Annotated in this window: 59 protein-coding genes and 1 pseudogene (2 of these 60 running past the window's edge); 39 read left to right on the top strand and 21 right to left on the bottom strand. The window is 36.8% G+C overall.

The window, feature by feature from the left end; genetic code table 11:
• From gcvH to tsaB, 21 genes are all read left to right on the top strand, one after another.
• On the top strand, window positions 1-221 hold the 3' portion of the coding sequence (gene gcvH / locus BUB91_RS08495; RefSeq protein WP_073098799.1) for a glycine cleavage system protein GcvH. Its footprint begins 160 nt before the window's first position; only the last 221 of its 381 coding nucleotides appear in the window; its start codon lies beyond the left edge, outside the window; it ends in the stop codon at window positions 219-221.
• A complete protein-coding gene (locus BUB91_RS08490) occupies window positions 214-600 on the top strand; it encodes a VanZ family protein (RefSeq protein WP_083557885.1) in 387 nt (128 codons plus the stop codon). The genes gcvH and BUB91_RS08490 overlap by 8 nt, the downstream gene beginning before the upstream one ends.
• 55 nt (window positions 601-655) lie before the next feature.
• Window positions 656-1,384 carry an energy transducer TonB gene (locus BUB91_RS08485; RefSeq protein ID WP_073098798.1) on the top strand — a complete coding sequence of 243 codons (729 nt, stop codon included), beginning with the start codon at window positions 656-658 and terminating at the stop codon, window positions 1,382-1,384.
• Window positions 1,385-1,495: 111 nt separating this feature from the next.
• Window positions 1,496-2,269 (top strand): energy transducer TonB, encoded by a 774-nt coding sequence (locus tag BUB91_RS08480; RefSeq protein ID WP_073098797.1) that lies wholly within the window; start codon window positions 1,496-1,498, stop codon window positions 2,267-2,269.
• Between the two features lie 171 nt (window positions 2,270-2,440).
• A complete protein-coding gene (locus tag BUB91_RS08475) occupies window positions 2,441-4,558 on the top strand; it encodes a gliding motility protein RemB (protein WP_073098796.1) in 2,118 nt (705 codons plus the stop codon).
• A gap of 55 nt (window positions 4,559-4,613) precedes the next feature.
• Window positions 4,614-4,970, top strand: a complete 357-nt coding sequence (locus BUB91_RS08470) for a Dabb family protein (protein ID WP_394342914.1) — start codon at window positions 4,614-4,616, stop codon at window positions 4,968-4,970.
• A 155-nt stretch (window positions 4,971-5,125) separates the two neighbouring features.
• Window positions 5,126-6,019 carry a heme o synthase gene (cyoE, locus tag BUB91_RS08465; protein WP_073098840.1) on the top strand — a complete coding sequence of 298 codons (894 nt, stop codon included), beginning with the start codon at window positions 5,126-5,128 and terminating at the stop codon, window positions 6,017-6,019.
• Window positions 6,019-6,612: a cytochrome c oxidase subunit 3 gene (locus BUB91_RS08460; protein WP_073098795.1), complete on the top strand. Its 594-nt coding sequence runs from the start codon at window positions 6,019-6,021 to the stop codon at window positions 6,610-6,612. The genes cyoE and BUB91_RS08460 overlap by 1 nt, the downstream gene beginning before the upstream one ends.
• 131 nt (window positions 6,613-6,743) lie before the next feature.
• Window positions 6,744-7,724 (top strand): cytochrome c oxidase subunit 3, encoded by a 981-nt coding sequence (locus tag BUB91_RS08455; RefSeq protein ID WP_073098794.1) that lies wholly within the window; start codon window positions 6,744-6,746, stop codon window positions 7,722-7,724.
• A 37-nt stretch (window positions 7,725-7,761) separates the two neighbouring features.
• Entirely contained in the window at window positions 7,762-8,121 is a 360-nt protein-coding gene (locus BUB91_RS08450; RefSeq protein WP_073098793.1) for a cytochrome C oxidase subunit IV family protein, read from the top strand.
• A 122-nt stretch (window positions 8,122-8,243) separates the two neighbouring features.
• Window positions 8,244-8,870 carry a hypothetical protein gene (locus BUB91_RS08445; RefSeq protein WP_073098792.1) on the top strand — a complete coding sequence of 209 codons (627 nt, stop codon included), beginning with the start codon at window positions 8,244-8,246 and terminating at the stop codon, window positions 8,868-8,870.
• A gap of 11 nt (window positions 8,871-8,881) precedes the next feature.
• Entirely contained in the window at window positions 8,882-9,631 is a 750-nt protein-coding gene (locus BUB91_RS08440; protein ID WP_073098791.1) for an SCO family protein, read from the top strand.
• Window positions 9,632-10,207 carry a DUF420 domain-containing protein gene (locus BUB91_RS08435; RefSeq protein ID WP_073098790.1) on the top strand — a complete coding sequence of 192 codons (576 nt, stop codon included), beginning with the start codon at window positions 9,632-9,634 and terminating at the stop codon, window positions 10,205-10,207.
• Window positions 10,208-10,217: 10 nt separating this feature from the next.
• Window positions 10,218-10,436 carry a hypothetical protein gene (locus BUB91_RS08430; RefSeq protein ID WP_073098789.1) on the top strand — a complete coding sequence of 73 codons (219 nt, stop codon included), beginning with the start codon at window positions 10,218-10,220 and terminating at the stop codon, window positions 10,434-10,436.
• A 123-nt stretch (window positions 10,437-10,559) separates the two neighbouring features.
• The gene (locus BUB91_RS08425; protein ID WP_073098788.1) at window positions 10,560-11,261 is read left to right on the top strand and encodes an ABC transporter ATP-binding protein; all 702 of its coding nucleotides are present in this window, start codon (window positions 10,560-10,562) and stop codon (window positions 11,259-11,261) included.
• On the top strand, window positions 11,254-12,498 hold the full coding sequence (locus tag BUB91_RS08420) for an ABC transporter permease (protein WP_073098787.1): 1,245 nt from the start codon (window positions 11,254-11,256) through the stop codon (window positions 12,496-12,498). Before BUB91_RS08425 ends, BUB91_RS08420 begins: the two co-directional genes overlap by 8 nt.
• Before the next feature lie 9 nt (window positions 12,499-12,507).
• Window positions 12,508-13,767, top strand: a complete 1,260-nt coding sequence (locus BUB91_RS08415; RefSeq protein WP_073098786.1) for an ABC transporter permease — start codon at window positions 12,508-12,510, stop codon at window positions 13,765-13,767.
• Window positions 13,768-13,797: 30 nt separating this feature from the next.
• Complete coding sequence (locus BUB91_RS08410) at window positions 13,798-14,949, top strand: efflux RND transporter periplasmic adaptor subunit (protein ID WP_073098785.1); 1,152 nt, start codon at window positions 13,798-13,800, stop codon at window positions 14,947-14,949.
• A 66-nt stretch (window positions 14,950-15,015) separates the two neighbouring features.
• Window positions 15,016-16,341: a TolC family protein gene (locus BUB91_RS08405; RefSeq protein ID WP_073098784.1), complete on the top strand. Its 1,326-nt coding sequence runs from the start codon at window positions 15,016-15,018 to the stop codon at window positions 16,339-16,341.
• Between the two features lie 42 nt (window positions 16,342-16,383).
• Complete coding sequence (locus tag BUB91_RS08400; RefSeq protein ID WP_073098783.1) at window positions 16,384-17,649, top strand: efflux RND transporter periplasmic adaptor subunit; 1,266 nt, start codon at window positions 16,384-16,386, stop codon at window positions 17,647-17,649.
• Window positions 17,650-17,652: 3 nt separating this feature from the next.
• Entirely contained in the window at window positions 17,653-18,327 is a 675-nt protein-coding gene (tsaB, locus tag BUB91_RS08395) for a tRNA (adenosine(37)-N6)-threonylcarbamoyltransferase complex dimerization subunit type 1 TsaB (RefSeq protein WP_073098782.1), read from the top strand.
• 25 nt (window positions 18,328-18,352) lie between these two features.
• On the opposite strand, the gene BUB91_RS08390 is transcribed toward tsaB, so the two are convergent.
• From BUB91_RS08390 to BUB91_RS08380, 3 genes are all read right to left on the bottom strand, one after another.
• Window positions 18,353-19,210: a mechanosensitive ion channel family protein gene (locus BUB91_RS08390; protein ID WP_073098781.1), complete on the bottom strand. Its 858-nt coding sequence runs from the start codon at window positions 19,208-19,210 to the stop codon at window positions 18,353-18,355.
• 193 nt (window positions 19,211-19,403) lie between these two features.
• The gene (locus BUB91_RS08385; protein ID WP_073098780.1) at window positions 19,404-19,604 is read right to left on the bottom strand and encodes a dodecin family protein; all 201 of its coding nucleotides are present in this window, start codon (window positions 19,602-19,604) and stop codon (window positions 19,404-19,406) included.
• A 94-nt stretch (window positions 19,605-19,698) separates the two neighbouring features.
• Complete coding sequence (locus tag BUB91_RS08380; protein WP_073098779.1) at window positions 19,699-20,604, bottom strand: NifU family protein; 906 nt, start codon at window positions 20,602-20,604, stop codon at window positions 19,699-19,701.
• Between the two features lie 139 nt (window positions 20,605-20,743).
• Here BUB91_RS08380 and BUB91_RS08375 point away from each other — a divergent pair, with 139 nt between their 5' ends.
• The gene (locus tag BUB91_RS08375) at window positions 20,744-21,736 is read left to right on the top strand and encodes a PorP/SprF family type IX secretion system membrane protein (RefSeq protein WP_449543905.1); all 993 of its coding nucleotides are present in this window, start codon (window positions 20,744-20,746) and stop codon (window positions 21,734-21,736) included.
• Here BUB91_RS08375 and murI read toward each other — a convergent pair.
• The 8 genes from murI to BUB91_RS08335 form a co-directional block, all read right to left on the bottom strand.
• Window positions 21,733-22,524: a glutamate racemase gene (gene murI, locus BUB91_RS08370; RefSeq protein WP_073098777.1), complete on the bottom strand. Its 792-nt coding sequence runs from the start codon at window positions 22,522-22,524 to the stop codon at window positions 21,733-21,735. The genes BUB91_RS08375 and murI overlap by 4 nt on opposite strands.
• Window positions 22,525-22,596: 72 nt before the next feature.
• Window positions 22,597-23,109, bottom strand: coding sequence for an OmpH/Skp family outer membrane protein (locus BUB91_RS08365; RefSeq protein WP_073098776.1), 513 nt, complete (start codon window positions 23,107-23,109; stop codon window positions 22,597-22,599).
• Window positions 23,110-23,181: 72 nt separating this feature from the next.
• Window positions 23,182-23,988, bottom strand: a complete 807-nt coding sequence (locus BUB91_RS08360; RefSeq protein ID WP_073098775.1) for an OmpH/Skp family outer membrane protein — start codon at window positions 23,986-23,988, stop codon at window positions 23,182-23,184.
• 33 nt (window positions 23,989-24,021) lie between these two features.
• Window positions 24,022-26,604, bottom strand: a complete 2,583-nt coding sequence (gene bamA / locus BUB91_RS08355) for an outer membrane protein assembly factor BamA (RefSeq protein ID WP_175551006.1) — start codon at window positions 26,602-26,604, stop codon at window positions 24,022-24,024.
• A 4-nt stretch (window positions 26,605-26,608) separates the two neighbouring features.
• A complete protein-coding gene (locus BUB91_RS08350) occupies window positions 26,609-27,349 on the bottom strand; it encodes an isoprenyl transferase (protein WP_073098773.1) in 741 nt (246 codons plus the stop codon).
• Window positions 27,350-27,358: 9 nt separating this feature from the next.
• Entirely contained in the window at window positions 27,359-28,051 is a 693-nt protein-coding gene (gene porG, locus BUB91_RS08345; protein ID WP_073098772.1) for a type IX secretion system protein PorG, read from the bottom strand.
• Between the two features lie 99 nt (window positions 28,052-28,150).
• Window positions 28,151-29,035, bottom strand: coding sequence for an NAD kinase (locus BUB91_RS08340; RefSeq protein WP_073098771.1), 885 nt, complete (start codon window positions 29,033-29,035; stop codon window positions 28,151-28,153).
• A gap of 18 nt (window positions 29,036-29,053) precedes the next feature.
• On the bottom strand, window positions 29,054-29,716 hold the full coding sequence (locus BUB91_RS08335) for a CBS domain-containing protein (RefSeq protein ID WP_073098770.1): 663 nt from the start codon (window positions 29,714-29,716) through the stop codon (window positions 29,054-29,056).
• Window positions 29,717-29,802: 86 nt separating this feature from the next.
• On the opposite strand from BUB91_RS08335, the gene BUB91_RS08330 reads away from it, so the two are divergent.
• The 8 genes from BUB91_RS08330 (at window position 29,803) to clpX (ending at window position 38,459) form a co-directional block, all read left to right on the top strand.
• The gene (locus BUB91_RS08330) at window positions 29,803-30,516 is read left to right on the top strand and encodes a pyridoxine 5'-phosphate synthase (RefSeq protein ID WP_073098769.1); all 714 of its coding nucleotides are present in this window, start codon (window positions 29,803-29,805) and stop codon (window positions 30,514-30,516) included.
• A gap of 1 nt (window position 30,517) precedes the next feature.
• Window positions 30,518-31,288, top strand: a complete 771-nt coding sequence (locus tag BUB91_RS08325; RefSeq protein ID WP_073098768.1) for an alpha/beta fold hydrolase — start codon at window positions 30,518-30,520, stop codon at window positions 31,286-31,288.
• A gap of 274 nt (window positions 31,289-31,562) precedes the next feature.
• Window positions 31,563-32,825: an OmpP1/FadL family transporter gene (locus BUB91_RS08320; protein WP_073098767.1), complete on the top strand. Its 1,263-nt coding sequence runs from the start codon at window positions 31,563-31,565 to the stop codon at window positions 32,823-32,825.
• A 13-nt stretch (window positions 32,826-32,838) separates the two neighbouring features.
• Window positions 32,839-34,329 (top strand): SGNH/GDSL hydrolase family protein, encoded by a 1,491-nt coding sequence (locus BUB91_RS08315; protein WP_073098766.1) that lies wholly within the window; start codon window positions 32,839-32,841, stop codon window positions 34,327-34,329.
• Between the two features lie 235 nt (window positions 34,330-34,564).
• The gene (locus BUB91_RS08310; protein ID WP_073098765.1) at window positions 34,565-34,906 is read left to right on the top strand and encodes a phage holin family protein; all 342 of its coding nucleotides are present in this window, start codon (window positions 34,565-34,567) and stop codon (window positions 34,904-34,906) included.
• 95 nt (window positions 34,907-35,001) lie between these two features.
• Entirely contained in the window at window positions 35,002-36,324 is a 1,323-nt protein-coding gene (gene tig / locus BUB91_RS08305; RefSeq protein ID WP_073098764.1) for a trigger factor, read from the top strand.
• A gap of 153 nt (window positions 36,325-36,477) precedes the next feature.
• Complete coding sequence (gene clpP, locus BUB91_RS08300; protein WP_073098839.1) at window positions 36,478-37,152, top strand: ATP-dependent Clp endopeptidase proteolytic subunit ClpP; 675 nt, start codon at window positions 36,478-36,480, stop codon at window positions 37,150-37,152.
• Window positions 37,153-37,226: 74 nt separating this feature from the next.
• Window positions 37,227-38,459, top strand: coding sequence for an ATP-dependent Clp protease ATP-binding subunit ClpX (gene clpX / locus BUB91_RS08295; protein WP_073098763.1), 1,233 nt, complete (start codon window positions 37,227-37,229; stop codon window positions 38,457-38,459).
• 424 nt (window positions 38,460-38,883) lie between these two features.
• Here clpX and BUB91_RS08290 read toward each other — a convergent pair whose 3' ends face one another.
• Complete coding sequence (locus BUB91_RS08290) at window positions 38,884-40,413, bottom strand: GH3 auxin-responsive promoter family protein (protein WP_073098762.1); 1,530 nt, start codon at window positions 40,411-40,413, stop codon at window positions 38,884-38,886.
• A 191-nt stretch (window positions 40,414-40,604) separates the two neighbouring features.
• Between BUB91_RS08290 and BUB91_RS08285 the strand changes: the two genes are divergently transcribed.
• The 7 genes from BUB91_RS08285 to era all read left to right on the top strand — a co-directional run bounded on the left by BUB91_RS08285 (window position 40,605) and on the right by era (window position 47,255).
• On the top strand, window positions 40,605-41,402 hold the full coding sequence (locus BUB91_RS08285; protein WP_073098761.1) for a DUF2797 domain-containing protein: 798 nt from the start codon (window positions 40,605-40,607) through the stop codon (window positions 41,400-41,402).
• 163 nt (window positions 41,403-41,565) lie between these two features.
• The gene (locus BUB91_RS08280) at window positions 41,566-41,925 is read left to right on the top strand and encodes a BlaI/MecI/CopY family transcriptional regulator (RefSeq protein ID WP_073098760.1); all 360 of its coding nucleotides are present in this window, start codon (window positions 41,566-41,568) and stop codon (window positions 41,923-41,925) included.
• A gap of 2 nt (window positions 41,926-41,927) precedes the next feature.
• Window positions 41,928-43,391, top strand: coding sequence for a M56 family metallopeptidase (locus BUB91_RS08275; protein WP_073098759.1), 1,464 nt, complete (start codon window positions 41,928-41,930; stop codon window positions 43,389-43,391).
• An 18-nt stretch (window positions 43,392-43,409) separates the two neighbouring features.
• A complete protein-coding gene (locus tag BUB91_RS08270) occupies window positions 43,410-44,042 on the top strand; it encodes an energy transducer TonB (RefSeq protein ID WP_073098758.1) in 633 nt (210 codons plus the stop codon).
• 9 nt (window positions 44,043-44,051) lie between these two features.
• Window positions 44,052-45,272, top strand: coding sequence for a tetratricopeptide repeat protein (locus tag BUB91_RS08265; protein ID WP_073098757.1), 1,221 nt, complete (start codon window positions 44,052-44,054; stop codon window positions 45,270-45,272).
• Between the two features lie 117 nt (window positions 45,273-45,389).
• A complete protein-coding gene (locus BUB91_RS08260; protein WP_073098756.1) occupies window positions 45,390-46,142 on the top strand; it encodes a head GIN domain-containing protein in 753 nt (250 codons plus the stop codon).
• A gap of 180 nt (window positions 46,143-46,322) precedes the next feature.
• The gene (gene era / locus BUB91_RS08255; RefSeq protein ID WP_073098755.1) at window positions 46,323-47,255 is read left to right on the top strand and encodes a GTPase Era; all 933 of its coding nucleotides are present in this window, start codon (window positions 46,323-46,325) and stop codon (window positions 47,253-47,255) included.
• Between the two features lie 314 nt (window positions 47,256-47,569).
• On the opposite strand, the gene BUB91_RS08250 is transcribed toward era, so the two are convergent.
• Window positions 47,570-48,316: an SDR family oxidoreductase gene (locus BUB91_RS08250; RefSeq protein WP_073098754.1), complete on the bottom strand. Its 747-nt coding sequence runs from the start codon at window positions 48,314-48,316 to the stop codon at window positions 47,570-47,572.
• A 106-nt stretch (window positions 48,317-48,422) separates the two neighbouring features.
• On the opposite strand from BUB91_RS08250, the gene BUB91_RS08245 reads away from it, so the two are divergent.
• On the top strand, window positions 48,423-48,776 hold the full coding sequence (locus BUB91_RS08245; protein WP_073098753.1) for a winged helix-turn-helix transcriptional regulator: 354 nt from the start codon (window positions 48,423-48,425) through the stop codon (window positions 48,774-48,776).
• Window positions 48,777-49,513: 737 nt separating this feature from the next.
• Here BUB91_RS08245 and BUB91_RS08240 read toward each other — a convergent pair.
• The 8 genes and pseudogenes from BUB91_RS08240 to BUB91_RS08205 form a co-directional block, all read right to left on the bottom strand.
• On the bottom strand, window positions 49,514-50,962 hold the full coding sequence (locus BUB91_RS08240; RefSeq protein ID WP_073098752.1) for a S41 family peptidase: 1,449 nt from the start codon (window positions 50,960-50,962) through the stop codon (window positions 49,514-49,516).
• Between the two features lie 765 nt (window positions 50,963-51,727).
• Window positions 51,728-52,027: a type II toxin-antitoxin system RelE/ParE family toxin gene (locus BUB91_RS08235; protein WP_241652584.1), complete on the bottom strand. Its 300-nt coding sequence runs from the start codon at window positions 52,025-52,027 to the stop codon at window positions 51,728-51,730.
• Window positions 52,024-52,267 (bottom strand): annotated as a pseudogene (locus BUB91_RS21145) (type II toxin-antitoxin system ParD family antitoxin). The gene BUB91_RS08235 and the pseudogene BUB91_RS21145 overlap by 4 nt, the downstream one beginning before the upstream one ends.
• A 574-nt stretch (window positions 52,268-52,841) precedes the next feature.
• Window positions 52,842-53,129 carry a type II toxin-antitoxin system RelE/ParE family toxin gene (locus tag BUB91_RS08225; RefSeq protein WP_073098751.1) on the bottom strand — a complete coding sequence of 96 codons (288 nt, stop codon included), beginning with the start codon at window positions 53,127-53,129 and terminating at the stop codon, window positions 52,842-52,844.
• On the bottom strand, window positions 53,111-53,356 hold the full coding sequence (locus tag BUB91_RS08220; RefSeq protein WP_073098750.1) for a ribbon-helix-helix domain-containing protein: 246 nt from the start codon (window positions 53,354-53,356) through the stop codon (window positions 53,111-53,113). The genes BUB91_RS08225 and BUB91_RS08220 overlap by 19 nt, the downstream gene beginning before the upstream one ends.
• Before the next feature lie 494 nt (window positions 53,357-53,850).
• Window positions 53,851-54,165: a type II toxin-antitoxin system RelE/ParE family toxin gene (locus BUB91_RS08215; RefSeq protein WP_073098749.1), complete on the bottom strand. Its 315-nt coding sequence runs from the start codon at window positions 54,163-54,165 to the stop codon at window positions 53,851-53,853.
• Window positions 54,147-54,389 carry a hypothetical protein gene (locus BUB91_RS08210; protein WP_073098838.1) on the bottom strand — a complete coding sequence of 81 codons (243 nt, stop codon included), beginning with the start codon at window positions 54,387-54,389 and terminating at the stop codon, window positions 54,147-54,149. The genes BUB91_RS08215 and BUB91_RS08210 overlap by 19 nt, the downstream gene beginning before the upstream one ends.
• A 926-nt stretch (window positions 54,390-55,315) precedes the next feature.
• Complete coding sequence (locus BUB91_RS08205; RefSeq protein WP_073098748.1) at window positions 55,316-55,954, bottom strand: hypothetical protein; 639 nt, start codon at window positions 55,952-55,954, stop codon at window positions 55,316-55,318.
• 710 nt (window positions 55,955-56,664) lie between these two features.
• Between BUB91_RS08205 and BUB91_RS08200 the strand changes: the two genes are divergently transcribed.
• On the top strand, window positions 56,665-57,671 hold the 5' portion of the coding sequence (locus tag BUB91_RS08200) for a hypothetical protein (RefSeq protein ID WP_128759328.1). The gene runs 487 nt beyond the window's last position; 1,007 of the gene's 1,494 nt are visible here — the first part of the coding sequence; it begins with the start codon at window positions 56,665-56,667; its stop codon lies off the right edge, out of view.

Below are 57,671 nucleotides of genomic sequence, written 5' to 3'. Positions count from 1 at the left end.
AAGTCTTCGGTACAGTTGAGGCAGTAAAGACTGTTTCTGATCTTTTTTTACCATTAACAGGTGAGATTGTTGAGTTTAATGCAGATTTGGAGTCTGAGCCAGAAGCGGTAAATGAAGATCCTTATGGTAAAGGTTGGATGATTAAAATTAAATTTAGCGATGAGCGTGAATTAGAATCATTGCTTGACGTAGCAGCTTACAAGGAAATAATAGGTGGTTAAGCTGCTCAAAATAGCAGTTTATTTTTACACGGTATTTATAGCATTTATTTGCTTGATGCCTATGCCGCATATACGTGATGCACCAGAAAATAGCGATAAGGTCGTACATATTCTGGTGTATTCTTTTTTTACGGGGTTGTGGTTTTGTTATTTTTATGTTTTAAAGCTTAAAAAAGACAATTTTTCAACTTCTTTAATAAAATCTTGCGGTCTTGCTTTTGTTTATGGTATAATTATTGAGATATTACAAGAGTCGTTAACGACCTCTAGATCAGGAGATTTTAAAGATTTGATTGCGAATTCAATTGGTATTCTTGTTGGAGTATTATTTATTTTTCTAGCAAAAACCCAATTTAGAAGGCTGAAATCAAAATTTTAATTTCGAGTTGATACTATTTTTAATTAAATTAGCAATCCTTAATAACTAAAGATTCATGGAACCTAAGAAAAATCCCAAAGCAGATCTAACGAAAAGAAGTGTACTCTTCTTTCAATTAGGTCTTATTTTGATACTCGGGCTGAGTTATCTGGCTATCGAGTGGAAGACGTACGAAAAAGAGGCCATTGATATCGGACAATTACAGATGGACGATATGATTGAAGAAGATGTGCCAATTACTGAATTGAACACACCACCACCACCTCCTCCTCCTCCACCGCCACCACCAGCACCGGAAATTATTGAGGTTGTTGAGGATGATAAAGAAATTGAAGAAACCGTAATAGAATCTACAGAAACCAGCCAGGAAGATGAGATTGTTGAGGTTGAAGAAGTTTCTTTTGTTGAAGAAGAAGTTATTGACGACGTGCCATTTGCTGTTATTGAGAACGTACCGGTTTACCCTGGTTGCGAGAACGAAAAAGGAAACGATGCAAAGAAGAAATGCATGTCTGAGAAGATTAGCCAGTTTGTAAACAGAAAGTTTAATACTGAATTGGGTAGTGAATTAGGTTTATCTGGTGTCAATCGTATCTATGTGCGTTTTAAAATTGATCAAAAAGGTAATATTGTAGATATCGGTTCTCGTGGGCCACACCCGCGTTTAGAGCAAGAAGCTGCTCGTGTAATTAAGTTACTGCCACAAATGACACCCGGTATGCAGCGAGGTAAAGCAGTAGGTGTATTATATTCACTTCCTATTGTATTCCAAGTTCAGGATTAATTCTGAATCTTTATAAAATTTAAAATCCCGACCGCGAAAGCGAGTCGGGATTTTTTTGTGGCAAGCTTATTGTTAAAGTTTTAATGAATAGTAACCATTAAAATATAATTCATGAATGATTCACAAAAAAGCGAAGTAAACGCTCGGCAAAGCGTAACTCGCAAAACAAGCAAGCACGACGTAAATCTACAAAAAAACAACGTCGTCTTTTTTCAATTAGGCCTCATAGTAGCTCTTATTCTGGCTATTGTAGTTATTGAGATTAAATCACCGGTAACTCCTTTTGCACCGCCTCTGCAAGAAGATGTCGCAGCGGTCTCTATGAATGATCTATGGAATGAACCCGTAAGAAGGGAAGAAAAAAAGAAGCCTGCAGAATCTACGCAAGAAGTTTCTAAGGTTTTGCCTTCTGAAATCACAGAGTTGGATATTCCTGATTTTGAACTTCCTGAAACAAATTTTACTTCAGAAACGGATATTCCAGATGTAGGTAGTCTGACTGAAATTCCTGAGCCAGAGATTGAAACATTTTCAGTTCTAGGTGTTGAAGTTGTGCCTATTTTTCCGGGTTGCGAGGGTTTACAGACTAATGCAGAACGTAAGGCGTGTCTTCAAGAGAAGATGGGTAAATTTATTAGTAAGAATTTTGACACTTCTCTGGGTGATGCGTACGGTTTGAGTGGTATGAATAAAGTTGATGTTCAGTTTACGATTGATGAACATGGTAATGTGACCGAGTTGAAAACTCGTGCGCCGCACCCCGCTTTAGAAAAAGAAGCTGAGCGGGTGATGCAAAAATTGCCACAAATGACCCCGGGAAAACAACAGGATAAAAATGTGCGGGTGATTTATTATCAACCAATTCGATTTAAAGTACAAGATTAATGTAGAAAATTACTTTTGATAGGTAGGAAAACGTATTAGACGTCAACTTTTAGATTTAAATTTATGTAAAGGCCTGTGAGTAATTCACAGGCTTTTGTTTTTGGAATTACTCGTTCAGGTTGAGGATGTTTAAAAAGTGGTATATTTCCGCAACCTAAATCTTTTCATTTTATGAAATTAAAGACTTTGACAGTTTTTGCTGTTGGTTTGTTTCTTTCAACTTTTGGTTATTCTCAGATTATTAATGGGAATTTTGAAAAATATCCTGTTTTTGAAGAATGTTATGGTGTTGATGTTTCGGCTTCTAAAAGCTGTTTTAATCAAACATTAATCAGTAAAATTAAAACTGAGTTTAAAGTTCCACAATATGTTATTGACGAAAACTATAAAGGAGATATTGTGGTTCTTTTTGAGGTTACAAAGGAGGGTGACTTCAGGGTTTTAAATGTAACCGCTGTTTATGAGGATTTACGGGAAGAGGTGAAAAGGATTTTTAATGATTTGCCTCAAATAAAGCCTGCAACTTATAATGGCAGAGCTACGTATATGCAGTTTAGCATGCCTGTTCCTGTTAGTGCTTTGCTGACGAAAGAGGGCTTTGGGTCGGACTTAAATTCGAGTGAGAATTTCACTGAAGCTAAGCCTATAGAGCAATTAACATCAGAATACGATTCGATTAAGACTTTTCCGTTTGAAAATAGAGAATATGATTCTCAGTTGTTCATTCCTTTTTCTCACCAGACCTACAGCAGATTTGATAAGGAGGTAAATGCAGTAGGAACAAATGCGCATACTGCTTTAAAACCATTTATTTATAGCGATGTAAATAACTATTATGATTTTAAAGAAAAGCAAGAAGTGCTTTATAAAGAAAAGAGTTCTTGGTTTGGTCGTAAATTATGGAATGAGCATATGGTGACTTTACAGGGAGATACTTACTGGTTTACATTAGATCCTGCTGCAGATTTGCAATTGGGTGTTGAAACCGCAGCTAATGAAGATCAAAGTTTTACTTACAATAACACGCGAGCGGTTATATTTCAGGGAGGTTTAGGAGATAAATTGAATTTCTACACTGTTTTTTATGAGAGTCAAGGAACTTTTCCTGGATACTTTAATAGGTATGCACGATCTATTGCGCCAGATGGTGGTAACCCTGGTATTGTGCCGGGACGTGGAGTGGCGGCAGAAGCAGCGGATGGTAATTTTGATTACCCGGTAGCTGAAGCTTATTTGTCTTATTCACCAAGTAAATATTTTAATTTCCAATTTGGACATGGTAAGAATTTTATAGGTGACGGTTATCGTTCTCTACTTTTTAGTGACAATGCGAGTCCGTATCCTTTTTTTAAGATGAGTACTAAGTTTTGGAAATTTAAACTTACTAATACATGGATGTCTTTAAGAGACGTGCGTTCTGATGTAGTGGAGAATGGTTCGTTTAGAACCAAGTTTATGGCAAATCATTATTTAAGCTTTAATGCTACAAAGCGATTAAATTTAGGTTTGTTTGAAAGTGTGATTTGGACAAATGAAAATGACAGGGGCTTTGATTTAAATTATCTGAATCCCATTATTTTTTATCGGGCAATTGAATTTTCTACGGGGTCCAGAGGAGGTAATGCATTGTTAGGCTTAAGTGCTAAGTACAAGTTTAGTGATCGTTTTAATGTCTATGCGCAGGTGATTATAGATGAGTTTTCTACAGGTGCCGTTTTCAGTTCTGACAAGAGTTTTCAAAACAAACAAGGGGTTCAGGTGGGGTTTAAATATTATGAGGCTTTTAATGTTGAAAATTTGCAGCTTCAGTTTGAGTTTAATCAGGTGAGGCCTTATGTGTATAGTAATAATGAAATTGTCTTAAATTACGGTCATAATAATCAATCTATGGCTCATTTATGGGGTGCTAACTTCAAAGAAATTATTGCTATTGCACGTTACCAGAATGACCGCTGGTATGGGACTGCAAAAGCAGTTTATGGGAAACGTGGATTTGAAATAGGGGATATTAATAATGTGTATTATGGAGGGAGTATTTATGGGAATGATGAGAACATCCCTAGTGAATTAGGAATAGAAATAGGTCAGGGGAATACTGCAAATACATTTATAGGTAATGTTGAGTTGGGTTATATTGTAAATCCTTCAACCAATTTTAAGTTATATACCAATATATTATATCGAAATAATTCTATCGCAGAATACGATCCGGTTAATCTTACTGAAAGTACGGTTTGGCTGAATTTTGGAATTCGTACTGATATTTTTAATTGGTATTATGACTATTAATTTTTTAAATCAAAGCGCTATGAGAATTGTTTTATCGTTAATAATTGTATGTTTTATGTCTGTCTCTTGTAATACCGAATCTCCAAAAGCAAAAGAATTTGATTCTAATTTTGCACACGTGGTTTATTTCTGGCTTAAAAATCCAGACAACCAAGAGGATTGTAGGGCTTTTGAAGCCTCATTGAAAAAATTCTTATCTACAAGTGAATATGCGCAGACCAAGTTTATTGGTCAACCTGCAAATACTCCGCGAGAAGTAGTAGATAACAGTTGGACGTATTCAATTATATTGACTTTTCCTTCAAAAGAAGTTCAGGCTAAATATCAGCAAGAGCCGGTGCATCTTAAATTTATTGAAGAATCTGAGCATTTATGGGAGAAGGTTCAGGTTTACGACTCGGTAGGTCTCTAGAGGTTTGAGGTTTATAGATTCTACTCTCTAAGGCAGTTTCTTGTTGATTTAAGACTAAGATTTCTTCTGTCTGGAATAACTTTTAAATAGGTTGTTTAGAAGTGTTTCGTGCAGTATCTTTGCACGACTTTTTAAAGCCCTTGAAAAACACGCTTTTGAGCTCCACTGAAAACCATAGCTTACCCACATCAATCTGGATTGATTTTAAAGAAATCACTAAGATGCGTCTTGCTATTAGTGTGGTTTTTTCTAGTATGGCGGGTTATCTTCTAGGAGCTTACACCTTAGACTGGTTGACTATTTTGCTGCTTGCAGTTGGTGGTTATCTGATGGTAGGAGCTTCTAATGCTTTCAATCAAATTATAGAGAAAGATCTTGATGTTTTGATGGATCGTACTAAGAATCGACCGGTTCCTTCCGGAAGGATGTCTGTAAAAACGGCGCTAATCATCGCAACGGTTTTTACAGTTTTGGGTCTTATCACGCTTTATATAATTAATCCTATTACCGCTGTTTTTGGAGCGGTATCTATTTTTCTTTATGTGTGTGTTTATACGCCTTTAAAGACAAAAACACCACTTTCGGTTTTTGTAGGAGCTTTTCCCGGCGCTATACCTTTTATGATGGGCTGGGTGGCGGCAACCGGTGATTTTGGTATTGAAGCAGGAACGCTTTTTATGCTTCAGTTTTTCTGGCAATTCCCGCATTTTTGGGCGATAGGCTGGTTTTTGTATGATGATTATAAAAAAGGAGGGTTTTTTATGCTTCCTACAGGAAAAAGAGATCGCGGTACGGCAATACAAGTGATTTTATATACCATCTGGACAATTTTGGTTTCCTTGATTCCGGTTTTTGGTGTAACCGGTAGATTGTATTTGACTCCGGTTTCTGCTGTTTTAGTAGGTGTTTTGGGACTCATTTTACTATACTATGCTATCAGGCTTTTTAGGTTTAAAAACAATGTTACTGCAAAACGTTTGATGTTGTCGAGCGTGAGTTATATCACGTTGATACAGATTATTTACGTTGCAGATAAATTTTTACGATAATGGATTATACTTCCCAGACAGAAGAAATAAAGGTTGCGCGCTCAAAGAAGATGATGATGTGGTTTGGTATCGTGAGTCTTTCTATGATGTTTGCCGGTTTAACTAGTGCGTATATTGTAAGTGCAGAACGTCGTGATTGGTTGCGTGATTTTGAACTTCCGCAGGCATTTTACATGAGTACGCTGGTAATTGTTTTGAGTAGCTTGAGTATGATTATTACAAAGAGCGCTGTTAAGAGTGGGAAAAACACCTTGGCAACGGGATCTTTGTTTGTGACTTTAGGTCTTGGTGTTGCATTTGTAGTGCTTCAGTTTATAGGATTTGATCAAATAATTGCTGAAGGCTATTTTTTTACCGGAAGTGAAAGTACAGTTACCACTTCATTTATCTATGCTTTTGTGATTAGTCATGTTGTTCACGTAGCGGCAGGATTGCTAGTGTTACTAGTTATTGTTGTTCAGCAAATACGCGGTAAATATTCTAAGAATCAGATGCTTGGTCTGGAGTTGGGGGCAACCTTCTGGCACTTTGTAGATATACTCTGGGTGTATCTATTCTTGTTCTTTATGTTTGCTGATGATTTAATCAAATAGATTAATTAGCTCCAAATGCTAAGAATTCATTAAAAAATCGTTTTTTTGAATGGATATAAATACTGATTATTGCTTTGAAAAGCATTTTTAAAATACCTATTTTTGCAACGCTTATAAACCTTTATTAAAATATGGACGCTACTGCTGTTAAAACAGGCACAGAAGGCAAGATTTGGGGCGGAGATAACGAGCCTCTAAAAGTAAGTTACGGAAAGATGATGATGTGGTTTTTCATCCTTTCTGATGCACTTACTTTCTCAGGATTTCTTGCTGCTTACGGATTCTCAAGATTTAAATTTGTTAACCAGTGGCCTATAGCCGACGAGGTGTTTACGCATTTCCCGTTTTTACATGGTGTTGATGCACCTATGTATTACGTAGCGTTAATGACTTTTATACTTATTTTCTCTTCTGTTACAATGGTTCTTGCTGTAGATGCAGGTCACCACATGAAGAAGAATAAAGTAATCTGGTATATGTTTTTTACCATTATAGGAGGTATTATTTTCGTAGGTTCTCAGGCTTGGGAATGGTCTAATTTTATTTCTGGTGAATATGGGGCTGTAGAGACTAAAGGTGGTAAGATTTTGCAATTTGTAAATGCAGAAGGAGAGCAGGTTGCTCTTGAATCATTTGCTGCAAGTCTTCCTAGTGAAAGAACTCAGCTTACTAAAAATGAGGCTTTATGGTACGAGTCAGAGGGTTCTATGCCAGATTATTCTATAGCTGAAGTAGTAGAAGGCTTTAAAGCAAATCCAGATTTACTGGTGCGTACTCAGATACTTACTGAGCGTGGAGAAAAAACAATTCTTTCTAGGGAAGAATCTGTTGCTAAATTAGAGAGTGATGCGATAGGTGTAGTGCAAGGAGCAAACTTGGTGCATAATGAATACGGTCCACCGCTTTTTGCTGATTTCTTTTTCTTCATTACCGGTTTTCACGGTTTCCACGTATTCTCAGGTGTGATTATCAATATCATTATTTTTATCAATGTGATCCTTGGTACATATGAGCGTAGAGGAAGCTATGAGATGGTAGAAAAAGTTGGATTATACTGGCACTTTGTAGATTTAGTGTGGGTATTTGTATTTACATTCTTCTATTTGGTTTAATAATTCATTTCGCAAAGCGGAAATTAAAAATATAAAAATGGCACACGAAACATCAAATCACGGTTCAGCCACAAAAAGAATTTGGACGGTTTTTGCAATCCTTTCTATTGTAACTATTGTTGAAGTAATTTTAGGTATTATAAGACCAGAATTTCTTGTAGAAACGCATTTGTTTAGAATGCACCTGCTTAACTGGGTGTTTATTGTTTTAACCCTGTATAAAGCATATTATATCACTTGGGCATTTATGCACATGGAACACGAAACGAAAGGTTTGCGTAGATCTGTAGTATGGACGGGAATTTTCCTTGTTTGTTATTTGATCTTTATCCTTTTAACTGAAGGGGATTATATATTTGATGTTTATCACGATGGTTACATCAGCTGGGATTTCTAATCCAGATAAAAAATAAAAAAAGACGGCAATTGCCGTCTTTTTTTATGCCTCTTTTTTACTGAAAACTTTCTGTGGCTTACCTTTGCAACCGCTATTTAAAAATAGCTTAACAAGGCTGTGTTATGAAGAAGTTTTTAGTTTTAGGTGTTTTGTTTCTTTTACCCATAGTAGCATACCTTTTTTTTGCTTCCGGAATTCATAATTTTGCTAAACTCCCAATACTTGAAGAGAATATTCCAGAGCTTCAATTTGCTGAAAATGTTCAGTTTGAAAATAAAATAACGGTACTTGGTTTTTTGGGCACCACCATAGAACGTGAAGGCGGTGATCTTTTCAACCTCAATCAAAAGATATTTAAATCATTTGCTGCGTTTAATGACTTCCAGTTTGTTTATCTAATTCCTGAGACTATTGATCTGGCAGAATTAGAGCGAGTAAAGCACGAGTTGGGTTTGCTGGTTGATCTGTCTAACTGGCATTTTATACTAACTCCCCAAGAAAACATCAACACGGTGTTTAAAAGTTTAAAGACTCCTTATGAGTTAGCAGCAGATGGAGGTTCTCCGTATATTTTTATAGTAGATAAAAAAAGAAAGCTGAGAGGTCGAGATGATGATGAAGACTATGGTGTTTTATATGGTTACGACAGTTCTGATATTGCGGAGTTGTCTAACAAGATGAAAGATGATGTGAAAATCATTTTAGCAGAATACCGTCTTGCACTGAAGAAAAATAATGCAGACCGATAAAAATAAATATGATGAATAAGAAAAAAACTTACATAGGGATTGCAGTGATAGTTTTGATTTTTGGGATAATTGTAATTCCTAAGATTATAGATCGTTTTATGAATGATGAAGTTGTTCAGAATGACAGGCTCAATGTTGCAAATCTGGATACCGTTGAAGATGAGGGTAAGCTTTCTTACATCAATATTAATGGCAAAGATCGAAAAGTACCACATTTTGAATTTGTGAATCAAGACGGTGATACAATTACCGAAAACTCTTATAAAGGGAAAGTTTTTCTTGTAGAATTTTTCTTTACAAGGTGCCCTACTATTTGCATCCCGATGAACAAAAATCTCGTACTTATTCAAAACAAGTTTGAAGATAATCCAGATTTTGGTATTGCAAGTTTTAGTATAGATCCGGAGCATGACACGCCGGAAGTCTTAAAAGAATATACAGAGAGTTATGGTATCACAGATCCAGATTGGAATTTAATGACTGGTGATCGTGAAAAAATATATGAACTAGCTAACGTTGGTTTTAATCTTTTAGCTCAAGAAAATCCTAATATAGAAGGCAATTTTCAGCATTCAGGATTATTTGCTTTAGTAGATCAAAATGGTTTTATTCGTTCTAGGAAGGATGAGTTTGGAAATCCGTTAATTTATTACCGAGGTTTTATTCCGCAAGGAGCGCCAGAGGTTGAAGGAGAGGAAACATCTCAGATAGATATTTTGATGGAAGACATTAGCAAATTGCTTAATAAGAATAAAAAGTAAATGGAAAATATTGCTCAAAAAGAGAAATTGTACAACAGGTGGATTATTGCCTTGTCTATTGCGATACCGGTAGCAGTAGCTTTTTTATTTACTATTCGTATCCCTGGCGTTGAGCGTTTAGGCTTTTTACCGCCTATTTACGCTACAATTAATGCATTAACGGCTGTATTGCTTTTTACTGCGGTAATTCAGATTAAAAAAGGTAATCGAGATCTTCACGAGAAATTAATGAAAGTGTGCCTAGGTCTTTCTTTAATATTTTTAGTGTTGTATGTGATTTATCATGCGACTTCAGACTCTACAAAGTTTGGTGATGCTAATCTGGATGGAGTGGTTTCTGATGCTGAAAGTGCGGCAGTAGGAGTTTTTAAGTATGTGTATTATTTTATACTTATAACACACATTTTACTATCGATTGGAGTTATTCCTTTTGTTTTGGTAACATATGTACGAGCTGTATTGGGTAAATTCCCATTACATAGAAAAATCGCTAGAATTACGTTTCCTATTTGGTTATATGTAGCAGTTACTGGTGTGGTTGTTTATTTTATGATATTTCCATATTATCCGGCTTAATAAAAATTTTATGAAACGCTTTATTTCCTTTCTGCTTTTATTTCTTGTTACGATTGCAAGTCATGCGCAATGTGCTATGTGTCGTGCGGTATTAGAAAGTGAAACCGATAATAGTATGGCGGAAGGTGTGAACAATGGTATTATTTATCTAGCAGCGATACCCTATATCCTTATGGGAGGTGTTATTTGGTTTATTTATAGAAGCCGAAAAAAAGCTAAACAAGAGTGATAGCGGATTTTCATTACAATTTATCAACTGATTGTTGTAACATTTTTGATGTTTTTAGGTCTATTAAGTAGATGAGAGTTAAAAAATTAACTTTTGTTGTAGATATTAAATCATCATCTGTTTATGATAACCATCAAAGATTTGCATAAATCTTACACCATGGGAGCAAATTCACTTCATGTTCTCAAGGGTATAAATTTTTCTGTTCAGGAAGGTGAGCTTGTTTCCATAATGGGATCTTCAGGATCCGGAAAGTCAACATTGCTTAATATTTTAGGGATGCTTGATGAAGCTGACGAAGGTTCCTATACACTAGATGGTGTTCCCATTAAAAATCTAAATGAAAAAATTGCGGCTCAGTATCGCAATAAATTTTTGGGATTCATTTTTCAATCTTTTAATCTTATCAATTATAAAAGTGCGTTAGATAACGTGGGTATGCCTTTGTATTATCAAGGTATGAAGCGTAAAGATCGCACCGATAAAGCTATGGCTTACTTAGAGAAAGTAGGTCTGGCAAACTGGGCGCATCATATGCCTAACGAACTTTCAGGAGGACAGAAGCAACGGGTTGCGATAGCAAGAGCTTTGGCTAGTGATCCTAAAGTATTACTTGCTGATGAACCTACAGGTGCATTAGATACCAAAACCAGTTACGAGGTTATGGATTTGATTCAGGGGATTAACGATGAAGGAAAAACTATTTTAATCGTTACACACGAAGATGATATCGCTCATATGACTAAGCGTATTGTAAACCTCAAAGACGGTCTCATCATAGACGATACGTCGGTTAAGCAAGTAAGAGCGTTAAGTCATGTTTGATCTTGAGCGTTGGCAGGAGATTTTAGAAACGATTTCTAAAAATAAACTTCGTACGTTTTTGACGGGGCTTTCTGTTGCTTCCGGAATTTTTATTCTTGTTATTCTTCTGGGTTTTGGTCAAGGAATGCAAAACGGTATCAGTTCTCAGTTTCAGCGTGATGCTTCAAATAGAATTTCGGTTTATAGCGGGGTTACTTCTAAAGGGTATAAAGGTCTAAACCCCGGGAGGATTATTGAGATGACTAATGAGGATTACAAGTATCTGATCAAAAAATATGAAGAGGATCTCGAGTTTAAGTCTTCAGTTTACAGAATATGGAGCGGTACACTAAATTTTGGTAATGAGTCTGGAAGTTATCGTGTAGAAGGTGTTTATCCTGACTATCAGTTTTTAGAAAATGAGGATATGGTAGCTGGTCGTTATATTAATTATGATGATCACGATAAGAAGGCAAAGGTCATGGTGATTGGTAATAAGGTGAAGCAAGACTTATTTAAAAATCAAGATCCAATAGGGCAGCAGGTTCAAATCAATGGAGTCAATTTTAAGGTTGTAGGAGTGTATTCTGATCCGGGTGGTGAACGTGAAGAAACTCGTGCATTTGTACCTTTGTCTACATCACAGCGTGTTTTTGGAGGGGCTGATAAAGTAGGTAATCTAGGTTTTACACTTAAGCCAAAAGAAACTTTTCAAAAAACATTAGAGCAGTCTGTACGATTTTCTTCAGAAATAGAATCCTTTTTAAAAGAGCGTCATCTAATAGCTCCAGATGATACAAGTGCAATAGGCATCAATAATACGTTAGAAGGTACAAAGCGTTTTTATGATTTAATAGGTATGATTAAGACGTTTTTTTGGGTGGTGGGTATCTGTACCATTATTGCTGGAGTAGTAGGCGTGAGTAATATTATGCTCATCATCGTAAAAGAACGAACCAAAGAAATAGGTATTCGTAAAGCTCTGGGAGCTCAGCCACTTTCTATAATAACGATGATTTTGCACGAATCTATTTTTGTGACTGCAATAGCAGGTTTTACCGGTCTTATTTTAAGTATGGCATTACTAGAAGTCGTAGGGCCTAATCTGGATATGGACTTTATAAAAAATCCATCTGTAAATTTTAATGTCGCAATAACCACTGTTTTTATCCTAGTACTTGCTGGGGCTTTGGCTGGTTTTGTGCCGGCATGGAGAGCTGCTCGAATTAAACCCATAACCGCTTTACGCGAAGAATAAAACAAAGGTATGTTTAGTAGAGATCGTTGGGATGAAATTATAGAAGCGCTAAGCCGAAACTGGTTTAGAACTGCTCTTACGGCCTTTGGTGTTCTTTGGGGAATATTTATTCTGGTTGTTTTGCTTGCTGCAGGGAAAGGGCTTGAAAATGGTGTTAAAAAAGGTTTTGGAGGTATCGCGACCAATAGTATGTTTATGTGGACGCAAACTATATCTAAATCCTATAAAGGCTTACCAAAAGGTCGAAGATTTAGTTATGACCTGGATGATGTTGCTGCTATAAAAGAAAATATGCCCCAGTTGCGCTATGTATCTCCGCGGAATCAGTTAGGAGGTTTTGGAGGAGCAAATAATGTAGTGCGCGGTTTAAACTCCGGGGCTTTCAATGTATATGGAGATTATCCTGAATATATAGAGCAGCAACCTATGAACATTACTTCGGGACGTTTTCTCAATTATGGTGATATTGAAGGTAAACGTAAAATAGCTGTAATAGGTGAAGGTGTTCGTAAAGCACTCTATGATAAAGGAGAAGAGCATATAGGGACTTATGTAAAAATAAACGGTGTCAATTTTATGGTAGTAGGTACCTATTCTATGGTGTCTAGTAATGGTAATGCTGAAGAAGATGAAAAGCAGATTTATGTTCCGTTTACTGCATTCTCACAGGCTTTTAACATGGGAAACCGAGTAGGCTGGATGGCGGTTACTGCAAAAGATGGTTATTCTATAACTCAGCTTAAATCTGAAGTTTTTGACATCATAAAAAATAGACATTCAATCCATCCTAAAGATGATCGCGCTATAGGAAATTTTGACCTCTATGAAGAGTTTCAAAAAGTAGATGGTCTATTTATCGCGCTTAAGATTGTTGCCTATTTTGTGGGCATTTTAGTCTTGCTTTCCGGCATTATCGGCATCAGTAATATTATGCTGATTGTTGTAAAAGAACGCACCAAAGAAATAGGAATAAGACGTGCTTTAGGAGCAAGTCCTTGGTCAATCCGTGGTCAGATTTTAATGGAATCTGTTTTCTTAACCATTATTTCAGGGATGATGGGGATTTCTTTGGGAACAGCACTTATTTATATCTTAAATAAAATATTGGATGCAAACGGTCCTGTTGAGATGTTTGCAAACCCAAGTGTAGATTTAGGTACTGTGATTACGGCACTCTTAATCTTAATTTTTTCAGGCTTATTAGCTGGGTTTATTCCGGCTCAAAATGCGATAAAAGTAAAACCAATAGATGCCTTGCGCAACGAATAAAACTTCATCTAAAAAACGAATACCAATCATATGAAAAAATCAGTGACCATAGTTATCCTTGCTGTAATCTCAGTTGTATTTATAGGATCACTCTATTATTTGTACCAAAAGAATTTGGAAGATCCTGTTGTTTATGCGACCGAATCTCCGTCCAAACAAACAATTGTTAAGAAAACAGTTGCTACTGGTAGCATTGTTCCTAGGGAAGAAGTTCTTATCAAGCCTAATATACCTGGCATTATAAAAGAAATATTAGTCGAAGCAGGTGAGTTTGTTGAAGCTGGTCAGTTACTTGCTCAAATCGAAGTTGTGCCAAATGCATCTTCCTTAGTTAGTGCACGTAATAATATTCAAAGTGCGAGAACCAATCTTGAAACGGCAAAACTTACATTAGAAAACCAGCAAAGTATTTATGAAAGACAAAAGACTTTGTTTGAGAAAGGTGTGGTGAGCGCTAATGATTTTGATAACAGTCAGCGCGAATACAATCAGGCTGTGCAAAATTATAAGCAGCAACAAGTTAATTTATCAAGTAATCAGCAGAATTATGATATTGTAAAAACGGGTACCACTGTAGGCTTGGGTGATAATGCTACTACGTCTGTAAGAGCAACAATAACCGGGATGGTTTTGGAAGTCCCTGTTAAAGAAGGAAATCAGGTGATTGAGTCTAACAACTTTAATGAAGGTACAACCATTGCTTCACTTGCAAATGTGGACGATATGATTTTTGAAGGAAAAGTTGACGAGAGCGAAGTGGGGAAAATTACTGAAAACCTTCCGCTTGAAATTACAGTAGGTGCTATTGAAAATAAGAAGTTTGACGCTACGCTAGATTATATAGCTCCTAAAGGAATTGCAGAAAACGGTGCAATTCAGTTTGAAATAAAAGGAACTTTAGCAAAAAATGATTCCACATTCATTAGAGCCGGACTAAGCGCTAATGCATCAATTATCTTAGAACGAGCTGATGATGTATTAGCTATTAAGGAGGCTTTAGTACAATATGATTCTAAAACTCAAGAGCCTTTTGTTGAGGTAGAAACCAGTGATCAAAAGTTTGAGCGTCGTGATGTAAAACTTGGTGTTAGTGACGGTATTTATGTAGAAGTTTTAGATGGAATTACCGAAGATTCTAAGATTAAAGTATGGAATGCTATCAAGCCTCCACTAAATTTTTAAAGAAATATAAAACCTTTGGTGTAACACTTTACATTGAAGTACTACTTATTATACAGAATTTTAATTATGAAGAATTCAATACTCTTTTTTATTCTAGTTTTTTCAGCAGTTTCCGGCTTTGCTCAGCAGAAATGGACGCTGCAAGAATGTATTCAGCGCGCTCTTGATGAGAACATTCAGGTGCGCCAGGCACAATTAGATATTGACGCTGCTAAGCTTGATAAATCTGATGCTGAAGGTAATTTTTTACCTACGCTTAATGCCAGTGCAAGTGTTTCTAAGAACACGGGGCTAAACTTTGACCCCACGAGTAACTTAGCAACAACAACACAATTCTTATCTGCCAGCGGTGGTATCAATACAGACTACAATCTTTTTGATGGTTTAAGAAACTTTAAGCAAGTACAGCGTGCAAAATTAACGGCTCTTTCTGCACAATACAGTTTTGAAAAGTTGGAGGATGACATTGCTTTAAATGTAGCTAATGGTTATTTGCAGGTTATTTTAAATAAAGAGAATTTAAAAGTGTTACGTTCTCAAAATGAAGTAACTAAAAAACAACTTCAGCAAACTAATGATCTGGTAGAAGGTGGAGTTTCTCCAAGAGGAGATTTACTTGAAGTACAAGCTCAAAATGCGAGTGAAATTCAAAGTATAGTCGCGGCAGAAAATGCGGTTCAGATATCCTTGATTAGTTTAGCTCAAACTTTATTGATTAGAGATTATAAGAATTTTGATATTGCAGATGGTGATTATCAGATTCATGGAGAAGATGTATTGTTGAAGTCTCCACAAGAAATTACGGAGTCTGCTAAAGAAGAACGTTATGAGGTGAAAATAGCTGAGAATAGTTTAGATATCGCTGAAAAAGATGTTGAGATTGCAAGAGGAGCTAGATGGCCTACATTATCTGCCTTTTTTGGATACAGTACACGTTATTCTGAGCAAGATCTTGTGAATAGCTTTCAAGAGCAATTGTATTTAAATGATGGTATTTCTTACGGTTTAAGGTTAAATGTTCCTATTCTTAATGGGTTTCAAACCCGTAACAATGTGCGTAGAAGTAAAATTGCTGTAGACCGTGCTGAAATTAGTCTAGAGCAGGCACAGCTAGATTTGGAGTCTAATGTTTATCAAGCTTATTTAGATGCTCAGGGAGCTCTTAAGGCTTATGAAGCTGCAGAGACAGCTGTAGAGTCTCAGGAGTTAGCGTTCTCCTATTCTCAAGATCGTTATGAAGTTGGTTTAATCAATGCCTTTGACTTCAGTCAATCTAAACAACGTTATGATAATGCACAGATAGATTTGAACCGTACCAAATACGATTATATATTTAAACTTAAAGTACTCGAGTTGTATTTTGGGGTTCCTGTAAACGAACTTAAGTTTTAGGATGCTTGCAATTTCTACTCGTGTAGCTGTAATTTTTTAATGATGAAAAAAAAGACGTTAATAATCATTCTTAGTGCTGCTGTAGTACTTATTCTTATATTAATAGGAGGAAAGAAGGCTGGCTGGTTTGGTAAAACAGGAGAATTTAAGGCTGTAGACACACAGGTTGTAGATCGTTCTACGGTGATTGAAACTGTTGCTGCTACCGGAAAAATTCAGCCGGAAACCGAAGTTAAAATTTCATCAGAAGTTTCAGGAGAGATCATAGAACTTCCTGTAGTTGAAGGACAGCAGGTAGAAAAAGGAGATCTTTTAGCACGGATTAATCCAGATTTAATTCAATCTGCATTGACACAGGCACAGGCATCATTACAAAATGTTCAGGCAAATCTTTCTCAGGCAGAAGCCACATTAAAAAATGCAAAAGCAAATTATGAGCGTAATAAAACCTTGTTTGACAAAGGTGTTATCTCTAAATCAGCTTGGGATCAGTCTATATCAGATTATGAAGTAGCTCAAGCTACTGTGAAATCTGCTTATTACAGCGTTCAGAGTTCTGCAGCAAATGTAAATCAGTCTCGCGATAACTTATCTCGTACAACTATTTATGCGCCACTTAGCGGAACCATATCCAGTCTAGATGTGGAATTAGGAGAGCGTGTTGTAGGAACACAACAAATGGCTGGTACCGAGATGATGCGTGTTGCAGATCTAGGCAACATGGAAGTTGAAGTAGATGTTAATGAGAACGACATTGTGAAGATCAATATAGGAGATTCAACACGTGTTGAGGTTGATGCTTATCTTAAAAAACCTTTTAAAGGTCAGGTTACTGAAATTGCAAATTCAGCAGAGAGTAATCTTTCAGCAGATCAGGTTACAAACTTTAAGGTTAAAGTTCGCATTCTTGAGGAGTCATATCATGATTTAATAGTAGGTAAATCAGAAGCTTATTCGCCGTTTCGTCCCGGAATGACGGCCACCGTAGATATCATTACCAATAGTGAGAAAAATGCGATTTCAGTGCCTATTAGTGCTATTGTGATCAAAAATGATACAATCTCTGGTAAATCAGCTTTTGAGAATAATCAATATGAGGCTGTTTTTGTTAAAGAAGGTGATAAAGCTGTTTTACGCAGAATTAAAACAGGAATTCAAGATGACTCTAATATTGTGATTACCGAAGGTTTAGAAACCGGTGATGAGGTTATTACAGGTCCTTACAATACCGTTACAAAATTACTTAAGCAAGGAGATCTCGTAGAGGTTAAAAAAGATGCTAAATTTGGTGCTTCAGAAGAAGACTAAATTATGGCTTTAATACTTTGCTTAGAGACGACTACTACAAACTGTTCTGTTGCTATCGCTAAAGATGGTGAGATCATTGGATTCAAAGAGGATATGGGATTGGACTATTCCCATGCAGAGCGCTTACATGCTTATATAGAAGAAGTTTTGCTTCAGGCTGAAGTAGCGCAATCTCAGTTAGATGCTGTCGCAGTAAGTAAAGGTCCTGGTTCTTATACGGGTTTGCGTATTGGGGTAAGTAGTGCAAAAGGCTTGTGTTTTGCATTGGATATTCCTTTGATTTCTACAAATACTCTTAAGGCTTTAGCGCTTCAAGCAAGGGGAGAGGCTATTCAAAATATAATTCCGGTTTTAGATGCACGTAGAATGGAAGTTTATAGTGCTATCTATTCTTCAGAATTGGAAGAGTTACGCGAGATACAAGCGCAAGTAATAGATGAAAGCTCTTTTGCTTCCGCTTTAGCGAAAGGAAAAACTGTTTTTATTGGAAACGGTGCTGAAAAGTTGAAACCTATCATAACGCATCAAAATGCTGTTTTTCAAACGGAAGCTTTACCTTCTGCAAGAGAGATGACGGTTTTAGCAGAGGCTAAACATAAAATAGGCGACACCGAAGATGTCGCCTATTTTGAACCTTTTTATTTGAAAGACTTCTTAATAAATAAACCTAAGAAATAGGTTCTTTACCTCTTTTAGAAGTTTATTATTTTCCACTAAAACTAGCTCCGCTTTCATTAAAAACGTGCACATCGCGTTGTGGGAATGGGATACTAATACCTTGCTCTTCAAGACGGCGTTTACCTTCTTCTAGTACATACCAGTGCAATGTCCAGTAATCATCATTAGTAGCCCAGAAACGCAGAGACATGTTTACAGAACTATCAGCAAGTTCAGTAACTACAATCATAGGTTCAGGATGTGGATCATGTAAAACAGTATCTTGTTCGTTAACCAGTTTTAATAGAATCTCTTTAGCTAACTTAATATCACTATCATAAGAAATCCCCCAAGTTTGTGCATTTCTGCGTATTCCTTGAGAAGTGTAATTTATAATGTTATCGTTAGATAGTTTTCCGTTAGGGATAACGGCTTCTTGATTACCGAAAGTAATTAATCTTGTATTGAATATTGAAATTTCTTTTACAGATCCATCAACACCTTGAGCAGAGATCCAATCACCAACTTTAAAAGGTCTTAATAGTAAAATAAGTACTCCACCTGCAAAGTTTGCTAATGAACCTTGTAAGGCAAGACCAATAGCTAAACCTGCGGCACCAATTACTGCAACTAAGGAAGCTGATTCTACACCAAGCTGTGTGATAACCAGAACAAAAAGTAGAATTTTAAGCGTCCAGTTGATTAAGTCGGCAATAAATTTTTCAAGAGTTAGGTCGTAATCTTTTCTTGAAAAAAACTTTTTAACTAGACGGTTAACTACTTTGATAATCCAAAAACCGATTACCAGCGTTAAAATCGCACCTATTAAACTGGGAACGAAATCAATAATTTTTTCACCAAATTGCTTGGCATAATCCTCATATTGAGTAATGTCAAAATCCATAGTATAATTTTAATTTGTGCAAAGGTCTTAGTTAAGCGTCATAAATAAAAAATACTTTTGTTTAAATATCGTTAATTCTTTATGTAGCGTGGTTTTAGCAAATATTTATGGGTTTAAACAATATTGTATTTTCACAAATAAAAAATCCCGTAAATAAATCTTTACTTACGGGATTTTTTGAGAGTGGTACCTCTTATTTTACTTCAAAAGTGATTTTTACATTCACTCTAAATTCTGAAACCGTATCTCCGGTAACTACTGCACTTTGCTCATTTACATAAACAGAGCGAATATTTTTTATTGATTTTGACGCTTCTTTTACTGCGTTAGCTGTAGCTTGTTCCCAACTCTTGTTAGAACTTGCTAATACTTCTATTACTTTTAAAACTGCCATAATTATTAGTTTTATTTATTTCAATGATTATCGTTGAATATACGATAATACAAGCAGTTTTAAAAGCTATAAGTTTGTTAATACAATAATTTACTTATCCGTTTATAGCTTCTACGCTATTGATTTTTCCTTGTAACATTTCTTTAAGCATGGTCTCAATACCGTTCTTTAAGGTAAATGTAGAAGAAGGACATCCACTACAAGCTCCTTGTAGAATTACCTTTACATTTTTGGTTTCCGGATCGTAGTGTTTGAACAAAATGTTTCCACCATCGCTGGCTACAGCTGGTTTCACATATTCTTCAATGATGTTTGCGATCTCTTTAGAAGTATCATCAAGTGATTCAAATTTGTTTTCTTTTTCTTGCTCAACAACTTGAGGGGTTTTCTTGAAATTTTCAGATAGAATTTCTTTTCCTTCTTCCATGTAGTTCTTGATAAACTCACGTATTTCTTGAAAAACATCATCCCATTCTGCAACTTCAAATTTCTGAATACTCACGTAATTTGAGTCCATAAATACTTCTTTCACAAATGGAAAATGGAAAAGAGCTAAAGCTAAAGGTGCATTTTTAGCTTCGTCAATATTCTTAAACTCTAGCGTTTCGGTAACAATCTTTTTGTTAGTTACAAATTTAAGTGTCGCCGGGTTTGGTGTGCTTTCCGCGTAAACAGTTACCGGTACTTTTTTAGCCGTACTAGCATCTTCAATAATAACAACACCGTTGTCATTTAAAAAGCTTTCTATTTGTTGCGATAACTCATCCTGAATATCAATCCACTCTACAATATTAAATTTTTCAACAGCGATAAAATTCTGTGAGATATAAACTGTTTTTACGAAAGGCAGGTAGAATAATTGTTGCGCTAATGGCGAATTTTTGGTTTCGTCAATATTTTTAAACTCATAACTGTTGTGATTTACAAGGAATGAATTTGCCTGAAATTTTTTAATTGCAGGATTAGACGTAGGCTCTATAGTGATACTGAATGTACTCATGATTTTATTTTGTGCAAATTTAGCTAATTTACGTCTGATTTGAGTTTTTTAAGTCGTGTAAACCGGTTTCTCTTTTATATTTTAATTAGATTTACTGCGTTTGCCTTATTAACCTGAGGTGTAATTTGAGCGCTAGATTTTGAAGAGACTATTACTGTTGTTTTTATTGTTATGTGGTCTGGCTTCCAGAGCGCAAGAAGGCATCCCGGTGTATTGGGATTATCTTACCGAAAATTTGTATTTATTGCATCCGTCGATGGCGGGAGCTGCTAACTCTAATCAAATACGACTTACCGGAAGACAGCAGTGGTTTGATGTAGAAGATGCGCCTAATTTATATACGGCAGCGGTTAATGGTAGAGTGGGAGATAAAGTAGGTCTGGGTGCTATTTTATTCTCTGATGAGAATGGTAATTTTTCGCAGCGCGGTGTCTTTGGGACGTTTGCATATCACTTATTGCTTTCTAGAAATTATGTTGACCTTAACCAGCTTTCTTTCGGGTTAAGTGTGGGTTTAATGCAAAACACACTTGATGAAAGTGCTTTTGATCTTACAGATTTTGATCCAGTTATTTCTGGAGGAAGTCAAACTGATAATTACTTTAATGTTGATATTGGGATGTCTTATTATTTTTTAGATTTCTATGCGCATGCCACTGTTAAAAATGTTTTGCCGCGTAACCGGGCTATTTTCACACCACAGTTAGAATCTACAAACCAACGTAGATACATAGCATCTGCAGGTTATGTCTTCGGAAAACTAAATAATCCCTGGAGTTACGAGCCGTCTATTATGTTTCAAGCTACCGATGAGACTCAGGAAGTTACTTTAGATATAAACGGAAAAGTGTATCACAAGTTTGATTGGGGGAAATTATGGGGCGGATTATCATACAGAAGAAATCTAGACGGAGCTCAATATCTCAATTCAGACGGAAGTGTTACCAGTCAAAAATCACAATACCTGACTCCTTTTTTAGGAATTACTTATAACAGGTTTTTAGTTGGTTATACCTATAGCTATCAGCGTAATGACATCGTTCTTGCTAATGGTTTTCATCAGATTACTTTAGGCTATGACTTTGGGGAGCGTAGAGAGCCTTACGAATGTAATTGTCCTGCAGTCAACTAAAAATCTAAGTAGCTTATTTTTTTATTCTTAATTGTTTCAGAAGTTAATTTTGTTAAAACTTCAATAGAGGCATTGCTGTACAATTTATGTTCACCTTCGACCTGAATTTGATTCAGTAAATTATTTTTATCGAGAATGCGTTTGGTTTGCAAAGCCACTGCCTGACCACTATCTATTATGGTTACATTTTTAGGAAGTATTTCTTCAATAATAGGGATGAGGTAGGGGTAATGGCTGCAGCCTAATACAAGATGATCAATATTTTGAGCAATCATGGGTTTGAGGTAACTTGCTAAAAGTTCAAACAGTCGATCAGATTTCAATTCCCCGCCTTCTATAAGCTCTACAAGGCCTCTTCCGATGACTTCAATTACGTTTAGCTTACTTGTGTATAAACTTGAGGTACGTGCAAACAATGCGCTGCTTAGTGTTCCTTTTGTTGCCAAAATCCCTATTGATTTTGTTCTTGAAGCCAGAGCTGCTGGCTTGATTGCCGGTTCAATTCCTATAAAGGGAATGTCGTAAGTGTTCCTAAGTGTGTCTATTGCATTTGTGGTTGCTGTATTGCAAGCAACTACAATTAGTTTAGAGCCATAATCTATAAGACGCGCTGTGTTTTTAATAGCGAGTTGAAGAATTTCTTCAGAAGTGCGTTCCCCATATGGTGCATTTTTAATGTCGGCCAAATAGATAGTGTTTTCAGCAGGAAGCGCATGAATAATTTCTTTTAAAATAGAAGTGCCACCCACACCACTGTCAAAAACGCCTATTGGGTTATTAGTTTGCATAATCCAAATATAAAAAAACTGCCCTCCTGAACGATTCAGAAGGGCAGTTTTAAATTAGTTATTTCGTATAGATTAGATACCTAATTCTTTTTTAACGTCTGGCATTAAATCATAACCGTCAGCTAAGATAAGACCCGTACCTGTAGTACTGTCTAATACATATTTATAACCTTTAGCACGCGCTACTTTTTGAATAGCTACACGAGCTTTCTCAACGATAGGCTGTAAAGCTTCAGATTCTTTTTTCTGTAAGTCTCTTAGCGCATTTTGACGATACTCCATTATTTTATTACGTGTCTGCTCTACTTCAGCCTGACGTTGTAAATTAGTTTCGTCTGTTTGACTACCAGCTTCGTTTCCGTAACGCTCCATTGTCTTTTTAAGCTCATTTGCCATGGTGTTCATCTCAGCATCATAAGAACTTTGAAGTTTTTCCAAGTCAGCCTGAGCTTGCTTGTATTGTGGCATACTTGTTAATAACTCTTGAGTTGCGATATGAGCTACTTTTAAGTCTTGAGCTTGCATAAATCCTGTCGTTCCTAAGATTAGGGCTAAGGCTACAACTAGGGTTTTAACGTGTTTCATTTTAGTAATATTAAGTGTTATAATTATTTAAGTTTTAATTCGCCAATTATAACCTATTGGCAAGGTCTGGGTTTAATTTATAGAGTCTTTTATTTTCTGTCTTGCTTCTAATATAGAATCTCTGCGTCGTTGACGTTCTTCTAAGATTTTTTGTCTACGAGCTTCAAACGCTGCTTTTTTAGCTGCCTGAATAGAATCTCTCGTGGCTTTGCGATCAGCAATTAAACGCTCTCTTTCAGTTTGCTTGGCATCCGCTTCAGCTTCTCGCTCTTCACGCTCTTCAACTTGGTCTAACGTTAATGCTTCGGTTTCTTCTAATTCTTGTTTATCGGCTCGCGAATTTATTTGATTTCGTTTTGATGAACGCTTAATACTTAATAAAATCTGATCGCTAATATCGTGTCTTTTATCTGCATATAGCATAACAAGTTCTGAAGATTTGTCTAACACAAAGTCGTATTGTCTTGCTTTTGCAATCTCTTGAACCGCATTAAAAACTTGATCTTGAATAGGCTCTACCAGAACACTACGCTGTTTTATTAAATCTCCTTCAGGACCAAAACGCTTTTGCTGATAGTCTAAAATTTCATTCTGCATAAAACGAATTTCATCTTCCCGTTCTTTGATCAACTCTTGAGTGAGTAATACACGCTCATTTTCTAGCGTCTTTCTCATCTGGTCAATTTCCTTATTACGTTTTTCAATCTCATTTTTCCAACCAGCAACTTTGTTGTCTAATTGAGCTTGAGCTTCTTTGTATTCAGGAACATTTTCTAAGATATAATTCATATCAACATATCCTAAACGAATACTACGCTGTGCTTCTGTTGTCCCAAAGCTTAGTAGGGAAATACAAAGTGTAATTACGTAGTTTCTCATAGTTAATATGATATTAGAAAATATCGTGCCAAATTAAAATTGCTGACCAATTATAAAGTGAGTTTCCCATCCGTTAGGACCTCCTACAGTACCTGGGATTGGGTCAAACCCATAACCAAAGTCAATACCTAGTAAACCAAATGCCGGCATATAAATACGTACACCTGCACCAGCTGACCTGTTCATTAAGAACGGATTGTAGTCTTTAAAATTGTCAAAAGACGATCCTGCTTCTGCAAACATTAACGCATAAATAGATGCTGATGGTTTTAAAGTTATAGGATATCTCAATTCAAATTCAAATTTATTAAAAATTGTAGCACCAGTATTACCATTTCTAGAACTCTCCAAAGAACGATCCTGAGGAACTACAGATTGATTAGGATAACCTCTCAATCTAATCACTTCACGACCGTCTAAAGCATAACCACCCAGACCATCGCCTCCTAAGAAAAAGCGGTCAAATGGAGGAATACCACGATCATTGTTATAGGCTCCTAGAAAGCCAAAATCTACTTTAGAACTCAAAACTAATTTGCCTACTAAAGAGGTAAACCATTGTCCTTCAAATTTTACTTTATAGTATTCAAGCCAGTTAAAGCGTTCTTGGTCAATTTCTGCAATTCGGTCTGAATTGCCATTTTGTGTAGCGGTAGCACGATCTTCTGCTAGTTGTTTGTAATCAGTACCATTCCAAAGAGAATAAGGAGGCGTAAGTTTAGCGGTAAGGCTGAATTTAGACCCTGTTCTAGGGAAAATAGGATTGATATCTGTTTCGTTACGCGATATACCAATTGTGTATGCTAAGTTTTCTGATGATCCATTACCAAAAGTAAAGAGACCTACATTATAATTTTTTAAGTCAAAATGCTGAAAACTGATCGCATGAGAAATGGTGAAATAGTTGTCAGGTACTTCTAAACGTTTAGCCAAACCTATTGACCCCCCTGTGATTAAGAATCGTCTGTCTCTGTCAACATTGGCGCCACGCGTACCGTAATTATAAAGAAATTGAATACTATGAGAGAAACTCAACTGAAGCTGTACTGGTTTTTTACCACCTAACCATGGCTCTGTTAAAGATGCGCTATAAGTCTGGTAAAAAGTACTTGCTTGAGCTCTTAGGCTAAATTTCTGACCATCACCCATAGGTAAGGGTTGGTAAGCTTCTTTATTAAATAAATTCTGAATAGAAAAGTTATTGAAGGAAAGCCCTAAGGTTCCTACAAAACCACCACCACCATAACCACCTTGCAGTTCTATCTGGCTGGCACCTTGTTCAACTAATGCATAGTTGATATCAATTGTGCCGTCATAAGGGTTTGCATTTAAGAACTGAGGATTCAACTGTTCTGGATCAAAGAAACCAGTCTGACCTAATTCACGTGTTGTTTGAAGCACTGCAGCCTGGCTGTAACGCTGTCCCGGACGTGTGCGTAAATTACGGTAGATCACACGGTCTTTAGTTTTGTCGTTACCTGTAATAGTTATACGATCAAAATATGCTAGTTTACCTTCGGTTATTCTAATTTCAAAATCAATGGTGTCATTCTCAACATTAGTCTCTACCGGATTGATAGAAGAAAATAAATAACCACTGTTTTTATATAGGTTAGAAAGGTCATCAGCATTAGGATCCCCGTCTTTAGAGATACGCTCTTTTAGTAGAACACCATTGTAAACGTCTCCTTTTTCAAGACCAAGTTGGCGCGCTAATTCACGATCTGAGTATACACTATTTCCTAAGAAATCAATATCTCCTATATAGTATTTATCACCTTCTTCTACGTGTAACTTGAGTGTGATTAAGTCTTCACCACTGTGTATTAAGGTGTCTGAAATAATTCTGGCATCTCTAAAACCATTTTCTTTATACTTGTCAACTACAGCAACTTTGTCCTCAGCAAAATTCTCTGCAATGTATTTAGAGCGTTTCCAGAAGCGAATAAGATTCTTCTTTTTTGTATTTTTCATCTGCTTGCGAAGTTTCGCATCAGAAAGCTGCTCATTACCTATAAACTCAATGTCTTTGATCTTCACACGATCACTAAGCTCAATATCTACAAGCATATCAACCTTTTGAGTTTCTGTGGTGTCTGTTGCAGGGCGCGTGATGATGGTAACTTTAGAATTGAGGTAGCCTTCTTTTTTATATTTATTTTCAATATAAAATTTAGTCTTGGTAATTAAGTTTTCGGTAACCTTGGTTCCTTTTTTAAGGTTGTTATCTTTAATGATATCTTTTGTCTTCTTCTCTTTGATACCATTGATTGTAACCCTGTTTAATTCAGGAACTTCTTCAATCTCAAATTTAAGGTCAACTTTATCTCCATTGATGGTAGCGTATAGGTTGATATCGCTAAATAAGTCTAGATCCCATAATTTCTTAATCACATTACTAATGCGATCACCCGGTAAGTATACCAGGTCGCCACTTCTTAGACGTGTAAAAGCAATTACGGTTTGCTCATTGTATTGTTTTGCACCTACAACAGATATCTCGCCAATCTCGTACTGTTTTCCGTTTGAAACCGGTAAATCTTGTTGGGCTATTGCAGTTGTGTAGGTAAGGCAGCTTAGTAAAAAGGCCAATATCAGGCCTGCTTGTTTAGGCATCTGCTTAATTAATTTGCTCACTCGTCTTTCCAAATCGTCGTTCTCTTTTCTGATAATTATATATTGCTTCGTACAGATGTTTTCTTGTAAAATCAGGCCATAACACAGGTGTGAAATATAGCTCTGCGTATGCTATTTGCCACAATAAAAAATTACTTATACGCTGCTCTCCACTTGTGCGAATAAGTAAATCCACATCAGGTATATCATGTGTGTATAAATGCTCCTTAATGACTGCCTCATTTATTGAATGTGGCGAAATTAAGTTTTTTTTAACTTTATCGCTGATTTCCTGAACAGTTTTTACCAGCTCTTCCCGTGAGCCGTAACTGAGCGCTAAAGTAAGTTTTAAGCGCGTATTATCTTTAGTTTTTGTAATTACTTCTTGTAGTTCTCGTTGTGCTTTACCAGGTAAATTGGTTAAGCTTCCTATAGCAGCGAGTGAAATGTTATTGTCCTGAAGGGTTTTAATTTCTTTTTTAAGGGATGAAACTAAAAGATTCATCAAAGTATCTACTTCAAGCTTAGGGCGATTCCAGTTTTCTGTAGAAAATGCGTAAAGCGTTACAAAAGGTACTCCTAGTTCAGCACAAGCTTCAATGGTTTCGCGTACAGCTTTAGTTCCTTTTTTATGCCCATTGATACGAAGAAGTCCCTGATTTTTAGCCCAGCGCCCGTTACCGTCCATAATAACGGCAATATGCTGAGGGAGCTTATCTTGATCTATTTCGTTTAAAAAATCCATTTCTAAAAATTAAAAGCCGCAATAACATGGTTGCCTGCCAAAGGTATAGGTTAAGGTTAAACCTGTAAACATATACCAGTCATTATTATTTATATTACCAAAATTGGCATAATTGTTATCAGCATTACCGGGGTAGCTTCCGTCTAGATTATCTGTAAACGTGTAGCGTGCGCCCAGTTCTAACGCTAAAACAAATTTTGTGCTCACCATCGCTTTAAGTCCTATAACCATAGGTATTGCCAAATTCCATTCTGAATCTGCGCTTACGAGTGCATCTTGTACTGCATCAAGCGCAAAAGAATCGTGGTAAAAATAAGTAAAACCTGTATATAAATAAGGGGTCACAGGTTTATCAAAGCCTTGATGCATATCAAATTCCCAAAAGTTGTATTCTATACCTAATGAGCCTTCAATCAAAGTTCCGCTAAACTCATAACCGCGTTGCTGCCTCCTGCTATCATTGCTGTCTGCATCTGAGGCTTCAAGGTTAGCAAAAAGCACCGATGCTCTAAATGCATGTCTTGCGCTACGGTTCCATTTTGCAATACCGCCAAATACTACAGCGTTAGGCGCTATATAATTAGATTTACCTACGTCGCCTATAAAATTACTTCCGCCTGCGTATACCCCAACCTCATAAGTCTGGCTTGTTCCGGTAAGGGTAGCGAGCAGGGTAAGTGTTAAGATTATAAAATCCCTCATAGGCTTTTAAAAGTTTGCAAATATAACAATATTGTTTAGCTGCTCATTATTAATAATGAAACGTGTTTTTGATAAACAAAATAACTGCGTATTTATTGTTTAGTTGCGCTTGTCTTCGCCCCAGAGTAATTTCTTACGTAAGGTGGTCAAAAAAGTATCTTCTTCAAGTAAAACGAGTTTGATGTTGAAGGGAGCTTTGGTTAGTGTGATTTCAGTTTCTACCGGTAGCGTAGCAATGCGAGAGTCTAAAGAGACTAGATGATCTTCTTCTCTTCCGCTTACTTTTAGTTTTATTTCTGTAGAATCTGGCACTACAATAGGTCTTGCATTCAGGTTATGCGGGGCTATAGGCGTTAAAATAAAGCTAGAAGTTTTCGGCATAATAACCGGTCCGCCACAACTTAGTGAGTATCCCGTAGAACCCGTAGGTGTCGAAATAATAAGTCCGTCTGCCCAGTAATTGGTTAAGCGTTCTCCATTAAGGGAAGTGTCTACAGAGATCATCGAAGTAGAGTTTTTTCTACTTACCGTAATTTCATTAAGCGCAAAATTGAGCTCATCAAAATTTTCATTAGGTGCCGAAGTCTTGATGCTTATTAGTGAGCGCTCGGTAATGCTGTAATTACTCTTAAGTATTTCTTCAACAGAACTTACCAGTTTCTCTTTATTTACAGTAGCTAAAAATCCTAATCGCCCTGTGTTTATACCAACGATTGGTATTTCGAGGTCTCTGACGTAAGTGACTGTTTGTAGTATAGTGCCATCGCCGCCAATGCTGAAAAACAAATCATAGCTTTTGTCAAGTTCTTCAAAAGTGCTGAAATGTGAATAGGTCTTATTGATCTCTTCGTTTTCGTGAATGAGTTTCAAAAAGTTTTCTTCAATAATAACTTCGACTCCTTTTTGATGAAGCAAGTCGAGTAATTGCTGAACATATTTTCCAGAATTTTCGTGATAAAATTGACCGTAGATCCCTACTTTCATACGTGTTGACTTTGCTGACTAAATGTTGAGGTATTTGTCTAAATATTGCGAACGTTCTTGTAAATCTTTTATAAAAGCATCTTCCTGATGTTCTGAGATTATAACATAACCGTACCTTCTAAAAGCTTGTAGAATGGTGTTGAAGCTTGTGTCTGCACCAATTTTTATTGAAATCTGTGCAACTTCATTTTTTATTTGTGAGATGAATGCACCTAGAATTTTTCCATCATTAGATTCTATAATCTGGCAAATCTCACTAAAACTGTAATCGTGTATGCCGTGCTCTATAACAATGATACTTCCGTTTTCATTTAAAAAGGGAGTGTTGTTAAAGTAGGTCATCACGTCTGCTAACTCATAATACCCCAGATAATTGGCGGTTTCTTCATCAAGAACCGGCATTATGTTGGTATTGTTTTGAGCAAAAGCTTCAATAACATTGAGCCAGTTGGTATCTGTACGTACAAGGAATACTTCATACATATGGCTATTATCGGCGATGATTTCGTCAGAAGCGTGGCAGTGCACATCACTCTCGTTTAAACATCCTACGTAGGTTTTGTCTCTTAAAATAGGAACGTGAGAGTATGTGGTTTGAGAAAAAAGTTCTTGAGCATCGCCCATGAGCAATTGCTCGTCAAGCGGATCAATGTCTTTTATAATGTAGTCAGTGATTTTCATAGCTTGTTTGATGCAATTTAATTAAAAAAGTAGGGGTAGAGCCTCTGTTACTTCGTATTTTTGCAAGCAAAGTTACAATTATTGAGATGACAAAATTAAGTGTAAATGTTAATAAGATCGCAACATTACGTAACGCCAGAGGCGGTAATGTTCCTGACTTGATAAAAACAGTAAAAGATATAGAATCTTTTGGAGCGCAGGGAATTACCATTCACCCCAGGCCAGACGAGCGTCACATACGTTATCAGGATGCACGGGATTTAAAAGCTATTGTTAAAACAGAGCTCAATATAGAAGGGAACCCTGTTGAGAAGTTCATTAATCTGGTTTTAGAAGTGCAACCTGCTCAGGTTACCTTGGTGCCAGACTCTGTAGATGCTATAACTTCTAATGCGGGATGGGATACGATTAAAAACCGGGCTTTTTTAAAAGAAGTTATTGCTGAATTTAAGTCGAAAGGCATTCGTACTTCAATATTTGTAGATCCGGTAGCAGAGATGATTGAAGGAGCAAAGGAAACCGGTACAGATCGTATAGAATTATATACTGAAGCTTTTGCTGTAGGTTTTAAAGAGGGACATCCTAATGCTGTAAAACCTTATGTTGAGGCAGCGCTTCTGGCTCAGGATCTTAATCTCGGGCTTAATGCGGGTCACGATTTATCATTAGAGAATGTTAAGTTTTTTGCAGATAGTTTACCGGGACTTTTAGAAGTTTCTATAGGTCATGCACTTATCGCTGAAGCTTTGTATAATGGTTTAGAGGAAACAATTCAGTCTTATTTAGAAGCCTTATCTTAATATGATTTTACACAGCAGCATTACAGGTTCTGGGAAGCCATTTGTTATTTTACATGGTTTCTTGGGAATGGGTGATAACTGGAAAACTTTGGCCAATCAATTTGCTGAATCTGGTTATGAGATGCATCTGGTCGATCAGCGTAACCACGGGCGTAGCTTCCACAGCGATACGTTTAACTACGAAGTGTTAGCAGATGATTTAAAAGCTTATTGTGACGAGCACGAGCTTAGCGATATTATTTTATTGGGTCATTCTATGGGGGGGAAGACTGCAATGCTATTTGCCATGCGCTACCCGGAATTGATTAATAAACTCATCATAGCAGATATTGCTCCTAAGCATTATCCGCCGCATCATCAGACCATTTTAGAAGGTTTGAGTGCCTTATCAGAGAATGAAAACGCCAGAAAATCTCGCGGGGATGCAGATACTTTTTTAGAAAATTATATTTCAGATTGGGGTACGCGTCAATTTCTTTTAAAGAATTTATACTGGCAAAAAGACAAAACACTTGCGTTACGGGTAAACCTCCCGGTTCTTACAAGTCAAGTTGAAGCTATTGGCGAAGCTTTGCCAACCCAAACTGTTTACGAAGGTGAAACCTTATTTTTGAACGGACTCAAATCTGATTACATTACAAAAGAGGATGAGGCTTTGATAGAAGCACATTTTCCTAACTCAGAAGTGATAGGGGTTAAAAATGCAGGGCATTGGTTGCATGCAGAGAACCCTAAAGACTTTTATGCTGAAGTAATGAAATTCCTGGGTTGATTTACGTGATACCCGTTGAAGAGTTGTATTGGCTTCCTTTGAATAAAGTATAACTAAAAATTAAAAAGAAAATGCTTAGCTGGCATTAGGGCTTAATCGAATTAGTTGATTTGTATTCATAAAATCAATATAAATCTTGCGAAGACTCAATAAATTTTTATAACATTGTTAGTAGAATTTATTATGCATGCACAATAAATAAGCTTTATTTTTAATGTATTCTTAAAAAATTCACCCTCAATTATTAAATTATAATTTTATTCCCTTTTAGACTATGAAGAGAGTTTTAGTTACGTCTTTATTCTTATTAGCCTCAACGATAACGTTTGCGGGAGGCTATAGAGTTGGACTTCAAGGACAACGCGGCCTGGCAATGGGGCATACCGGTGTGGCTTATGTTAATAGTGCCGAGTTGGCATTTTTTAACCCGGCCGGTTTAGTGTTTTTAGAAAATAAAATCAATGCTTCTGCAGGTGGTTTTGGCGTTTTTTCAAGTGTAGCTTGGCAAAATGAAGGTACAGGACAGTATGCTCAGACAGATAGTCCAATGAGTACACCATTTTACTTGTATGGTTCTTACGCATTAAATGAAAATCTAAGTCTAGGCTTGGCGGTTTATACACCTTACGGAAGTACGGTGGAATGGCCAACAGATTGGGCAGGTTCACATTTAGTAAACAATATAGAACTTGCTGCGATTTTTATTCAACCCCTAGTTTCTTTTAAAATCAGCGATAAGTTTAGTGTAGGTGGTGGGCCTATCTTCGTTACGGGTAATGTGAACTTCAATAGAAATGCTAATCGGTTCTTAACAGATCTTGAAGGTAATCGTTCTAACGTAACAATAGACGATAGTGGTGTTACAAACTGGGGATACTCGGTTGGGGCTATGTTTAAAGTGACAGATAATTTCACCTTAGGTGCTAACTACCGTTCAGAAATTATTTTAGATTCTAAAGATGGTACTGCGACTTTTGCAAACTTCCCTAACGATAGTGGGGAGGCAATTACAGTAGGTACAACAGAAATCCCTTCTAACGGAACAACTGGTTTTAAGGCTTCATTGCCTTTGCCCGCAGAGTTTACGATAGGTGGATCTTATAGCAAAGATAAGTGGGTGGTAAACTTTGATTATACCCGTACCTTTTGGGATGTTTATGAAGATTTAGATATCGTATTCAGCAATGGACAAGAATCAATAAACCCTCGTAACTATAAGAATTCTTCAATTTATAAAGTTGGATTTGGGTATTCTGCAAGTGAACGAATAATGTTACGCGCAGGATATTATTTTGACGAATCACCGGTGCAGTCAGGCTATTTTGCTCCAGAAACTCCACGTAATGATAGTAATGGATTTTCTGCGGGATTGTCTTATGTGATTTCAGATAATTTTGCGATAGATGCTTCATTTCTATATGTGCGATTTAAAGAAATCAATGAGTCTTATGATTATGTGGATGATGGGTCTTCTTTTGGTGGGGATTACAAATCAAGCGCATTTGTTCCCGGAATTGGTTTGACTTATAAACTTTAAAAAAAGCTAGACGATGAAAAATTATATTAAATATATGGCTTTGTCAGCCGTGCTTTTAACCGCTTGTGAAGCTGAATTAGACAATCCTATTGAAGATGGTGGTGTATATAGCAGCGGTTCTGCAGACTTTTCAACTTTTGTTTCTGTAGGCAACTCCCTGACTTCTGGTTATGCTGATGGAGCTTTGTATATATCTGGTCAGCAAAATAGTTTTCCTAGTATCCTGGCAGGTCAATTTGCACTTGCTGGCGGAGGCGAGTTTACACAGCCTTTAGTCGATGATAACTCAGGAGGTTTATTAGCTGGCGGTACTCAAATTCAACCAAATCGTTTTGTGTTGGCATTAGATGCTGCTGGAAATCCTGGTCCTGTTCGTTTAGAGGGGACTGCTACTACAGATATTACAAATGTACTTTCGGGTCCTTTTAATAATATGGGGGTGCCGGGAGCTAAAAGTTTTCATTTGGTAGCGCCGGGTTATGGTAACATTGCTGGTGTGGCAACAGGAGCTTCAAATCCTTATTTTGTGCGTTTTGCTTCATCTACAGAAGCAACTATAATAGGTGATGCTGCGGCTCAGAATCCTACGTTTTTTTCGTTATGGATAGGGAACAACGATATTTTAAGTTTTGCAACCAGTGGAGGAACAGGTGTTGATCAGTCCGGAAATTTAGACCCTTCAACTTATGGAGGAAATGATATTACAGATCCTAATGTTTTTGCAAGCATATACAATCAAGAAATACAAGCTTTAATGGCTAGCGCTTCAGGAGGTGTTGTTTTCAATGTTCCAGATGTAACTTCTATTCCATTTTTTACAACGGTGCCATTTAATGCAATTCCTTTAGACGCAACTACAGCTGCTGGAGTTAATCAAGCGTATGTTCAATATAATGGAGGATTAGCGCAATACGCTGCTTTGGGAGTGATTACAGCTGAAGAGCGTGATGCACGTACTATTGATTTTCAAGAGGGTCAAAATGCTGTAGTTATTGAAGATGAAACGCTGACTACATTGCCAAATCCTGCCGGTGGAACATTACCAAATATAAGACAGGCAACAGCAGATGATTTGCTATTGCTTACAACTTCAAGTAAATTAGGAACATTAGCAGATCCTGACAATCCAGGTTCTGTAATAGGAGTAGGCGTAGCTTTGGGAGATGTGGATGTTTTGATTCCTGAGGAGCAGGCTTTAATTGCAACTGCACAAGCGTCTTACAATGCTACAATTCAAGGTTTGGCGCAAGCTAATGATTTAGCTTTTGTTGATTCCCGAGCGATATTAAATCAGTTAGCAGATACAGGTATTGCATTTGATGCAGGTACGTTGACTTCAACTTTTGCTACCGGTGGAGCATTTTCTTTAGACGGTGTACATCCTACACCTCGCGGATATGCGTATCTGGCAAATCAGGCGATAGATGCTATCAATTCAACGTATGGTTCAACAATTCCTAAGGTTAATATTGGTAGTTATGGAACGGTAAATATCAGTAATTAAAAATCTTAAGTTTTCTTTATACAAATCGCTGCCACTTGCTGGTAGCGATTTTTTTATTTTTACTCGATAATCGAGATTTAAATGCTCCGAGACTTGTCTCGTTCTAAAAATGTATTGTTTAGTAATGCTTCTCAGGTCTGCCTTTGTCGGCAGACAGGCTTGCCGCGAAGTAGTTTACTAAGCTTTCAAAATTGGGTAAACTAGTTTAAAACCAATTTTTTAAAAATCTAGCCTTATGAAAACCTTAATCAAACTCTTGCTTACTGCTCTTGCAGTGATTTTATTGTGCTATTTACTTCCTGGTGCGGCGGTAACCTCGTTTTTTACAGCCTTTATTGTAGCTATTGTTTTGGCGCTTTTACGATTGATCATAAAACCTATTCTGGTAATTCTTACGTTGCCTATAACTATAGTAACCTTCGGTATTTTTCTTCTGTTCATCAATGCGGTAATTATACTGATGGCAGATTATTTTGTAGGTGGATTTTCAGTAGACGGTATCTGGTGGGCCTTGATTTTTAGTTTATTACTTTCGCTATTTCAGTCCGTCCTATTTGCACTCATAAAAGAAGAATAGAAGCTTGCTGAATTTCAAAGCATTATAAACTTTGCAGAGATTTAAAAAAGATGTACTTTTGCACTCCAAATTTTATAGGAAAATTCCACTAGAAGATGAATATTACACGAGAGAATATTGATGATTTAAATGCAGTACTTAAAGTAGATATTGCAAAAGACGACTATAACGAAAAGGTACAGAAAGTACTTAAAGATTATAGAAAGTCTGCAAACATTCCTGGTTTTAGAAAAGGTCACGTGCCTATGGGGCTTGTTCAAAAGCAATATGGGAAAGCGGTTTTGGTAGATGAGGTAAATAAGCTTTTACAAGACAGTTTACAGAAATATCTTACTGAAGAAAAACTTGATGTTTTAGGAAATCCACTTCCTAAAGATCAGGAAGATTTAAATTGGGATGCTGCTGATTATTCTTTTGAATTTGAATTAGGTTTGGCGCCTAAGTTTGATGTTGATTTAAAGCCTAAAGATGCTGTTACGAGCTACACTATTGTAGTTGATGATAAAATGGTAGACAACCAGATTACTACTATTCAAAAACAGTATGGTAAAATTACCAACAAACAAGAGGTAGAAAAAGAGGATGAGGTTTCTGGTAGCTTTGTGAATGAAGAAGCAGCGTTTGATAAGAAAACTACTTTTGAAGTAGCAAAACTTAAAGGAAAAGCTAATAATTCTGCATTTGTAGGAGCTAAAGTTGGCGATACAGTTACGGTTTCAACTAAAGGTCTTTTTAAAGAAGCTGGAGATTACAGATCTTTTTTAGGTCTTTCTGAAGAAGAAGCTAAAGAGAAAAATCTTGAAGTTTCTTTTACAATAGAAGAAGTAAATCATAGAGAGCCTGCAGATTTAGATCAGGATCTTTTTGATAAATTATACGGTCCGGGAGTTATCAGTTCTGTGACTGAACTTAAAGATAAGATTAAAGAAGAAGGTGAAGGTCAATTCAAGCAACAAAGCGATCAGCAATTGCTAAATGATGTAACCGAAAAACTTATTGAAAACACAAAATTTGATCTTCCTGCAGAATTCTTAAAGAAATGGATTCAGCGTAGCGGAGAAAAAGAATTGACAGCTGAAGAAGCTGCTGAAGAATATGAACGTTCTGAAAAGGGATTGCGTTACCAGTTGATCGAAGGTAAGATCATAGCTGATAACGAATTGCAAATAACTTTTGAAGAAATCAAAGCATATGCAAAAGAAATGATCAAAGGGCAAATGGCTCAATTTGGTCAAAACGATCCTAAAGACGAAGAGTTAGAAGGAATCGCGGCACGTATCTTAAGCAATCAAGACGAGGTTAAAAGATTGTCTGAGCAGTTGATGAATACCAAATTGCTTGATTTCTTTAAAGAAAATGTAAAATTAAAAGAGAAAGAAGTGACTTTTGAGGAGTTTGTCAAAGAAGTTTACAACTAGTAATTCTCTAAATTATATAGTATCTTTAAGGCGTTTTAACTCTCGGTTAAAACGCCTTTTTACTTAAAAATCATCAAGGTGTTTTTTACACCTTTTTTATTGAAATTTTATTTTAGAGCAAACACTGCTTTAAAGAATTTGAAAAAAAATACTATGAATTACGCAGACGAATTTAAAAAATACGCGATTAAAGATCAGGGTGTTAATAGCATGTACTACGATAAAATTATGAGTAGCATGTATCCTGTAGGTTTAACACCAAATATTATTGAAGAACGCCAGATGAATGCCGTTGCAATGGACGTGTTTTCACGTCTAATGATGGACCGTATTATCTTCCTTGGAACTGGTATTAACGATCAGGTGGCAAACATCGTACAGGCACAATTGTTGTTTTTAGAAAGCACAGATGCTTCAAAAGATATTCAGATTTACATCAACTCTCCGGGTGGTAGCGTTTATGCCGGTTTAGGTATTTACGATACCATGCAGTTCATCAAGCCAGATGTTGCAACGATCTGTACCGGTATGGCAGCATCTATGGGAGCTGTGCTTTTATGCGCAGGTGCAAAAGGTAAGCGTAGTGGTTTAACACACTCTCGTGTGATGATCCATCAACCCTTAGGAGGTGCTCAGGGACAAGCAAGTGATATCGAAATCACAGCACGTGAGATCCTTACTTTAAAAGAAGAGCTTTATAATATTATAGCAAAACACTCCGGGCAGACTTACGATAAAGTTTATGAAGACAGTGATCGTGACTACTGGATGAAAGCTGATAAGGCTTTAGAATATGGAATGATTGACGAAATTCTTGCGAGAGAATAGTCTAGACAACCTTAAAGTTGTTGAATAAAGAAATTTTGAATGCGAAAGTGTTCAAAATGAAAATAGAATGAATTATGGCGAAAGAAGAATTAGAATGTTCCTTTTGCGGCAGGAAAAAGCCGGAAACCAGTTTACTCATTGCAGGGCTGGATGCGCATATTTGTGATCGTTGTATCGAGCAGGCGCATGGTATTGTGCTTGAAGAAGCAAAAGATACCAATAAAAATGGTTTAGACAGTGATCTTACACTTAAGAAACCTAAGGAGATTAAAGATTTCTTAGACGAGTATATCATTGGGCAGGATTTTACCAAGAAGGTGATGGCTGTAGCGGTTTATAATCACTATAAGCGTTTGCTTCAGCCAGAGTCTGATGACGATATTGAGATTCAGAAAAGCAATATTGTGATGGTTGGTCAGACCGGTACAGGTAAAACCCTAATGGCAAAGACTATTGCACGTATGCTTAACGTTCCGTTAGCAATTGTAGATGCTACCGTTCTTACGGAGGCTGGTTATGTGGGTGAAGATGTAGAGAGTATTCTTACGCGCTTATTGCAAGCTGCAGATTACAATCTGGAGAAAGCAGAACGTGGAATTGTATTTATTGATGAGATCGATAAAATCGCCCGTAAAGGGGATAATCCTTCGATTACTCGAGATGTGAGTGGAGAAGGTGTTCAGCAGGCTTTATTAAAGCTTCTTGAGGGAACTACTGTAAACGTTCCGCCAAAGGGTGGTCGTAAGCATCCCGATCAAAAGTTTATTGAAGTCAATACCGAACATATCTTGTTTATCGCCGGTGGAGCTTTTGACGGTATAGAGCGCGTAATCAGTAAGCGATTGAATATGCAGGCTGTAGGTTTTAGTGCGAGTATGAGCGATGAGCATATAGAGCGTGATAATTTGCTGAAATACATCATCCCAAAGGACTTGAAAGATTTTGGATTGATTCCTGAAATCATAGGTCGATTACCGGTTCTTACGCATATGGATCCTCTTGATAAAGAGACGTTGCGCGCAATCTTAACTCAGCCTAAGAACGCGATTATTAAACAATATGAGAAGTTGTTTGATATGGATGATATCGAATTTGAGATTACTCCGGCTGCATTAGATTATATCGTAGAAAAAGCGATAGAATATAAATTAGGAGCTCGTGGATTGCGCTCGCTCTGTGAAGCGATTTTTACAGATGCGATGTTTGATCTACCAAGTTCAGATTTAAGTTCATTCAAAGTAGATAAAGAATATGCGCAGTTTAAGTTGGAGAAATCCACTATTAAAAAGTTGAAAGCAGTTTCTTAAAACTAAAGTATTCGGTAAATCTAAAAAGCTTCTTACTATCTGGTAAGGAGCTTTTTTTATGTTCGATAATTAACTATTAAGCAAAATATTTTCTTGCTTTTTCGCAGTGAATAATTGATATACATCAGTATTTTAAATGTTACTTTTTCGCATAAAAAACTCGGGTTTTGGAGAAGAGAAGGTAAGTCCGCCGTAATTTTCTTTTCCGATAAAAAAGTCCGCTAATAAATACGGTTTTGATCAATTATATTTTCAATTACTGAAAACTTAAAAGCTTGCGACTTGCTTTGAGGAACGTGAAATTGAATGAATCAAAGCTGTTAACTTCTGCGAGTTGTTAGGGTCAATTTAGGGAGGGAGAAGAGTTTGAACTATTTTTTTGCTAAAGAGAGTTTAAAATTCGTTGAAGTGAAAGTATTATTCTCTAATTTTTTATAAACGAATTGTTTAAGATTAATAGTTCTTCAACAAGTTCTCGATTGTTACTGAGGCGAGGTACTTTGTGTTGTCCACCCAGCTTGTTTTTTGACTTTAACCAGTCGTAAAACAGATTGGTACGTGCGTAGTGAATCGTAGGGGGATTCAGCGTCATGTTGTTTTTTCGCTTAGCTTCATAATCACTATTGATTTCTTGAAGCGCTTTGTCAAACAATCTGTCAAATTCTTCCTTATCTGCAGGAAGCTCTTTAAATTCTATAAACCACTCATGTGCTCCTTTTTCTTTTCCACTCATAAAAATAGGAGCGGCGGTATAATCTACAATTTCAGAATGGGTAAGCGCTGTAGCTTTTTTCAGTGCTTGTTCTGCATTTTCTATGATCAATTCTTCTCCAAAGGCATTGATGTGATGCTTGGTTCTGCCGCTTACACGAATGCGATAGGGACTAACAGATGTGAATCTAACGGTGTCGCCCACACGATAACGCCACAAACCAGAATTGGTAGTAATAACGATAGCATAGTTTTTTCCTTTTTCAACTTCCCAAAGCGGAATGATTTTTTGATCGGGTTGCCCGTAAGAATTCATTGGTATGAACTCGTAAAAAATTCCATAATCCAGCATTAGCAAAAGATCACTCGAGCCATTTTTATCTTGAATGGCAAAGAAGCCTTCAGAAGCATTATAGATCTCATAATACTTGAAGTTGTGTCTGGGTAAAATTTTTCGGTACTGATCGCGATACGGGTCAAAACTTACACCGCCATGAAAGTACACTTCAAGGCTCGGCCAGATTTCAAATAAATGATTTTTACCGGTGGTTTCAAGCGTGTTGTTTAGCAAAACCAACATCCAGGAGGGAACTCCTGCAAGACTCGTAACTTTTTCTTGTATGGTTTCTTGAACAATCGCTTGCATTTTGACTTCCCAGTCGCTCATTAAAGATACTTCGTTTCCGGGAGTGCTGCTAAATTCCGCCCAAAAAGGCATATTGTCTATCAAGATAGCAGATAGATCTCCATAAGAAGTGCCGTTGCTTTCATACAAGCGCTTGCTGCCACCCAGGCGTAAACTTTTACCTGTGAATAATTGAGAATCAGGATTGTTGTTTAAATAGGTGCAGAGTAAATCTTTACTGGCTGCATAATGACAGTCTTCTAAAGATTCTGGGCTTACGGGAATGTATTTGCTTTTTGCATTTGTAGTACCGCTGCTCTGTGCAAAAAGTTTTACAGGTGAAGGCCAAAAGATATTGTTTTCACCGCGTCTTGCACGTTCTATAAGGTCGTGAGAAGCTTCATAATTAGTAACGGGTACTTGCTCTTGAAAATCTCTGTAACTGCGAATATCTTTAAAGCCGTATTGCTTACCTATCTCGGTATTTTTAGCTTTTTGAATTAATTTTAGAAGAAGTTCATTTTGAACATCGTGAGGATATTTTAGAAACAATTCCATCTGGTGTATTCTCTTTTTGAGAAACCAGCTGGCGATAGAATTGACTAAAGGTATCGGCATTTTGTTAGTATATTTGAGTGCTAATTTAGGTGGATTAATTCAAAATCAACCTATTTTTCTCAGGCAGTTTGATCTCAATGATTTTGCTTTCTTGAGAAAAAACCTAAGACTAATAAATTTCATTTTTAGCAAAAAATTAGGTCTAAAAATACCGTTTTTTTAACTGAAACAATTCAATAGCTATCAATTTTATGCAATACCAAGGCGTACTTACAAAAATGCAAACCGAACTTGATAAACCCATTCAATATTATCTGGTTTTTGAGAACGATTTTATTCACGTAAATCAGTTGCTCGATAAAGAAATACGTATTGAATTTTTAAAATATCAGTGTTTAGCTTGTGGAAAGAATAAGAAGATTTACCGTCAGGGTTTTTGTTACGACGATTTTTATAAAGTACCTCAGGCAGCAGATTGGATTATGCGTCCAGAACTCAGTAAAGCACATTTAGATGAAGAAGATCGCGATTTAGACTATGAAAAAAAGGTGCAATTACAACCGCATATTGTGTACCTCGCCAACTCGAGCAATATAAAAGTAGGAGTGACGCGTAAAACACAAGTGCCTACGAGATGGATAGATCAAGGCGCGCACGAAGCGATAGAAATTGTTGAAGTGCCTAATCGCTACTTGGCAGGTATCACCGAAGTCGCGCTTAAAGAACATATAGCCGATAAGACGAATTGGCGCAAAATGTTGAAAAATGAGATTGAAGATGAAGATCTGGTTGCGCAACGCGATGCGCTCAAGCAATACATCCCAGAAGATGCACTAGAGTATTATATAGCGAGTAATTCTGAAACCAATATTGAGTTTCCGGTTTTGCAGTATCCCACAAAATTAAAAAGCCTTAACCTGGAAAAGACACCAGAATACCAGGGAAAACTTAAAGGGATAAAAGGTCAATATTTGCTTTTTGAAGACGGTACCGTTTTTAATGTACGCAATTCTGAAGGCTATGTGGTAAGTATTACCGTAAGCGCTTAAACTTTCTGTAATTTTCTTAAATGGAATGAGTTGCTAGTAACAAAGCTGACAACTCCAATAAATTATATTTAAAATTTTTACAACTAATTTGTTAGTTTAACTAACAAATTAGTTATATTTGAATGAATCAAAACAAATACTAATCCCTAACTAGTTTAAGATTATGAAACAATTAACCAAAGCAGAAGAAGAAGTAATGCAGATCCTGTGGGATCTGGGAGAAGCTAATGTAGCAGCTGTTCTTGACGAGATGCCAGAGCCTAAACCGGCTTACAATACAGTTTCTACCATTGTGCGTATTCTGGAGACTAAAACTTTTGTAGGATTTAGAAAAGAAGGGAGGGGGCATATTTACTTTCCATTGGTGAAAAAATCAGATTACAGCAGTGCTTCGATGTCTAAGATGGTCAACGATTATTTTAATGGAAGCTTCAAAAGTATGGTTTCATTTTTCGTCAAGAAAAAAGAAATGAGTGCCAGCGAACTCGAATCTATTTTGAAAGAAATTAATAAAGACGACTAACCATGGTAAGATATATACTCGAAGTTATTGTTTTTCAGACGTTGTTTTTAGGAGTGTATCAACTTTTCCTGAATAAGGAAACCTTTTTCAACATCAACAGATTGTATCTGATCAGTACTGCGCTTTTAGCGTTTGCATTGCCATTTATGCAATTTGAAATTTTTCAGAACCAACTTCCCATAGCTCAAAATATTTATTTTCTGCCGGAGGTTGTAGTAACTTCAGAAAATCAAAGTGCTGCAGTTGAGCCCATTCAGCAAGAAACAGACTGGAGTATTTATTTGTTATTGTATGCAGCGGGTGTGTTCTTTAGCACGGGAATGTTATTTAGAAAATATCAGGAAGTACAACGCTACTTTCGGTTCAGACAAAAGTCAGACCACCGCATTATTAACATACCAAACAGTGATGCTGCATTTACATTTATGGGTACTATTTTTATAGGGAAGAACATTTCGCCGGAAGCTAAAGCACATATTCTCGCTCACGAAGAAGTGCACTTAAAGCAACGTCATGGTCTTGACTTGTTTCTTTTTGAAATTTTAAGAGTTGTATTCTGGTTCAATCCGCTGGTGTATATCTATCAAAATAAAGTAGCCGAACTGCATGAGTTTATCGCAGATGCTCAAGCGATGCGCAAAACCGAGACTAAATCCTATTACAACCAGTTGCTCAATACTGCTTTTGGTACGCAACACATTTCATTCATCAATACCTTTTTCAATCATTCATTAATCAAAAAACGAATTGTTATGTTACAAAAACGCTCTAAAAATCAAGCACGTCTAAAATACCTCTTGATCGTCCCGGTTCTTGCCGGAATGTTAACTTATGTAGGATGTACTGATGATAATGAAGTCGCTCAGAATAATGCAGCACTTACGTTAGAAGAACAGGTTGCAGATTTAAAAGCTACCATAGAGGCCGCGGACAATATCACGCAGGAAGAATTGAGTTCTTTAAAGGAGTTAGAAGCACAATATCGAGAAAAGCTTAAAGCTATTGAAGCTGTACCAGGCGTTGCAGAGGCAATTGCACTTCATGAAGCCCCTGTGGGTGATGGTGTAGAGATTATTGAAGTCGAAGAGACTCAAAGTCAAAAAGAATATGAGGATGTGCCTTTTGCTGTAGTAGAAGAGATTCCGACATTTCCTGGATGTGAGTATTTAAGCCGTAAAGAGAAAAAAATGTGTATGTCTCAGCAGGTTTCTCAGTTTGTAAATAAAAACTTTAATACGGCTTTAGGAAAGGAATTAGGTCTCACTGGTGTAAACCGAATCTATGTTCGCTTTGAAATTGATACGCAGGGTAAAATTACAGACATTGGGGTGCGGGGTCCTCACCCAAAACTCGAGGAAGAAGCGCGTCGTGTAGTGAGCTTGTTGCCTCAAATGACTCCGGGCAAACATAAAGGAAAAGCAGTTGGTGTGTTGTATTCACTGCCCATTGTTTTTCAAGTACAGTAATCATTTAAAATTCGCGTTATGAAAAAGTTTATTTACTTATACTTAGGTATTTCCATTTTTGCCTCGACTTCGTGTTCTTCAGATAAAAATAATAGCGACGTAGCACAGCTTTCCTTTGAAGAAAAAATCAGCAATCTTGAAGCTACTTTGGCATTAAAGTCAGCGTTGAGCAAAGAAGAGCAGGTGAAACTATCTGGCTTAAATGATTTGATTACAAGTAAAACCACTAAACCTTCCATAAAAGCTGGTGATCCCAATCACTCTTTTAATTTTGATGACTTAGGTGATGATCGTGTAGAATTTAACACGATAACAGAACCACCTTATTATATGTCCTGTGATAAGGCTGATATGGAGGAAAGACGTGCTTGTACAGAAGAAGCTGTAGCTGCCTATGTTGATACTTATTTTAATCCAGAGGTTTATAAAAGTTCAAATGTGATGGGTAGGTATGAAATGACCGCCAGTTTTTTAATTGACACCGAAGGAAACATTCAAGATGTGAAAATCAGAAATGATTCTAATAAAGCTTTAAGTGCTGAAGCTAAACGTGTGCTCGAAAGTTTACCGCAAATGCAACCCGGTAAACATAAGGGAAAGCCTATGGCGGCACTGTATACGCAACCTATAATCTATGATGTAAAGCCTTAAAAAGAATACATGCGAAGTTTTTATCTAGTTGTATTTTTAGTACTAGCCAGTCGAGCCGAAGCTCAAAACGTTTCGCCTTTGGCCGTTGGTGACAGTCTGTATGCTGTAGGGAACTATAGCGAAGCGATAGCAAACTATGAGCAGATTAAAAATAAAGAGGAATCGGTTTATTTAAAGTTGGCACGGGCACATCAGGCAAAGGGGACACTTGATGATGCATTGGCTAACTATGAGCAAGCTGCGACCAGCACGGATGAAGTAATTGCTATGAACGAGTACGGGAAGTTGCTCATTACCAAACGTAAATTCAAGGAAGCTGACTCCATTTTTACTCAATTGATCGACGTCTATAAAACCAATCCAGACTTTTATTATCAGCGAGGCCGAGCTAATGAAAACAGACCTCGAAATATAAATATAAAGTCAGCAGATAGCGTTCTTGAAAAACAACTTGACAAATTTCATCCACATATTGAAGATTATAAAAAAGCTGTTGCTTTAGACAGTACCCATCAAAAAGCCCTTGGAGAACTTGCGGTGTATTATTTAAAGCAAAAAGAATACGGAATGGTCGAAAAACTGGCATTCAAAGCTTTAGAGAGCTACCCCACGAATGTGGAAATCATAAGCACACTTGCACAAAGCTATTACCACAAAGGCTGGAATGAAGAAGGAATCGAATGGTTCGAAAAGCTTTTAGAACTGGGGCAAGACACCCAATTCATCAGAGAAAAACTGGGAAATCTATATTATAAAAAACGCCGTTATGAAGATGCGATAGCACAGTATTTAGGAGCTTTAGAGTTTTCTCCAGAAGATGATTATGTGCACGCGACACTGGCCAAATTATACAATTTTGTAGAAGATGTAAAGGCTGCTGAAACCCACGGGTTATTGGCTATTTTATATAAAGACCAACCCTTGGGGGATGAGTATTACACGCTTTCTCGTACGTATGAGATGAAAAAGGATTGGAAAAATGCGATGAAGTATGTAAACCGGTCTTTAGAAGAAGATCCTGACAACAAAAAAGCGGAATACACTAAAGTTGTTATCGCAGATAATTACTACGAAGACCGTCGTACTGTTTTAAAACTCTACAAAGATTTCATCAAAAAGTACGAGGACGGAAAATATGCTAAATACGATCCTACTTTAAGATTGGCCCGGGAACGCCGCGATAAACTCAATCGGGAGATCTTTATGGCAGATGGCGAGGAAGAGAAATAACCTACTTCCTTTGAAGGAAGGGTTGGGGATGGATGTTTAGGGCCTTAAATAATAATACCAATAACAATATCAATAATTAAAGCAGTTGCTTACTTTTAGCATTCCTAATAATGCCCTGTGAAAAACTACCTACTTTTATCGTTTAGCTTTATCTTTTTTCTTTCGTGTAACTCAGAGAAAGGGCTCAACTGTTTTCAGGCAGAAGGCGAGCGCATCGAGCGCGTATTTCCGGTAGAAGATTTTACTGCTGTTGTAGTTGAAGAGCGTTTACAACTCATCGTAAAACAGGGAGCAGAACAAAAAGTGGTTGTTGCCACGGGAGAAAATCTTATCAACGATATTGAAGTAAGTGTGACCGATGGTGTACTTACGGTTCTTAATGAGAACGGCTGTAACTTGGTACGTGATTACAACATCAGCGCAGTCTATGTGACATCGCCTAATCTTACTGAAATCCGCAATGCTTCTGGGTATGAAGTGCAAAGCGACGGCGTACTTGCCTACGATTCGTTGACCCTTACCAGCGAAGATCTGGAAGAAGAAGATGTGTATCATAAAGACGGGGATTTCCGTTTAGAGTTGGATGTAAACGAACTCAACATAACCGCAAACGGACTCACTAATTTCTATATTTCCGGCGTAGCCAAAACGGCTAATATTGAGTTTTTAGAAGGTGATATTCGGTTTGAAGGAGCGGACTTTGAAATTCAAAATGCAAACATCTACCACCGCGGGACCAATAAGGTTATTGTCAATCCTATTCAATCCCTTCGCGGAAGTGTTTTGAGTACAGGAGATTTGATCTCGGTCAACCGCCCGCCTCTTGTTGAGGTTGAAGAAACCTACACCGGGCGATTAATTTTCCAATAGCGCGAAGCGTTTTGGTCATTTCCGCGAAGTCGGAAATCTCATAGGTTCCTCCCATTTTTAAGGGGAAGGTGTTTTCGGTTATACCGAAAACGGAGGGGTTATAATTCCGCGGAGGCGAAAATCCCATTCGCTGATTTTTAACCGTATCTTTGCAGTTTAAAACCTCAAAAGACTAAATCTTTGGAATCTCAAAATAACAATCCGTTACGCCCAGAATCATCAGAAGAAAAACCGCACAAAGCTGGTTTTGTAAACATCATTGGTAATCCTAATGTGGGGAAATCTACTTTGATGAATGCACTGGTAGGCGAACGCTTATCGATCATTACCTCAAAAGCACAAACTACACGTCATCGTATTTTAGGTATTGTAAACGGAGACGACTTTCAGGCAATTTTGAGCGATACGCCCGGGATCATAAAGCCTGCGTATGAACTGCAAGCTTCGATGATGGACTTTGTAAAGTCGGCTTTCGAAGATGCAGATGTGCTGATTTACATGGTTGAATTGGGCGAAAAGGAATTGAAAGATGAAGCTTTTTTCAATAAGATTAGAAATACAGACATTCCGGTTTTATTGCTGATTAACAAAATAGACCGGGGTAACGAAGAACTGCTCGAATCCAGCCGTACCCACTGGAAAGAACAGGTGCCTAATGCAGAGATTTTTGCAATTTCTGCTTTGGAGAATTTTGGTGTAGCCGAAGTATTTAATCGTATTCTCGAAGCCTTGCCGGTATCTCCACCGTTCTATCCTAAAGATGCCTTAACCGATAAACCGGAACGCTTTTTTGTAAACGAAATCATTCGTGAGAAGATCTTGATGCATTACAAAAAGGAGATTCCCTACTCGGTAGAAATAGATACCGAAGAGTTTTTTGAAGAAGATAACATCATCAGAATGCGCAGTATCATTATGGTGGAGCGCGACAGCCAAAAAGGAATCATCATCGGTCATAAAGGTGCTGCTCTAAAACGAGTAGGTATCGAAGCGCGTAAAGATCTTGAAGTGTTTTTTGGCAAAAAAGTACATATGGAATTGTACGTAAAAGTCAATAAAAACTGGAGAAGCAGTGAAAGAGAGTTGCGTCGTTTTGGGTATAATGGGAAGTAGGGGGTATACTGCAGACAGCATCAGCAGATCCCTTAATTTTCCGGATATATACTTATGAATAGCGATTAAGATGGCAACAATAGAAAATTTAAGAAATGGTTGATTGATAAACTTCAATCTCTAAAAATAAAGCTTTTTTAGCCCTTTTAATGTTCTTAAAGTATACGTATGAATCGAGATAGGGGTGAGACTCCTCTTTACCTACTAGGCTATCTGCTGGCTTTTCTTGCCTTAATGCAAAATGCGCAAGAAAAGATTTATCAATCTGTTACTTGTGCATTTTTATTATTTTTTAACTAGTATTTGTTGGTTATTTATTTCCTAGCATAGTTAGTGTAGCCACCGTCAACTAATAGTTCTGTTCCAACAACAAAACTTGCTTCCTCCGAAGCTAAGAACAATACCGCTTTTGCAATTTCATCAGGATTCCCTACTCTTTTCAAAGCTGTTGCCGAAGCTACATAGTCTTTTGCTTCTTTAGTAGGAACAGCACTGTCAAGAATTTTTGTTTGAACAGGGCCTGGACTCACGATATTTACCCTAATATTTCTGTCAGCCAATTCGTTAGCAGCAATTTGAGCAATCTTGCTGAGTGCCCCTTTAGTGGCAGAATAGACACTTGCCCCTAAATTGGCAGCTGTTGCCGAAGTTGAGGATGTAAATAGTAGTGCTCCTCCATTTTTGATATTCGGAAGTAATTTTTGTAAAGTAAAGAAGCTTCCTTTTACATTGGTGTTGAATTGGACATCAAAATCAGCTTCCGTAACCTGTTCAATTGAGTTGAATATGGCTGTTCCGGCATTCAAGAAAAGGACGTCTATTTTAATTCCACTTTCAGTAACTATTTTTTCTAATACTGCGATACCTGCTAAATTTGAAGTATCTGAAACTACCGTATTCAATCGTCGACTATCTATTTTTGCTGCTGCTTTTTGAAGATTTTCAGCACTTCTTCCAGTGATCCATACATTTGCTCCTTTTTCGATAAATGCTTTGGCTTTTGCGAATCCAATACCGGAACTTCCACCAGTAATTATTACGTTTTTATTTTCGAAATTCATTTTATAATTGTTTATGATTTGGAGGCAAACTTAAAACAGTTTTATTTATTTTTGATACCAAGTAACAAAAAGTAACAGTAACCTTGAAGTAACATAGTAACTTATTATGGAGTGCGAAGAATTCAAACCAAACGAATACAAAGAAGAAATGATGGCCGTTCAAGATACAATGGATGTGCTGCAGGGAAAGTGGAAAATAAAGGTTTTATCATCCATTTGCTTTTACGATAAAAGAAGATTTTCAGATATCCTGAATGATGTATATGGCATATCTAACAAAATGTTGAGTAAGGAATTAAGGGATCTTGAGATAAATCAATTGATTACCCGTACCGTTTTAGATACGCATCCTGTAACTATACATTATCAACTTACAGAACACGGAAAGACATTAGGAACAATTATAGATAACTTGACAGAATGGGGTAAAAGGCACAGAAAAAAAATTATCGGAGAATAAACGCGCTTTAGTTGTAGGTCTCACTCTTTTTTATCTGCCATTAATTGTACTTAACAAGTTAAGCTTATGGTAAACTTTATTTTGGTCAAACTATTTCTGGTGAGAATTTTTTTTAGCTTCTTGCTAACGCATTGTAATTTATTGAATATCAAACTGTTTAAAAACCTATATCTTCATTAGTCAAACCAAATTTATCGATTTGTTTTCTAATGCGCTTTACCAGCCCTAGCTTTCTTTTTTTGATCCAGAAGCAAATAGCCCTCCGGATTTATATACAGCACACCCTTGACAACTATGTTCCAGATGATCACGCCAGTTTACGCGCTGTGGCACTTATAGTCGATACCCCGTCCCTTTCTAAAATTTACCCTGTGGAAAAAGTCTCTTAGTGGAGTAGATTCCTTCAGGTTCCCTATGGCATTGGCCGAATTGCGTAGGGCAATCTTTAACCTGTTACTCCCTTTGGACACATCACTTGAAAGTACTTTGCCGCCATCGCCTACAACCTCAAGAAATACCTCAAATTCACTCAAAAACGGGTAAAAAGTGGAGCAGGGATGCTCGACTTATTTTTAGAACTCAAAACCGCATTAAAGGAAGCCTATAAATCGATTTTAAGGAGTCTAATTTTTTATTGTTTTGAGAACGTCCTAAAACTAGAAAACCGCTTTAAATAAATCAAATTTTACAAGAATTATAGGCTTGCGCAAGGGTTATCAAATTGGTAACTGGCTTATTCAATTTCTATTTTTATCGATTAAGAAAGACATATGTTCAATAGCAAATTTTAAAACATCTACTTTTTCATCAACATATACATCTGGTGCCATACCATAAGGATCTATGGGGTTTTCAGCGACATCCTTGGCTCTAATAGAGGAGGGGTAGTTAAGTTCAAAACAGTTTATCTTTTTTGTAAGTACATTAAACCCATCGATAATACCAGCTGTATTTTGTCCATAGAGAATTACCTTTTCGCTTTGCCTTGTCCTATAGACAAACGTTTCTCCTGAGCTAATGGTTTTTTCATTTATAAGAACTGCTACTTTTTGATGGGGAGCAAAAAGTGTATCTGGTATTGAAGTACTGGCATATTCATCTCCATTTGGCCAGAATAATGTTCCTGTTAAAGAGGAGAGGTAATCATATTCTGCTTTGCTCTCGTCATCCAGTTCTTCAGGCTTTCTGCCATCCAGAAAAATATCAATATTGCCTTTGGAGAGCCAGAGGCCGTAATTGGGTGTTTGAATAGGCCCAGACAATATATAAGGAAAAAGAGGCTTATAAACGGCATCGTTACCTCCGTTATTATCCCGTACATCAACGATAAAAAAATCTGCATTAACCAATTCCTGATGATGTGATTTAATAAGGCTATCTACAAATGCTGGTTCTTTTTCATAGAAATTAGGGAAACGAATGTAGGGAATCTTATCATCTATCATTCGTATATGGAAATCGCTGTAAAGATCTGCTTCCTCAGCTTTTGTAACTTTATTAGTGTTTGACGGCCAAACCTTTATCCAATTATTGAAATCGATAAATTCTAAATGTTCAGGGTTTTGAAGTTTGCCTTTCAATTTTCGTCCGCTATTGTCGTCCATATAATAAATCACCTCATAATCATTTCCATAAATCTGGCTGAGCTCAAATTTCACATCTCCCTGCTTCCAAACATTATTCTTACTGCTCAATATGAAACCAATAAATTTGTTTTCATGGGTATCTTTTTTTGGCATAATACCCACTTCGTAAGCACCATATTTCCATATGCCTAAAAGATCATTTTCCTTATAGGTTTTCTTTTTCTTAATTCTGTTTATTTCTTTGAGGAAAGCATTCTTATCAATCATGATGCTGTCACGGGTTTCTTTAAGGGCACTTTTACGTGTGAGTCTTATATAAGTATGGCCACCTCTAAAGAACTGGAGCCATTGTTCAAGTACTGGAAGGCATTCTTCTATTGCAGAAACACGACCGGCTTTTTTCCTAAAAACTTCTTTATTGGCAGCATAAAGTTCTCTATTAGCCTCGGTAACCTTGATATTAAATAAAGCATAATCATTTTCATAAACCTGAACTACCTCCTCAAATGCTTCTGCACAAGTACAATCTTGAGCTCGCACAGATAAGATGCTTATTAATAAAAAAAAGAGCGCTAGTAACGGCTTTGTAATTGTTTCCATTGAAAGATTTTATGTAATTGAATTTTAATTTTTACTTCTACTTTTTAAAATAAATTGCAGGTAACGTTAGCTTGCTGCCAACAAATGGAGCTATACGTACCAAGGGTACGTATAGCTCCATTTTAGATATTCATACACAAACGATTCTAAACGAACACGATACGATTAATACGCTATAAATATATGCTTTTATACACTATGCTTTTTTACAGAATTCCCTAATCTCATAAAACCATTTTAGGGTTAAAAAACCAAAGTGTATAGTTACAACAGGACTTACATAGTAATCTGTATAGCTATTCCAGGATGAGTCAGAAAATGAGCCATGTAGGGCAACTCCCAGGCAAAGCCTAGGCATCCCCTAGGATAGTGTATGAAAACGGCTTTGAAAAAGTAGAAAATTAATATTTTATTAACAGTTTGAATGGTGCTTTACCTATTGGCCCGATATTCCTTATCACAACCTTAGGATGTCTTCGATATCCAATACAATTTGAATTACAGACAGTCGCTCAAAGCTTATACTGAAGACTACAATCACTCAAAAACGTCTGATACGACGAGGTTTTAGGCATATGCTGGCGAATTACTTCAGAGTAAAGTTTTGATGTAACGACCCGCTGTATCCTGCTTGTACCGGGAAAGAGGAAGACCCGCTTAGTTTATCCTGAGCGAAGTCGAAGGTTAGGGTGGTGTGAGACAGCAGGAGTGCATCGCAGGCTTACCGTTCACATCTGTCTACTCAAGTGTGTGCAGTTTTTTATTTCATTCGCTTTTTAAGATCCATCCTCTGATGTAAAATTCTAACGATTTCAACAATCTCATTTTCGACTTTTCTGTAAAAAAAATCAGATGCGATTTGATTTTCGTCACTCGATAGTTTTTTCGAGTTTGTTCTGCGGATTCTCCAATTAGATAGTTATCCGCTATAAATTCAATTTCTCCGATTATTAAGTCGTAATATCTGTCAGCTTGTTCTTTAGGCCATTTGTGAAAAGTATACACCCAAATATCATTTAAATCAACAATCGCTTGTTTACTGATTCGATATTTGCTTTTACTCATACGTGTTGGCGATGTAATTCAGATAAGTTTTGTTTCCGGTCAAAATTTTCAACAAACCCGCTATTTTCTCCAACTTCGAGCGCTTTAATAAGTTCTAGTTCCTTATTTTTCTTCCCGTTCCAACAAACGTAATGCGGAACGAATAACTTCGCTAACTGAACCATACCTACCGGAATTCACTTCTTCACTGATAAATTCCTCAAAGTGATTTCCGAGTGATATTGATGTGTTTTTTCCCATTTCGACTATAATTTTACTCAAATATACCAAATCTTGGTAACGCAACCCAATGGCACACAACGGCATTGGGTCTACAAAACCACCTGTTTATTCTTTAAAAGTAGTTGAAGTACTATCAATATTCAATAAAACCTGAATATTGAATTCTTTGTGTTTCAAGACTGTAGTTTAACCTCATACGTTTTTTAAAAACCATATAAAGTCCTAAAGTGAGTAGTATTAGACCGTTTACGGTCTTTTTGAAGGTTACCTCCAGATTGAAAAGCTTTTTGAGGTTATAAGCCAGAACCATTAGTCCTAAGTCTGCCGATACAGCCGGTATTCCTCTTTTGGTGCGGTAGGTCTACTTCCGGGAAAAACAAGACCTTCAAATCATTATAAGGGTTCAGTGCAGATCTCAAATAACCCATCCTAAAACAGACTAATCCCCATAGAAGGCTGATCGAATCCCGATAGCGGGACGGTTCAGTCAACACGGCGTTCAAGCTGGGTTCCCGTTATGCAACGGCACAGGCTTTACCGACCACACGAACGCTAGTTATTTAGTTATTGGCAACTGTATTTATTTTTGAAACTAAAATATGCTATTTAAATCCTGACTCCCAATTATCGCCATAATTTCTACAACATCGTTATTGATTTTATAGTAAATACTATCAGAACCACATACGCAGCGCCTATATCCTTTTTTTAGAAATTCAACAGATTCAAATGAATATGGTTGCTTGGCAATTATTTCAAAATATTCAAAGAAGGTGTCAAAATATTTATCTGCTTGATTTATACCAAATCTTTGTATTCCGTACTGATGAATTCTTATTAAATCTTCTTTAGCTAAATTACTTAATCTATATTTAGCCATAAAGACTTTGATTGCGCTAAGATTTCATCTTTACTATCGTTAGTAAAGCCACTTTTTTCAGCTTTATCCAGTCTAGATTTTATCCAATCGATTTGAATTTGTTGTTTTCTAGCTTGTCTAATTAAATCATTAACCAGTTCGCTCTTACTTGAATATTCTTTATTATCAATTTGATTTTTTAACCAATCATCATTTGGTTCTGTAAAAGAAATGCTTTGTCTTCCCATAATATCACTTTTGATGTAAATTTACACCAAAATTACATTAAACAAAATTCAATTGATGTCCCGATGTGATTTTATAGGTTGCCAACGGCAGTGAGTCTACAAAACCACCTGTTTATTCTTTAAAAGTAGTTGAAGTGCATCAATATCCAATAAAACCTGAATATTGAATTCTTTGTGTTTCAAGACTGTAGTTTAACCTCATACGTTTTTTAAAGGCCATATAAAGTCCTAAAGTGAGTAGTATTAGACCGTTTACGGTCTTTTTGAAGGTTACCTCCAGATTGAAAAGCTTTTTGAGGTATAAGCCAGAACCATCAGTTCTAAGTCTGCCAATGCAGCTGGTATTCTTTTTTTGGTGCGGTAAGTGTACTTCCTGGGAAACAAGACCTCCAAATCACTATACGGGTTCAGTCAACACGGCGTTCATGCTGGGTTCCCGTTATGCAACGGGACAGGCTGTACCGACCACACAGAATCTTAGTTATTTGGCAACGTTATTTTTTGTTTTCCAATATTTCCAAAAGTTTTTTCGGATTTTGTCTATTGTCCCAAAATGCGGTAATTGTAATTTCGTTGTCGGCAACTTTATAGTAAATGCTAAAATTACCCATAGAAGCAAGTCTTACATCTTTAAAATCAGTCGCTTTATAAATCAAAGGTTCATCGGCAATCTGCTTTGTTCTTTCAGAGACCAGTTTTACGAGTTTTTTTGAATAAGTATTGGATTTATTTCGCTTAACCCAATATTCTAAAATTCCAACGAACTGAATGTCTGCTGTTCGTGTCCAAATCACATTGCGTTTAGCCATTCCAGGTTTCGTTTGTCCATTGCCTCTTGAGAAATGAGTTTTCCATTTGTGATATCTTGCTCACTCATTTCCAACATAATTTTTTGCTCTTTAGTCAATTCGATTATTTCTGATTCAGAAGAACTTGAAGTAATTAGCTTGTCCAGAGCTACTAAAAAATCCTTATTTTTAATGGATAGTATTTTGTCAATCAATCCATTTCGTATATTATCTACTGTTGCCATTTTATTTGAATTTTGTCCTAAATATCCGAAAATTTGCTCGTTTTTCCTAATGTTGCTCAACGGCTCGGCTATGCGTAGTGCAGGATTTGAGCCCACAAACCTTTCAGGCTATCGTAGGTTTTATTAATTGCTATTGCTTTTAAATTACCACTAAACCCCGCATTATTTTATATACATTGTGTGTGTCCAGTATGAGCATCTTTTGTTTTACCGAAAGGTAAACTATTAATCTAGAGGGTGCAAGCCTGCCTTTGCCGATTATGGGCAGGGGTAACCCTTCGGCTATGCTCAGGACAGGCTCTTTGAACCATTAGTAAGCCGCAAAGCATCTGAAGAAATGCATCGCATTCACGAATACCTTATAAAGAAGAATAAAAAAGGATGAGTAAAGCGGGACTACAATCCCTATCGGGACCGGTACTGACCCTTCGGCGTTGCTCAGGATAAACCAAGCAGAAACCGTATACAGAGGCATTTATGCACGGGTAAGCAACCACATCATTGTAACGCCCCAAGAATACCAAAAGTGCATTTATGTAGATACGGCAGGGATCGGGGGAAGAAGATGTTCTTATCTGGAGGACGGAGCGTAAAGAAAATGTCTTGTAACATTTTTAGCGAACGGACCAGGCTGCCGCGTAGGACAGTCACATGATGGCTTTGTGGAGAAGTCAGCAGAGATCATAGTACCTAAAGGAAACGAGTTGCAGCACAACTGCATACGTCTTACAATTAGGGAAGGACTGAATGTATTTCTCTTCAAAATTCGCATAGGAACAACAGCTGTAGCCTATGCCTAAACTAGAAGATAGTGCTAAAGGTGGAAAGAGCTTTAGTATGATGATATACGAACCGCCGTACATACTTTGGTGTGAGGGGTGCACTTCGTCATTTGATGGCGGAGCCATCCACTCGATTGGTGGCAGTTATAGTTTTCTACCAGCTTTCATATAATCCGCAATAAAGAGAATTACTTTTGTAGATAAATCTATAAACTCTTTCGAAAGCTTTTTTACTTCAAGTCCATTTTGGTAAACTGATTCGACATCTAATTTTTTTAAATAGTCATTTAATTCTAGTGCATCTTTGGATTTATGAGCTAAGGTTTTATTCCTAATCTCTCTAAGTGGTTGCTGTTTCTCCTTTTTAAATTTTGAAAATCTTTTATGAATAGATTTGAATTCATCAATGAATTCATTCATATTATTTGTTTTCAATTCTCTCAAACAATCTCGGCCAATCAGAACACTTATATTGTCCAAATAATCTATTAAAGTTACAGCTATAACTCTGGCAAATAATTTTTTCTCTTGCTCTCTTTCAGCTATTCTTAGCTTTTCAAGTAAAATTGACAAATCAATATTTACTATATCTGAGAAAATGCACAAATTAAGAAAGGCATCATGTTTAGAATACTTATGCTTTTTAAAATCAGCTAATATTTCGCTAATATCATCTATACTAGTTTGAGAACTAGTAATATTATCATCAATCGCCTTCTTTAATTCTGACCTGCTATTTTTTAAATCTTTCTCAGCTTTTATTCTTTTAAATTTTCCGAACATCTTTAAAGTTATTCTTTATGATCTAGAACTCGATACTATAATTGCCTCCAACTTATTATATAAACACTAAATATATACAGATCCCCTTAAAATTTACGGGATATCAACACTTTAAAGTGGTGTTTATAAAAATAGCTATTTGTCTCAGAAGTAGTTTACAGAATTCCCTAATCTCCTAAAACGCTATCGTCCTTTGCAGCTTTAGAACCTTAAGTGTATCACGCTGCCAGAGTTAAAACCTCCCTTTTTTAAACTAAAAACCCGTCCTGCAAACTCCCCGGCATTTCCTACTTTTCTTCTTGATAGATACATAGTGTAACCACACTGCAACCACACTCCTACCACAGTGCAACCACACTTTACCACAAAAACTGTGGGTGATTATGGTATTATTGTGGTTGTACTTTAGTTGAATCTATAAGTATCCTGGTTTTATTTAGGTTCTAGGGATCAGATAACCGGGCTTGTGTTCCAAGGTTCCCATCACCTGCTTTAAGGCCTTTGGGGTAAGACGAAAAAGTACAATTAAAAAAGTCCCGCGTTGCGAGGCTTTCTAATTTTCGCCACCGGCTGCTAGCCAGTTAGCAGCATCCGCTACAGTTATAAAGCGTTTTTCCTGATCCTTAAAATCTTAAATAAAGGTGTTTTTTGTTTTGAATAATTATGTACTATTGCAAGCTATTAACAATTTCTTAAGACAATACATTGTAATGAAAAAATGTATATTACTCGTGCTCCTCCTCCTAAATTTCTCAGCACGCTCACAAAGTCAATCCACTTCCAGCCTAAGTATTACCGAGAGTGCAACATTTGAGGATGATAGCAAATCTTACGAAGTGGTTGCTTTAAAAACAACCGAGGATAACCAGACGGGTTTGATACGACAGGGAAAGCGCAATCTGGTATTTGAGATTTTTGATCAAAATCAGTTGCGCATATTTTCTGAGATTGTAGCTATTGAGCGTAAAGAGTCTTTTATCGGTCAGGTATTTAGCGGCAATACCATGCGAGTGATTACCGTTAACGAAGCGAGTAGATCAGATCGCGAGGTCTATTGTTATAGTTTTAACCTGAAAGATCGTAAGGTTTCTAAAAAACAACTCTTTATAGCTCAAGTAGACCGTAAGGCCGATTTGTTTTTTTTAAGTAGAAAGCGTCAGACCAGTGTTGCGATTTCAGAAAATGGAACGCATTTCGCTATTGCCACAGATGATTTTGATAAGAATGCAAATAAATATACCATAAGGGTATTTGATGCAAATACCCTTTCTTTAAAGTTTCAAAAAGGCTATCAGGATGACCAGGAACGTTATTTTGAACCCAATGATATTTTTGTCAGCGACCAGGCTGAGGTCTTTGTTGTAGGGAAACTCTTCAAAGAAGGACGCAGGCAAAAGAAGAAGAAAAAAGCAAACTATGATTTTGTAATCAATAAAGTGACCGAAACAGAAAACCGACAAGCTGCTATAGACTTAAAGGATGATTTTGTGCAATCACTTAACATCACAGAACATGATGGAAATTTAAATCTTTTTGGGTTTTACGCAGAGGATAAAGTAAGACGCATAAAAGGCAGTTGTAAATTTACCATAGATAGAAATACACTCAAAATTCTTGAAAGACAAACAGATCCTTTGCCCTTAACGGTCTTTGAGGATCTTTACGGTAAGGACCGAGCTTCAGACAAAGAGGATTCTGAATTGTCAAACTTTACATT

This window comes from Leeuwenhoekiella marinoflava DSM 3653 (genome assembly GCF_900129005.1).
Lineage (GTDB): Bacteria > Bacteroidota > Bacteroidia > Flavobacteriales > Flavobacteriaceae > Leeuwenhoekiella > Leeuwenhoekiella marinoflava.
This window is presented reverse-complemented; position numbering and strand designations above follow the sequence as displayed.

Bases quoted from the DNA above. Each gene is read 5' to 3' on its own strand.
- BUB91_RS08485 (WP_073098798.1), top strand. From the start codon at position 656: ATGGAACCTAAGAAAAATCCCAAAGCAGATCTAACGAAAAGAAGTGTA.
- BUB91_RS08480 (WP_073098797.1), top strand. From the start codon at position 1,496: ATGAATGATTCACAAAAAAGCGAAGTAAACGCTCGGCAAAGCGTAACT.
- BUB91_RS08475 (WP_073098796.1), top strand. From the start codon at position 2,441: ATGAAATTAAAGACTTTGACAGTTTTTGCTGTTGGTTTGTTTCTTTCA.
- BUB91_RS08470 (WP_394342914.1), top strand. From the start codon at position 4,614: ATGTCTGTCTCTTGTAATACCGAATCTCCAAAAGCAAAAGAATTTGAT.
- BUB91_RS08460 (WP_073098795.1), top strand. From the start codon at position 6,019: ATGGATTATACTTCCCAGACAGAAGAAATAAAGGTTGCGCGCTCAAAG.
- BUB91_RS08455 (WP_073098794.1), top strand. From the start codon at position 6,744: ATGGACGCTACTGCTGTTAAAACAGGCACAGAAGGCAAGATTTGGGGC.
- BUB91_RS08450 (WP_073098793.1), top strand. From the start codon at position 7,762: ATGGCACACGAAACATCAAATCACGGTTCAGCCACAAAAAGAATTTGG.
- BUB91_RS08445 (WP_073098792.1), top strand. From the start codon at position 8,244: ATGAAGAAGTTTTTAGTTTTAGGTGTTTTGTTTCTTTTACCCATAGTA.
- BUB91_RS08440 (WP_073098791.1), top strand. From the start codon at position 8,882: ATGAATAAGAAAAAAACTTACATAGGGATTGCAGTGATAGTTTTGATT.
- BUB91_RS08435 (WP_073098790.1), top strand. From the start codon at position 9,632: ATGGAAAATATTGCTCAAAAAGAGAAATTGTACAACAGGTGGATTATT.
- BUB91_RS08430 (WP_073098789.1), top strand. From the start codon at position 10,218: ATGAAACGCTTTATTTCCTTTCTGCTTTTATTTCTTGTTACGATTGCA.
- BUB91_RS08425 (WP_073098788.1), top strand. From the start codon at position 10,560: ATGATAACCATCAAAGATTTGCATAAATCTTACACCATGGGAGCAAAT.
- BUB91_RS08420 (WP_073098787.1), top strand. From the start codon at position 11,254: ATGTTTGATCTTGAGCGTTGGCAGGAGATTTTAGAAACGATTTCTAAA.
- BUB91_RS08415 (WP_073098786.1), top strand. From the start codon at position 12,508: ATGTTTAGTAGAGATCGTTGGGATGAAATTATAGAAGCGCTAAGCCGA.
- BUB91_RS08410 (WP_073098785.1), top strand. From the start codon at position 13,798: ATGAAAAAATCAGTGACCATAGTTATCCTTGCTGTAATCTCAGTTGTA.
- BUB91_RS08405 (WP_073098784.1), top strand. From the start codon at position 15,016: ATGAAGAATTCAATACTCTTTTTTATTCTAGTTTTTTCAGCAGTTTCC.
- BUB91_RS08400 (WP_073098783.1), top strand. From the start codon at position 16,384: ATGAAAAAAAAGACGTTAATAATCATTCTTAGTGCTGCTGTAGTACTT.
- tsaB (WP_073098782.1), top strand. From the start codon at position 17,653: ATGGCTTTAATACTTTGCTTAGAGACGACTACTACAAACTGTTCTGTT.
- BUB91_RS08390 (WP_073098781.1), bottom strand. From the start codon at position 19,210: ATGGATTTTGACATTACTCAATATGAGGATTATGCCAAGCAATTTGGT.
- BUB91_RS08385 (WP_073098780.1), bottom strand. From the start codon at position 19,604: ATGGCAGTTTTAAAAGTAATAGAAGTATTAGCAAGTTCTAACAAGAGT.
- BUB91_RS08380 (WP_073098779.1), bottom strand. From the start codon at position 20,604: ATGAGTACATTCAGTATCACTATAGAGCCTACGTCTAATCCTGCAATT.
- murI (WP_073098777.1), bottom strand. From the start codon at position 22,524: ATGCAAACTAATAACCCAATAGGCGTTTTTGACAGTGGTGTGGGTGGC.
- BUB91_RS08365 (WP_073098776.1), bottom strand. From the start codon at position 23,109: ATGAAACACGTTAAAACCCTAGTTGTAGCCTTAGCCCTAATCTTAGGA.
- BUB91_RS08360 (WP_073098775.1), bottom strand. From the start codon at position 23,988: ATGAGAAACTACGTAATTACACTTTGTATTTCCCTACTAAGCTTTGGG.
- bamA (WP_175551006.1), bottom strand. From the start codon at position 26,604: ATGCCTAAACAAGCAGGCCTGATATTGGCCTTTTTACTAAGCTGCCTT.
- BUB91_RS08350 (WP_073098773.1), bottom strand. From the start codon at position 27,349: ATGGATTTTTTAAACGAAATAGATCAAGATAAGCTCCCTCAGCATATT.
- porG (WP_073098772.1), bottom strand. From the start codon at position 28,051: ATGAGGGATTTTATAATCTTAACACTTACCCTGCTCGCTACCCTTACC.
- BUB91_RS08340 (WP_073098771.1), bottom strand. From the start codon at position 29,035: ATGAAAGTAGGGATCTACGGTCAATTTTATCACGAAAATTCTGGAAAA.
- BUB91_RS08335 (WP_073098770.1), bottom strand. From the start codon at position 29,716: ATGAAAATCACTGACTACATTATAAAAGACATTGATCCGCTTGACGAG.
- BUB91_RS08330 (WP_073098769.1), top strand. From the start codon at position 29,803: ATGACAAAATTAAGTGTAAATGTTAATAAGATCGCAACATTACGTAAC.
- BUB91_RS08325 (WP_073098768.1), top strand. From the start codon at position 30,518: ATGATTTTACACAGCAGCATTACAGGTTCTGGGAAGCCATTTGTTATT.
- BUB91_RS08320 (WP_073098767.1), top strand. From the start codon at position 31,563: ATGAAGAGAGTTTTAGTTACGTCTTTATTCTTATTAGCCTCAACGATA.
- BUB91_RS08315 (WP_073098766.1), top strand. From the start codon at position 32,839: ATGAAAAATTATATTAAATATATGGCTTTGTCAGCCGTGCTTTTAACC.
- BUB91_RS08310 (WP_073098765.1), top strand. From the start codon at position 34,565: ATGAAAACCTTAATCAAACTCTTGCTTACTGCTCTTGCAGTGATTTTA.
- tig (WP_073098764.1), top strand. From the start codon at position 35,002: ATGAATATTACACGAGAGAATATTGATGATTTAAATGCAGTACTTAAA.
- clpP (WP_073098839.1), top strand. From the start codon at position 36,478: ATGAATTACGCAGACGAATTTAAAAAATACGCGATTAAAGATCAGGGT.
- clpX (WP_073098763.1), top strand. From the start codon at position 37,227: ATGGCGAAAGAAGAATTAGAATGTTCCTTTTGCGGCAGGAAAAAGCCG.
- BUB91_RS08290 (WP_073098762.1), bottom strand. From the start codon at position 40,413: ATGCCGATACCTTTAGTCAATTCTATCGCCAGCTGGTTTCTCAAAAAG.
- BUB91_RS08285 (WP_073098761.1), top strand. From the start codon at position 40,605: ATGCAATACCAAGGCGTACTTACAAAAATGCAAACCGAACTTGATAAA.
- BUB91_RS08280 (WP_073098760.1), top strand. From the start codon at position 41,566: ATGAAACAATTAACCAAAGCAGAAGAAGAAGTAATGCAGATCCTGTGG.
- BUB91_RS08275 (WP_073098759.1), top strand. From the start codon at position 41,928: ATGGTAAGATATATACTCGAAGTTATTGTTTTTCAGACGTTGTTTTTA.
- BUB91_RS08270 (WP_073098758.1), top strand. From the start codon at position 43,410: ATGAAAAAGTTTATTTACTTATACTTAGGTATTTCCATTTTTGCCTCG.
- BUB91_RS08265 (WP_073098757.1), top strand. From the start codon at position 44,052: ATGCGAAGTTTTTATCTAGTTGTATTTTTAGTACTAGCCAGTCGAGCC.
- BUB91_RS08250 (WP_073098754.1), bottom strand. From the start codon at position 48,316: ATGAATTTCGAAAATAAAAACGTAATAATTACTGGTGGAAGTTCCGGT.
- BUB91_RS08245 (WP_073098753.1), top strand. From the start codon at position 48,423: ATGGAGTGCGAAGAATTCAAACCAAACGAATACAAAGAAGAAATGATG.
- BUB91_RS08240 (WP_073098752.1), bottom strand. From the start codon at position 50,962: ATGGAAACAATTACAAAGCCGTTACTAGCGCTCTTTTTTTTATTAATA.
- BUB91_RS08235 (WP_241652584.1), bottom strand. From the start codon at position 52,027: ATGAGTAAAAGCAAATATCGAATCAGTAAACAAGCGATTGTTGATTTA.
- BUB91_RS08225 (WP_073098751.1), bottom strand. From the start codon at position 53,129: ATGGCTAAATATAGATTAAGTAATTTAGCTAAAGAAGATTTAATAAGA.
- BUB91_RS08220 (WP_073098750.1), bottom strand. From the start codon at position 53,356: ATGGGAAGACAAAGCATTTCTTTTACAGAACCAAATGATGATTGGTTA.
- BUB91_RS08215 (WP_073098749.1), bottom strand. From the start codon at position 54,165: ATGGCTAAACGCAATGTGATTTGGACACGAACAGCAGACATTCAGTTC.
- BUB91_RS08210 (WP_073098838.1), bottom strand. From the start codon at position 54,389: ATGGCAACAGTAGATAATATACGAAATGGATTGATTGACAAAATACTA.
- BUB91_RS08205 (WP_073098748.1), bottom strand. From the start codon at position 55,954: ATGTTCGGAAAATTTAAAAGAATAAAAGCTGAGAAAGATTTAAAAAAT.